Genomic DNA, 57,671 nt, shown 5'->3' on the forward strand with positions numbered 1-57,671 from the left:
GACGCCTGACGCTCGCCGTCGCGGGCAGCGTCGCACCACACGTCGCCGTCGCCCTGCCCGAGTCGGGCGTGCAGCCCCTCGCCGAGGACGAGGGCGGCCACGTGGCGTCGGCGCCACGACGCGGACCGTGACGACCTGGGTGTCGGCCGGTCCGGTGCCGTTCGAGGCGGTGATCGTCACGGTCGAGGAACCCGTGGCGGTCGGGGTGCCCGAGATGACCCCGGTGGTGCTGTCGATCGTCAGACCGGCGGGCAGCCCCGTCGCGGTGAAGGTCGGCGTCGGCGTCCCGGTGGCGGTCACGGTGTAGCTGTAGGGCCGGCCGGTGGTCGCGGCCGTCGGCGTGCCGGAGGTGATCGAGGGTGCCACGGTCGGGGTGGGCGTCGTGGGCGGCGGGCAGCTCTGCGCCGGGGTGATCGTGTTCGTGTCGAGCGTCACGGCGGCGTCGAGCGCGATCAGGCGGCCCTGGACGGTCGCGCCGGTGACCGCGGTCACGGACGTCCTCGCGAGGACGGTGCCCTGGAACTGCGAGCTGGTCTGGATGGTGGCCGAGCTGCCGACCTGCCAGAACACGTTGCACGAGCTCGCCCCACCGGTGATGAGGATCCGCGAGTTCGTCCCGACGACCAACGACGAGGCTGCCTGGAACACCCAGGTCGACTGGGCGTTGCCGTTCAGCGTGAGCGTGTTGTTGTCCGACAGGTTGAGCGCGCCACCGGAGTAGACGCCCGGCACGAGCGTCCCGACGTTGTCGAGGTCGCTGACGTCGACGCCGCTCGGCGTGAGGGAGGCCGCGACGTTGAAGGCGTTCCGGGCGTCCTGCTGCGCGAGCGCGGCTTCGGTCGGGGTGCGGACGGTGCCCGTGACCAGGCCGTTCGGCAGTCCACCGAACCCGCTGATCTTGGAGCTGGGGGGTCCGCCGAGGTCGCCGTTGACGACGGTCGGTCCGGTGTTGGTGATGGCCTGGCTGGCGAGCACCCCGTAGGTCGCAGCGGTCCCGAGCTTGACGGGCCCGTCGATCTCGGTCGCGGCGGAGGCACCGGACGACGCCATGAGGACGAGGGACGCTGCGAGGCCGAGCGCGGCACCACCCGTCAGGACTCTGCGGAGGAACGGGGACGTCGCCATGGGAGGCACCTGACTGAGAGGGAGAGGCACAGTGCGATCGTCGACGACGGGCGCATGATCTCCGTCGTCGCAGTATGCACTCCAGGCGCTCTGATCAGGGGCGATCGCCTGAAAACGCTCTGTCTACCCGCCGGACTCCCAGCCTGAGCAGTCTGGAAGGCGATCCCAGGCGCGTCCGCACCCCCAGTAGTGGGGTGGGCGTGGCGACGGGCCGCCGTACCCCCGCACGAGCGGCGCCGGACGAGTGCACCCAGAGCCTCGCCCGACGCCGCGGTCTCGCGTCGGCCCGACGTCTACGCCCGCCGGACCCGCAGGGTGACGAGCTCGAAGGGCCGCATGGTCAGGACCACGGGCGTCCCGTCGTCCCACTGCACGGGGGTTCCGGTTCCGTCGTCGAGCGGTCGTTCCAGCAGGTCGACCCGGGTCACCCCGGCGACGTCGAAGCCGAAGTCGACGCCGACGTCGGTCGCCCGGCCGCCGAGTGCTTCGTACAGGCGCACGACGACGTCGCCCGAGCGGTCCTCGGCGAGCTTCACGGCCTCGACGAACACCTGCGGCGACGACACCGTGACGAGCGGCTCCACGACACGGTCGCCCGGCACGGCACGGACCGGCAGGTTGAGCCGGTACCCGGAGTCGGCCGCGTCGAGCACCGAGGCGCCGACCCGCAGCACGGTCCGGAACACGTGGTGGCCCTGGTCGGCCTCGGGGTCGGGGAACTTCGGCCCGCGCACCAGCGACTCGCGGACCTGCGTCGTGGTGCCACCGTCTGCACGGGTCCGCCGTGTGACGTCGTGCCCGTAGGTGGAGTCGTTCGCGATCGCGACGCCGAACCCCGGCTCGGCGACGTGCACCCAGCGGTGGGCGCTCGTCTCGAACCGGGCGAAGTCCCACGACGTGTTCTGGTGCGTCGGCCGGTCGATGTGCCCGAACTGGATCTCACTCGAGGCCTGGTCGGCCTTGAGGTCGAGCGGGAACGACAGCTTGAGGAGCTTCTGCTGCTCGTGCCAGTCGGCCCCCGTCTCGACGACGAGCTCCGGCTGCCCCTCGGTCGCCGTGTAGCGGGTGGTGACGGTGGAGCGGCCGAACGGGCGGACCACGACGAGCGCGTCCCCCTCGACCGTCACGCTCGTCGCGGCGAGCACCGACCCGTGCCGCTGGTAGGCGCGGTCGATGTCCCACGCCTCCCACTGGTTCGGGGTGTCGCGGAACACGGTGTACTCGGCGGCGGCCTCCCCCGGCGCGACGGCGTCGCGGCCGGTGCCGCGGTCGACGAGCGAGACGACGTGTCCGTCGGCGTCGACGGTGGCGACGACGACGCCGGTGTCGAAGACGAAGCGGTCGCCGTCGCGGACGGGAGGCACGGCGCGCGCCGCGTCGACCGGCTCGGCTCCCAGCGCGCGGACCCCGTCGGCGGGGACCGGGGACGCGTTGAACCGGACGTGCGAGGCGGCGGAGGGTGGGCCTCCCGGCCGGTCCGCGCCGCTGTCCGGACCCGCACCACCGGTGGCGAGGGCCGTGGTCGCGGTGCCGATCAGCTCCTCGAGCACCGCGGCGACGCGGGCGTACTCGGCCTCGGCGTTCTCGTAGACCCAGGCGATCGACGAGCCGGGCAGGATGTCGTGGAACTGCTGCAGGAGCACGGTGTGCCAGGCCGACTCGAGCGCGTCGTACGGGTACTCCCGACCGAGGCGCACCGCGGCCGTCGTCGCCCAGAGTTCGGCCTCGCGGAGCAGGTGCTCGGAGCGGCGGTTGCCCTGCTTGGTGCGGATCTGTGACGTGTAGGTGCCGCGGTGGAACTCCAGGTACATCTCGCCGGACCACACACCGGGGGTGGGCAGGGCGCGCTCGAGCTCCTCGAACACCTGTGCCGGTGTCCCGAGTTCGACCCGGGGTGAGCCGTCCAGGTCGTGCTGCCGGCGTGCGGCGGCGACCATCTCGCGGGTGGGACCGCCGCCGCCGTCGCCGAAGCCGTAGAGCAGCATCGAGGTGTTCGCGACGCCGCGCTCCTTGTTGTTCCGCTCCCCACGGTGCAGGTCGGCGGGCGAGACGTCCGAGTTGTACGTGTCCGCCGGCGGCAGGTGGGTGAGGACGCGGGAGCCGTCGATGCCCTCCCAGAGGAACGAGGTGTGCGGGATGACGTTCGTCTCGTTCCACGACGGCTTCTGCGTGACGAACCACTTCGATCCGGCGGCCCGGACGATCTGCGGCAGCGCGCCCGTGTAGCCGAACGAGTCGGGGAGCCATGCCTCGGGGGTGTCCACGCCGAACTCCTCGAGGAAGAACCGCTTGCCGGCGACGAACTGGCGGGCCAGGGCTTCGCCGCCGGGCAGGTTCGTGTCGGACTCGACCCACATGCCGCCGACCGGGATCCACCTGCCCTCGGCGACGCGCTGCTTGATGCGCGCGAAGACCTCGGGGTACTCGTCGCGCAACCACGCGTACTGCTGCGCCGACGAGCACGCGAAGGTGAAGTCGGGATCACGGTCCATCAGGTCGAGCACGTTCGAGAAGGTCCGGGCGCACTTGCGCTTGGTCTCGCGTACCGGCCAGAGCCAGGCGGAGTCGATGTGGGCGTGTCCGACGGCGATCGCGCGGTGCGCCGAGCCGCTGGCGGGTACGGCGAGCGCCCCGGCCAGGACGGCACGGGCGTCGGCGGCGGTCCCGGCGACGTCGTCGGGGTCGAGCGCGTCCGCGGCCCGTTCGAGCACCCGGAGGACGTCGGCACCGCGGGTGCCGTCGGTCGGCAGTTCCGCCATCAGCCCGCGGAGCACCCACAGGTCCTGCTGCAACTCCCACACGGTGTCGTCCCGTTCGACGACCTCGAGCGCGCGGAGCCGGTAGATCGGGGCGTCGCCCGCGGTGTGCTTCGAGCCGAGCGGGGTGGCGCCCTGGAACGAGTCCCCGCCGATGTCGGGGTTGGCGCCGGCCTCGATGTACAGCTCGAACGACTCGCCCGGGGCGACCTGCAGCGGGACGCTGTCGTTGCGCGGCTCGATGGCCTTGATCGTGGAGCCGTCCGCACGCCAGGCGAGCCCCTCGGCCTGGAACCCGGCCTGGCGCTTGGTGAACCCGAGGTCGACGTGCAGCTCGGCAGTGGTGCCCTCGGCGGTGCCGAAGTCGGCCGGGACGGTGCCGGTCACACGGAACCAGGTGGTGCCCCAGGGCCGACCGCCCCACGGGGAGCCGACGGTGAACGGTTCGTAGTGCTGGGTCACGGCCTCGGCGAAGGGCACGGGTTCGTCCGGGACCTGCCACGCCTCGATCGTGACCGGCGATGCCCGGCGGTGGACGTTCGGGTCGACGCGGTCCCGCACGAGTCGTGCGATCCGGGCCTCGACGAGGGGTTCGTCCTGGTGCATGGAGATGGGTTCCTTCCCAGCGGTGGAGTTCGGTCAGCCCTTGATGCCGCCGGCGAGGGCGTTGCCGCCGCCGAGGCCTCGGGACACGAGCACGTAGAGCGCGATGACGGGCACGGAGTAGACGATCGAGAACGCGGCGAGCTGCCCGTAGGCCACCGCCCCGTTCTGCCCGAAGAAGTTGAAGATGCTCACCGCGGCGGGCACCTTGTCGGGCGAGAGCAGCAGGACGAAGGGGACGAAGAAGTTCCCCCACGCCTGGATGAACACGAAGATGAACACCACGGCGATGCCCGGTCGCATCAGCGGGATGACGATCCGCCACAGCGTCGTGAACATCGACGCCCCGTCGGTCCAGGCCGCTTCCTCGAGCGAGATCGGGACCGCGTCCATGAAGTTCTTCGCCATCCAGATCGCCATCGGCAGGCTGGTCGCGGCGAGGAAGAAGATGCAGCCGTAGATGTTGTCGATGAGGTTGAGCGACACGAACAGCGCGTAGACGGGCACCATCATCGCGGTGATCGGCAGGCCGGTGCCGAACAGGATGCTGTACAGGAACGGCTTGTTGACGCGCATCTTGTACCGGGACAGCGGGTACGCGGCGAGGATCGCGACGACGACCGTGACGACCGCCGTCCCGCCGGAGAGCAGCAGGCTGTTGCCGAGCGGGATGAACGACAGCTCCGGGGTGAGCACCGTCGTGAAGTTGTCCAGCGTGAACTGCGACGGCAGCTTCACCGACAGCGACGCCTGCGCGTCGAGCGAGGCGAACACGAGCCACAGGAGCGGCACCGCGAAGCAGACCGCGATGACGAGCAGCACGACGTTCGACACCCACCGCATCGTCCGGCCTCGGGGCGAGGTCATGTGCAGGGACCCCGGCGCGGTGATCGAACGGGTCGTGGTCTGGTCGAGGGACGGGGCTGTGATGGCCATCAGTCCACCTCCGGCTTGAGCGCTCTGATGTAGATGATCGAGAAGACCGCCCCCACCACGAGCAGGATGGTCGCGATCGCGGTCCCGAAGCCGAGCTGCGAGAACTTGAACGCCTCCTGGTACGCCAGGATCGGCAGCGTCGAGGAGTTGGTGCCCGGCCCGCCACCGGTCATCACGAAGATGAGGGTGAAGACCGACAGCGTCTGCAGCGTCGTCAGCATGAGGTTCGTGGAGATGCTCCGGCGGATCACCGGCAGCGTGATGTACACGAGTCGCTGCCACCCGGTGGCGCCGTCCACCTCGGCGGACTCGGTGATCTCCTCGGGGACCTCCTGCACGGCGGCGGAGTAGACGAGCATCGAGAACGCGGTGCCGCGCCAGATGTTCGCCAGGATGACCGCGACCATCGGGTACGTGTAGAGCCAGTTCGAACCGGTGATCCCGAAGACCGCCAGGAACGAGTTGAGCGTGCCCTCGTCGTTGAAGAACGCGTACGCCGCGAAGGACGCCACGATCTCGGGCAGGACCCACGCCGCGACGACGAAGGTGCCGACGATCGAGCGGACGACCTTGTTCGCCGACCGCATGAGGAGCGCCAGACCGAGTCCGAGCACGTTCTGTCCCACGACCGCCGAGGCGAGCAGGAACACCACGGTCAGGATGACGGACTTCGGGAAGTCCTTGTCCTGGAACAGCTCGATGTAGTTCCGCATGCCGACGAACTGCTGGTCGGCAGCGCCGGCGCCGGTCAGGGCGGAGTTCGTGAACGACCCGTAGAACGACGAGATGACGGGGCCGAGCAGGAAGATCACGAGCAGGACGAGCGCCGGCAGGAGCGGGACGGCCCGACCGACGTTGCGGAGCGGCTTGCGCTTCCGCGGGACGGGAGGGTCGGTGCGTCTCGGCGCACCGGGCGCCGGGACCACCGGCGCGAGGGGAGTACTGGTCATGCTGGGTGCCTTCCAGGACAGCTCACGGTGATGAGTGGGGACGGACGGGAGGAGCGGTGCGGGCTGGCACCGCTCCTCCCGTCCGACGACGGTCGGGTCAGGGCCCGGTCCGGTCAGCGCGCCGAGACCGTGTTCTCCTTGCCGACCACGCCGACGACGGCGTCGTCGTAAGCGGCCGCCGCTTCCTTCGGCGACTGCTGTCCGGTCATCACCGACTCCATGGCGACCTGGATGGCGTTCGAGATCTGCGAGTAGTCACTCGTGGCGGGGCGGAAGTTGGTGTGCTCCACGAGGCCTGAGAAGAACTTGAACGTCGGGTTGGCGCCGGTGTACTCCGGGTCCTCGGCGACGTCCTTGCGGACGGCGATCTGGCTGTTCTCGGAGTCGTACTTCAGGGAACCGTCCTTGCTGAGGAAGGTGGTGATGAAATCGAACGCCGCCTGCGGGTTCTTCGTCTTGGCGCCGACCGCCAGGGTCCAGCCACCGGACATGCTGTTGTAGCCGGGCTCCTGGCCGTTCTGGGTCGGCATGGCCGCCTGGCCCATCACGTCGTTCCACTCGGCCCACGGGGCGGTGCCGGACTTCAGCCAGGTGCCGGACTGCCACGAGCCGTCGAGGTCGATCGCGAGCTTGCCCTCGGGCAACCACGTCTGCGCGATGGTCGTGCCCACGTTGGTGTCGAGCGCCTGCTGCGGTGTCGGGCCGAGATCGCCCTGGTAGACGTCCTTCACGAACTGCAGCGAGTCCTGGAACTGCTTCGAGTTGGTGACCCACTTCTTGTCCTTGTACAGCGTGTTGCCGGGGCCGTCCGCGCCGTACAGGAGCATCTCGAAGCCCTGCATGGTCGACGCTTCGCCCTGCGCCTTGCCCGAGTAGATGTTGAAGGGGATGAGGTCGGGCTTCTCGTCCTTGATGGTCTTCGCGGCGGCGAGCACGTCGTCCCAGGTCTTCGGCTGCCACGGAACGGGCAGACCGACCTCCTTGAAGACGTCCTTGTTGTACCAGAGGGCTCGGGTGTCGGTGCCCATCGGGACGCCGTAGACCTTGCCGTCGTCACCCTGCCCGGCCTGCTTGGCGTTGTCGAAGAACTGGTCCCACTCGTCCCACTTGTCCGTGTACTCGTCGAGTGGCAGCAGGTAGCCCGCCTCGGCGTCGGCCTTGACGAGGAACGTGTCCTCGTACATGACGTCCGGCGCGGTGGCGGGCGCCTTGTTCATCAGCGCGAGCTTCGTGTAGTAGTCGTTGCCCTGGGCCTGGATCGGGACGAGCGTGACCTTCTTGCCCGGGTTGTCCTTCTCGTACTCCTTCTTGACGACCTTCATCTGGGCGTCGAGCTGCTGGAAGGCACCGTACTTCTGGTACGCGATCTTGATGGTGTCACTCGAGGCGGACCCCGAGCTCGAGCAGCCTGCGAGACCCACTGCGGCGACTGCCACGGCTGCGAGTCCGGCGATGATGCGGGTGCGTTTCATCGGTGCTCCTTTGCACGGGTGAAGGTCGCGGACTCCGTTGCCCGCGTTGCGCAGTTAGTCCACCGTATGGACTTAAACGTTGTCAAGACATGGGTGCAAAGTGCGCCCGGTTCGTGACCTGCGGCCCGGGGGACGGTTCCGCACGCAGCCGCGTGGGCGGCAGCCGCGTGGGCGGCAGCCGTTCAGTGGGCGATGAGCATCGTGCTCGCGCGCGGCGACAGGGCAGCGTCGAGCACCAGGCAGGCCGCCCCGACCGCGGCCACGTCGGTCCCCCGCCGGCTCTCGACGACGGTGACCGGGTGTTTCGGCACCAGGATCGGCGAGCCGGTGATCGCCGCGGTGGCAGCCGGGAGGGCCGCGCTGCTGATCCGCGACCAGAACGGTCCGCCGAACACCACCCGGTCGAGGTCGAGCAGGTTCACGATGACGACGACGGCCCGCCCCATCACGGTGCCGATCTCGGCCGCGAGGGCCTGCGCCGCCGGGTCCTCCGCCGCGATCGCTGTGGCGAGTACGTCCCACGCCCGGTCGACCGCCGCCAGGTCGACCGCGATGTCGGCACCGTCGGCAGCAGCCGTCCCGGCGGCGAGCAGTCCGTCGCCCAGGGCGATCCCCCGTTCGACCGCGATCCGCACCAGGCGGTCGGGCATCACCGTCGCCCCGACCTCGCCGCGCGTGCCGTCCCCGTCGCCGGTCCCGGCGAGGGGCCCCTGGTCGACCATGATGTGCCCGGCGTCGCCCGCGTTCGCCCCGGAACCGCGGACGGGCTCGTGGTCGATGACGAGCCCGACTCCGAACCCGGTGCCGAAGTACACGAAGGCGAAGTCGCGGGCCGCCGCACCCCGCTCGAGGAACATCTCGCCGACGGCCGCCGCCGTGACGTCCTTCTCGAGGAGCACCGGGTACCCGGTGGCGTGACCCAGGGCGTCCCGGAGCGCGACGTCCCGCCACCGGGGCAGGAACGGCGGGTCGAGCACGACGCCGGCCGCCGCGTCGATCGGCCCCGGCGAGGCGATGCCGACACCGAGCACGCTGTCGGGTGCGACCCCGGACCGGCGGACCAGCCCGTCGACCGCGGCCGCCATCGTCCGGACCACCTGGTCCGGGTCCTCGGCGTTGGGGGTCGAGGTGGTGGCCTCGGCGACGACCGCACCCGCCAGGTCGAGCAGCACGTAGGTGACGACCGCGGGATCGACGTGCACCCCCACGGCGAACCGGCTGCGGGCCTCCAGTCGGAGGATCGTGCGCGGCTTGCCGCGACCCGACACGACCGTTCCGGACTCGACGATCATGCCGGCGTCGATGAGGAACCGGGTGACGTTCGAGACGGTCTGCGGGCTGAGGCCGGTCCGCGCGGCGAGCTCGACGCGGCTCAGGCCGTCCCGGGAGCGGCGGACGGCGTCGAGCACGACCGTGCGGTTGAACCCGCCCAACGACGGCAGGTTCGCCCCCCGCCGATGCTCCGCCATCTGGCGACCATACCGCCGGTGACATGCGCGGTGCGACGCGCACGGGGTGACCGCCGCCGGACCCATCGCTGGCTTCTCACCCGCCTGCACCGTTACCCTGACCGACATGACGGACCTCCGCCTCGAAGAACTCTCCGCAGCGACCGTCGCCGCGGCCAACTCCCTGACCCTGAAGCCGGGGCAGGAGCAGTTCGTCCAGCCCACCTCGTACGCGCAGGCCGAGTCGGACGTCAAGCCGAGCGCCGCCTGGCCCCGCGTCGTCCTGGACGGGGACGAGGTCGTCGGCCTCATCGTCGGCAGCTTCGACGCCGAGAACGCGCAGGAGGAACTCCGCAGCTGCATCTGGCGCGTCAACGTCGCGGCCAACGCGCAGGGGCGCGGGGTCGGTCGTTTCGCCGTCCACGGACTGGCGGAGGAGGCCCGCAAGCGCGGCTTCGAGCGCCTCACCGTCGTCTACGAGCCGGGCACCGGCAGCCCCGAGGCGTTCTTCGAGGCCATCGGCTTCACCGTCGTCGGTGAGACGCAGTACGGCGACCACTTCGCGGCCCTGACGCTGTAGTGCCGGAACCGGTCGACTTCGGGGCCGAGGTCGCCGCGGTCGTCCGTGCCATCCCGCCGGCGCGGGTCATGACGTACGGCGACGTCGCCGCGGTGCTCGGCTCGCGTGCGTCCCGCGCGGTCGGCAAGGTGATGGCGCACGAGGGCTCGGACCTGCCGTGGTGGCGGGTCGTCCGTTCCGGTGGGCTGCCGCCGGTCCGCCACGAGGCGCGCGCACTGGAGCAGTACCGCGTCGAGGGCACGCCGCTCCGGTGGTCGCGGGACGGCGCGTCCTGGAGGCTCGACATGCGGCGGGCGCGCTGGTCACCGTCCGGGGACGGCTGGCCAGACGACGGTCCGCCCGACGAGCCCGACGGCCTCGGCGGCTAGCGCTTCCGAGTGGTCGTCGCGGCCCCGGGCCGGACGTCGAACCGCGTGCCCTTCGCGTTCGGCGGCAGCAGGAACACCACGAACAGCACGAGCGACCCGATGCCCGGCAGCACGTGCAGGAACTGCCAGAACCCGGACAGGTTCGCGTCGTGCAGCCGCCGAGCGCCGAGTGCCAGCCCGCCGATGAGGGTGATCAGCGCCCACAGCACGAACAGGTAGGACCCGACGGGGTTCTCGAGCAGCGGTGCATCGGGGGTGAAGACCTGCGGCACGAGCTGCAGCACCAGACCGATCGCGAACGAGGTCAGCCACCACCACCAGAACTCGGCGCGCGAGGCCCGGCCGGTGAACACGGTGTACTTCCGCCAGAACCGTCGGACGGCCTCGGCGAAGGGCGCGCCGTAGAGGGGATCGCGGAGGGCGACACCGCCCGGCTGCACGTCGTTGTCGCTCATCCCCCCACCCAACCACGCCGTCCCGCCGGACTCCGGACGGGACGCGCCCCCGGACGCACATCGAGCCCCGTCGGAACGGGGCGCGATGTGCGGGGCAGAGCGCAGCGGTCGTCAGACCAACGAGTCGCGCCAGGCCGCGTGCAGCTGCGCGAACCGTCCGGTCCCCGCGATGAGGTCGGCGGGCGTGCCGTCCTCGACGATGCGGCCGTACTCCATCACGAGCACCCGGTGGGCGATCGCGACCGTGGACAACCGGTGCGCGATGATCACTGCGGTGCGGTCGGCGAGCAGGGTCTCCAGGCCCTCCTGCACCAGACGCTCCGACGGGATGTCGAGCGACGCCGTGGCCTCGTCGAGGATGAGCACCTTCGGGTCGGCGAGGAACGCCCGGGCGAACGAGAGCAGCTGGCGCTGCCCCGCCGACACCCGGCCACCGCGCTTGTTGACGTCGGTGTCGTACCCGTCCGGCAGCGCCATGATGAACTCGTGTGCGCCGACGGCCTTCGCCGCCGACTCGATGTCCGCCCGGGAGGCCCCGGGTCGGCCGAGCTCGATGTTGTCCGCGACGGACCCCGAGAACAGGTACGCCTCCTGCGTCACCATCACGATGGCGCGGCGCATGTCCTTCGGGTCGAGGTCCCGCAGGTCCACGCCGTCGAGCGTCACCGTGCCCGAGGTCGGGTCGTAGAACCGGGCCATCAGCTTCGCGAGCGTCGACTTGCCGGCACCGGTGGACCCGACCAGGGCGATCGTCTGCCCGGACGGGATGTGCAGGTCGAACTCCGGCAGCACGACCCGGTCGGCCGTGTACGCGAACTCCACGTGGTCGAAGTCGATCCGACCCCGGGCGTCCGGCAGCTTCGTCGGCTTCGTCGGGTCCGGCACGCTCGGCCGTTCCTCGAGCACGCCGGAGATCTTCTCCATCGCCGCGGATGCCGACTGGTAGCTGTTGTAGAACATCGCGAGTTCCTGCGCCGGGTCGAAGAACCGCTTGGCGTACAGGGCGACCGCGAGCAGCGCGCCGATCTCCAGCGATCCACCGACGACCCGGAAGCCGCCGACGATGACGACGGTAGCCAGGGTTGCGTTGCCGATGAGGACCAGGCCCGGGTCGAAGATCCCGAACAGGTTGAACACCCGGGCGTTCGCCTGCCGGTTCTGCTCGACCTGGACGCCGTACTCGGTCTCGTTGCGGGACTCCTTGCGGAACGCCTGCACCGCGCGGATGCCCGTCATCGTCTCGACGAAGTGCACGATCACACGGGCGCTGGTCGTCCGGGTGGAGCGGAACAGCTGCTGCGAGCGCTGCTGGAACCACCGGGTCAGGAACCACAGCGGGACGAGGGCGATCGCGAGCACCAGGCCCGAGGTCGGGTCGAGGAACACCAGCGCGACTGCGGTGAACACCATGTACAGGACGCCCTGGATGAGCTGGTTCAACCCGGAGTCGAGCAGTTCCCGGATGGAGTCCAGGTCGCTCGTCTGCCGGGAGATGATCCGCCCCGACGTGTACGTCTCGTGGAACTCCAGCGACAGCCGCTGCGTGTGCAGGAACACCCGCTTCCGGAGGTCGAACAGGATCGCCTGACTGATCCGGGCCGCCAGCACCGTGTACCAGGCGGTGAGGACCGCCCCGACGATCGCGATGGTGATGTACAGCCCGACGACGAGGAACGCCGGCATCCAGTCGTCGCGGTCGAGCACGGCGGGCAGGGCGTTGTCGATGCCCCACGCGATGAGCGTCGGGCCGGCGACCTGTCCACCGGTGGAGAGCACCACGACGACCGCGATGCCCCAGAGCCGGGCCTTGAGCGGTGCCGCGAGGGAGCTGAGCAGCGTCAGCGACCGACGGCGCAGCCGACGGCTCTCGGCCTTCGTGAAGTCCTCACGCTCCTCACCGCGTGTCCCGTGGACGGTGATGGACGCGGTGACCGGAGCTGCCGCCTCGGCCGCCTGCGTGCCGGTGCCGACCTGCGCCACCGGCACCGAGCCTCCCGTCGGTTCCTGGTCGACGGTCAGGGGCTGGTCGTGGTCGGTCTCGTTGCTCATGCCATCTCCTCCTCTCGGTCCTCGGCGTCGTCGTCGTCGAGCGACGAGATGACGAAGCGGTAGTGCTCGTTGGTGGCCATCAGCTCCGAGTGGGTGCCGACGGCGGTGACGCGCCCGTTCTCCATGAGTGCCACGCGGTCGGCGAGGGTCACGGTGGACGGACGGTGGGCGACGATGAGCGAGGTCGTCTCGGCGAGCACCCGGCGGAGCCCGGCCTCGACGCGCGCCTCGGTGTCCACGTCGAGCGCGGACAGCGGGTCGTCGAGGACGAGCACGCTCGGACGCGCCGCGATCGCCCGGGCGAGCGCCAGGCGCTGTCGCTGACCACCGGAGAGGGACAGCCCCTCTTCGCCGACGCGGGTGTCGACACCCTCGGGCAGGTCGTCCACGAAGGACGCCTGCGCGATGTCGAGCGCCTCGCGCATGACCCGCTCGGCTTCGTCCCCGGACAGGTCGGGCCGCCCGAGCAGGACGTTGTCCCGCACGCTCGACGAGAACAGGGTGGCGTCCTCGAACGCGACGCCGACGTGCCGACGGAGTTCGGCGCGGGACAGGTCGCGGACGTCGACGCCGTCGATCGTCACCGATCCCCCGGTCACGTCGTACAGCCGCGGGACGAGCGCCAGCAGGGTCGTCTTGCCCGAGCCGGTGAGGCCGACGAGCGCCATGGTCTCGCCGGGACGCAGCTGCAGCTCGACGCCGTTCACCAGGTCGGGGAACTGCGCCGGGGAGTCCTGGTAGCGGAAGTGCGTCGCGTTGAAGGCGAGTGCCCCGTGGGGTTCTGCGATCGTCTTCGGCGACTCCGGGTCCGTGATCGTGTTCTCGGAGTCCATGACCTCGAAGAACCGGTCCACGGCGGTGCGGGTGTCGAACGTCATCGACAGGAAGAAGCCGATCGACTCGATCGGGAACCGCAGCACGGTCGCCGTCGCGAAGAACGCGAACAGCTGGCCGACACTCAGCTCCCCCTGGCTGGCGAGCCAGATGCCGGCGAGCAGACACAGCGCGAACGCCACGTCCGGCACGAGCAGCAGCCAGAACCAGATCGCCGCGATCGCCTTGGCCTTCTCGATCTCGGTGCCGCGCAGCTGTTCGGCCTGCTCGGCGAACTCGTCGAGCTTGTACCGACCGCGGCCGAACGCCTTGAGCACGCGGATGCCGTGCACCGACTGCTCGACACTGGTCGCGAGGTCTCCGACCTGGTCCTGACTGCGTCGGGCGACGACCGAGTACTTGCGCTCGAACAGCACGCTGTTCACCCAGACCGGGATCGAGGCGACCAGGAAGATCAGGCCGAGCTGCCACCCGAAGGTGAACAGGACACCGAACCCGATGACGATCGTCACGACGTTGACGACCAGGAGCACGATCCCGAAGGCGAGCCAACGGCGGATCAGTGACAGGTCGGACACCGATCGGGACAGCAGCTGCCCGGACTCCCACCGGTCGTGGAAGGCGACCGGCAGGTCCTGCAGCTTCGCGTACAGCGCGTTGCGCATGCTCGCCTCGATCCGGGTCGACGGCCGCATGACCATCTTCCGACGGGAGGCGATGAAGAACGCCTCGAGGACGCCGAGCGCCAGCACGCCGAGTCCCGCGGGCCAGATGCGGCTGCCGTCACCGGACGCGAGCGGTCCGTCGACGAGCGCCTGCAGCACGTACGGGATGACGAGCGCGACGACGGAGGCGCCGAGCGCCGCCAGCATCCCGCCGAGCAGCCGCCATCGGTACGGCTTGACGTAGGGCCAGATGCGCGCGATGGCGCGGGCGGTGGATGGGCGCGCCGGTGTCGGCGCCGGTTCCCGGTGGGGTACCTGGGACATGCGTGTGCGTCCTCGTGCTTCGTACGGGCGCCGGTGCGGTCAGGTTGCGTCTGACCGGACGGGAGGCCCGGGGTGCGTTGCGTGGTCTGGTCGGCCGGGTGCCCGCTCGGGTCCACCGCGACAGCGCGCGGAGTCCCTCGGGTTCCGTCGGCGCCGCTGGGACGACGTCGCCCGTGGGGCGGGTGGGGCCGGTCGTGCGCCTAGGCGGACGGCGGTGTCGGGACGCCGGGAGCGGCCGTGTCGATGGACGTCGACCGCGTCCGGGCAGCCGTTGCGGTGGTGCCGGTCGTCGTGTCCATCGTCACTCCAGTCTCGTCGTCGTCACCGTCGTGCCCGCGGTGCTGCCGACCTGAGAAGTCGTCAGCGATGAGGTCGCGGAGCCTTGCAGACTATCGGCAGCGACTCTCAGGACGCAACCAGGATCTCGTGCCGGTTGTGCCCTGGTCGACGCGGAGTCGAACTGGACTCAGTGGAAGAAGTGCCGCTCGCCCGTGAAGTACATCGTCACACCGGCAGCGGTCGCAGCCGCGATGACCTCGTCGTCGCGGACGCTCCCGCCGGGCTGGGCGACGGCACGGACGCCCGCGTCGAGCAGCACCTGCAGGCCGTCGGCGAACGGGAAGAACGCGTCGGACGCCGCGACCGAACCGGCAGCGCGGTCCCCGGCCCGGTTCACCGCGAGGTGGCACGAGTCGACCCGGTTGACCTGCCCCATCCCGACACCGACGCTCGCGCCCTGGTTCGCCAGGAGGATCGCGTTCGACTTCACCGCACGGCTCGCCTTCCACGCGAACGCCAGGTCCGCCAGGGTCTGCTCGTCGGCCGGCTCGCCGGAGACGAGCGTCCACGTGGACTGGTCGAACGCCGTGAAGCGGTCGGCGTCCTGCACGAGGAACCCGCCGGAGATCTGCTTGACCTCTCGCTCGGCGAGCGCGAAGTCAGCCGGCAGCGTGAGCAGCCGGATGTTCTTCTTGCGGGACAGGACCTCGAGCGCCTCCGGGTCGAACGCGGGAGCGACGACGACCTCGGTGAAGATGTCGGCGATCGTCTCGGCCATGCCGCGGGTCACCGTCCGGTTCGCCGCGATGACGCCGCCGAATGCCGACAGCGGGTCGCAGGCGTGGGCAGCCGCGTGCGCCGAGGCGATCGGGTCACCGGCGTCGGGCGCCGCGACCGCGATGCCGCAGGGGTTGGCGTGCTTGATGATCGCGACGGCCGGCTCGGTGAAGTCGTACGCGGCGCGGACGGCGGCATCGGCGTCGACGTAGTTGTTGTACGACATCTCCTTGCCGTGCAGCTGCGTCGCCTGGGCGATCCCGGTGCCGTTCGTGCTCGTGTAGAGCGCCGCGGACTGGTGGGCGTTCTCGCCGTAGCGGAGCGTCGCGGTTCGGTCCGCGGACAGCGTGAGGTGCTCCGGGAACGCGCTGGGGGCCTCCTGGCCGTCGTGCTCTGCTGCCGCGGACGTTGCCGACGGGGCCACGACCTCGGACGCGAAGTAGCTGGCGACCGCGGTGTCGTACGCCGCGGTGTGGCCGAAGGCCTGCGCGGCCAGACGCTTGCGGAGTTCCAGGGTCGTGCCGCCGGCACGGACGGCTTCGACGACCTCGGCGTACGAGGACGGCGACACCACGATCGCGACGTTCGGGTGGTTCTTCGCGGACGCGCGGACCATCGCCGGGCCGCCGATGTCGACGTTCTCGACCACGGTCGCGGTGTCGGCGCCCGAGGCGACCGTCTCGACGAACGGGTACAGGTTCACCACGACCAGCTCGAACGGGGCGATCCCCAGGTCGGCGAGCTGCTGCTCGTGCGACTCCAGCCGCAGGTCGGCGAGCAGGCCCGCGTGCACGGCCGGGTGCAGGGTCTTCACGCGGCCGTCGAGCGACTCCGGGAAGCCCGTGACGCTCGCGACGTCGGTGACGACGTACCCGGCGTCACGGATGGTCTGCGCGGTGGAGCCCGTCGAGACGAGTTCGACGCCGGCGTCGGCGAGCGCGACGGCGAGCTCGAGCAGCCCCGACTTGTCGCTCACCGAGATGAGGGCTCGACGCACGGGCACGACGTCCCGGTCGCGGTACAGGCTGGGGTCGGCGGCGTGCACGCTCATGCGGGGGTGGTGCCCTTCAGGTCGATGTGTCCGTTGGCGATGTCGAGGACGGTCTGGATGAGCAGCCGACGTTCGACGGGCTTGATGCGGTCGTGCAGGGTCGACTCGGTGTCGCCGGGCAGGACCGGGATGCGCTCCTGCGCCAGGACCGGACCGCTGTCGACACCGTCGTCCACCGCGATGACGCTCGCGCCGGTCTCGGTGACGCCGGCGGCCAGCGCGTCCCGGACGCCGTGCGCTCCCGGGAACTCCGGCAGGTACGCGGGGTGGGTGTTGATGACCGACGGCCCGAACTCGGCGACGACCGCGGGCGGGAGCAGGCGCATGAGCCCGGACAGCACGAGCAGGTCCGGCGTCCACGGGCGGATCTGCTCGGCGAGCGCTGCACCCCACTCGGCGCGGGTGGCGTACCGGGTGAAGGGGACCGTGAAGGTCGGGATCGAGTACTCCTCGCCGAGCTGGAGGCCCTCGGCGTCGCGGTCGGCCCCGATCGCGACGACGCGGGCGGGGTACTCGGCATCGCGGGTCGCCTCGAGCAGGGCTCGGAGGTTCGACCCGGTACCGGAGATCAGGACGACCAGTTCGAGCACGGGGGCAAGCCTAGCGGGGGCGGGTGCTGCCGGGCGCGGGCAGGCTGACCGTACGGCGTCGATCATCGTCACCGGTCGTCCGCGCTGACATCTGGTACTGGAGTGTGTAGCGTCAGATCCTCGCCCAACTCGTCCTCGACGCAACGATCCGGAGTCATCGTGATCCTTTCCCTCCCTCCTCTCGCCATCGCCGGTCTCGCGGCCGTCGTCTCCTTCGCGGGCGCACTCGTGCCGACGCATCCTGCCGACGCCGCATCCGTCATCGACACTCCTGCCGCCGCTGCTGCAGCAGCAGCCGCACAGGAGGCGGACCCGGTCCTCAGTGCGCTGCAGGCCTTGGAAGGGAAGCAGTCCGCCGCGGAGATCGATCGGATCGTCGACACCGGACACGTGGTCGCCACGTACACCGAAGGCACCTCGTCGACGATCGTCGCGGCCGTGGACCTCGGGCCGGCGTCTCGCGGACTCTCCTTCGTCGCACCCGGCTGCAGTGCCGACAGCTTGTGCATGATGAACACGAGCAACTCGCCGAGCGCCTCCACCGGCGTGGGATCGCTCACCGGAACGTGGAAGCGCATCAAGAGCGCCGCCGCCCGAGGCCGCAACGCCCGCTTCACGTGGAGCGGCGGCGCGCTCACCGTCGGCGCCGGGCAGATCGACTACTTCGGCTCACCCGTCACGATGACGAAGGTCAGCAGGTGACCGGCTGACCTTCGCTCAGGCGTCGTCGTCGCCCTTCGGCTTCCGCCACCATGGCAGCTCGTCCTCGGGGATCTGGTCCGTCGTGTCCCAGGTCGTCGCCCGTGGCGCGGGTCGCGCCGGCGGTTCCGGGTCGACGTCGTCACGGCCGGCGACGAACTCCTCGGTGCTCCACGGGAAGGCCGGCTGTTCGTCCGTCCGCGGGACGGGAGGCGCCTCCCGCCGTTCCGCAGGACCGGCCGCGGCGTTCGTGGACGACTCGTCCGCTGGACGACCGGCACCGCCCGCACGGTGGCGCAGGTCGTCCGCACGGTCGCGGAGGCCACTCGCACGGTCGCGGAGGTCGCCGGCACGGTCGCGGGCACCGGACGCGGCAGCCCGGAGGCGTGCGCGCATGCTGCCGGCGGCCGGCGCTGCTGCTGCGCGGTCGTCGAGGCGCTCGGCCGCGACGGCGTCGGTCCGTGCCCAGTCGGGCAGGTCGACGTCGGTGGCGACGGCAGCGGTCGAGACGGCGGCGGGTGCGGGGGCGGGTGCGGGCGCTGCCTCCGCCGCGCGGTGGTCCTCGTCCTCGTCGACGGCGTTCGGCGATCTGTCCGTCTCCGCGTGCGCGGTCGTCACCGCGTCGTGCTGCTCGTCGACCGAGAACCGATGGACTCCGGTGGTGCGTCCGGCGCCGGCGGACTCGAGCGCGGCGATGAGCGAGCCGTGCTCCGGAGTCGCGTCGGCGGTGGCGAGGTCGTCCTCGGTCTCGTGCCAGCGCTCACCGATCCACGAGCGCTCGGGCAGCCGGACCAGGTCGCTGCCGATCGCGAGCGCGATGAGGGCGGGGATGCCCACCTCGAGCGCGGCGAACCCGCCCACGGCCAGCGCATGCGGTCCGACGTCGGCCAGGCGCCCGGGTCCGACGGAGCCGGACGACATCCAGGCGAGGCCACCGATGACGACGCCGGCGACGAGTCCGGTCACGACACCGCCGATCGCCCGGTACAGCGCCGAGTCGGCGGCACCGAGCATCCGCACCAGGCGCGGCCGCATCAGCCCGCCGACCGCGAAGCCCGCGACGACGGGGACCAGGATCCAGACGAGTCCGAACGTGTGCCCGGAGGTCGGCAGCGCACCGAGGACGGGGATCGCCGGCACCGGCCCCAGTGCCGTGCCGATCGGGGACACTGCGGAACCGGTGCCGATCGCGAAGCCCGGGCCGACGAGCCAGGCCGTGGCCCAGGCGACGAAGTCGGGGATGAACGCGAGCTGGCCGACGGTCAGGGCGAAGCCGCCGACCAGTCCGGCGTGCGAGCGTTCGTAGAGGGTGATGACCTCGGCGAACGAGACCAGCAGCACGAGTCCGACGAGCACTGCGGCGACGGCGACGACGCATGCGGTCGCGACCGTGCCGGCGCGCAGGCCGAAGCCGACGACGACCCGCCACAGGGTGGGGATCCGGTCGACCAGGTCGACGATGCGCGCGGTGACCGGGTCGGCGGCCAGGCCTCGGCGTCGGCGGCAGACCTCGGCGGAGACGACCGCGGGGATCCCGAACCAGAGCGCCGGTGCGACGACCGCCTGCCAGGTGGTCGGGTGCGTGGCCGCGCTGGTCGAGCTCAGTGCGACGAGGAGCCCGAGGACGGCGACAGCGGCCGTCCCGACGAGGATGCCGGTCACGCGGTGCTCGGTCTCGGCAAACCGACGTCCGGCGCGCGCGCCCAGCCAGGCGGTGACGACGGCGAACCCGAGGGCGGCGAGACTCACCCCGATCGGCGCGGAGGCTCCGGACAACCCGGTCGCCTTCGCCGCAGCAGCCCCGAGCGTGAACGTCACGTCGACGCCGTGTCCGATCAGCCAGACGTTGCCGGCAGCGGTCCAGAACACGTCCCAGTCGACCTGGAGCCCGTACTCGAACGCCCACAGCAGGGTGAGCGGGACGAGCGCGATGCCCACGCCGACGCCGACCGTCACGATCGCTTCGATCACGGCGAGCAGAGCGGTTCCCAGGCGGTTCATCGCAGCGAGGATACGGCGGCCACCTCCGCGCTCGCGGGTGCCGCGCGGCTCCCCCCGGCAAAACACCGGTGGACGGACCAGCCCGACCACGGACGGACGGGAGGCGCGGTGCCAGCCGGCACCGCGCCTCCCGTCCGCAGGGGGCCTGCGACTACTTCGCCGCGACGACCTCGCGCAGCAGCGCGGCGGTCTCGGACGGCGTCTTGCCGACCTTGACGCCGGCAGCCTCGAGCGCCTGCTTCTTCGCCTCGGCCGTACCGGCGGAACCGGACACGATCGCGCCGGCGTGGCCCATCGTCTTGCCCTCCGGGGCGGTGAAGCCCGCGACGTACCCGACGACCGGCTTCGTGACGTGCGCCTTGATGTAGTCGGCGGCCCGCTCTTCGGCATCGCCACCGATCTCACCGATCATCACGATGGCCTCGGTCTCGGGGTCGGCCTCGAACGCGGCGAGCGCGTCGATGTGCGTCGTCCCGATGACCGGGTCGCCGCCGATGCCGATGGCGGTCGAGAAGCCCAGGTCACGCAGCTCGTACATCATCTGGTAGGTCAGGGTGCCGGACTTCGACACGAGGCCGATCGGGCCCTTGCCGGTGATCGTCGCCGGGGTGATGCCGACGAGCGACTCCCCGGGGGTGATGATGCCCGGGCAGTTCGGCCCGATGATCCGGGTCTTCGCGCCGAGGGCCTTGGCGTGCGCCCAGAACTCGGCGGAGTCCTGCACGGGGATGCCCTCGGTGATGACGACGACCAGCGGGATCTCGGCGTCGATGGCCTCCATCACGGCGTCCTTCGCGAACGCCGGCGGGACGAAGACGATCGAGACGTCGGCACCGGTGGTGTCGATGGCCTCGCGCACCGAACCGAAGACGGGCAGCTCGACGTCGCCGTGGGTGACGGTCGTGCCGGCCTTGCGGGCGTTGACACCGCCGACGACGTGCGTCCCGGCCTTGAGCATGAGGGCGGTGTGCTTCGTGCCCTCACCGCCCGTGATGCCCTGGACGATGACCTTGGAGTCCTTGTTGAGGAAGATCGACATGGTCAGTCCCTTCAGGCCGCTGCGGCGGCGAGTTCGGCGGCCTTCTCGGCCGCGTCGTCCATGGTCGCGGCGACGGTGACGAGCGGGTGCGCTGCCTCCGCCAGGATCCGTCGGCCCTCTTCCACGTTGTTGCCGTCCAGGCGGACGACGAGCGGCTTGGTGGCCGCGTCGCCGAGGATGCCGAGGGCGGCGACGATGCCGTTCGCGACGGCGTCGCAAGCGGTGATGCCACCGAAGACGTTCACGAAGACGCTCTTCACCTGGGGGTCACCGAGGATGACGTCGAGGCCGTTGGCCATCACCTCTGCTGAGGCACCACCACCGATGTCGAGGAAGTTCGCGGGCTTCACGCCGCCGTGACGCTCACCGGCGTAGGCGACGACGTCGAGCGTCGACATGACGAGCCCTGCACCGTTGCCGATGACGCCGACCTGGCCGTCGAGCTTGACGTAGTTGAGGCCGTGGGCCTTCGCCTTGGCCTCGAGCGGGTCCTCGCTGGCGGTGTCCTCGAGTGCCCCGTGTCCCTCGTGGCGGAAGTCGGCGTTCTCGTCGAGCGTGACCTTGCCGTCGAGCGCCAGGATCTGGCCGTCACCGGTGCGGACGAGGGGGTTCACCTCGACCAGGGTGGCGTCCTCACCCGCGAACACGTCGTAGAGCTTCACGAAGACGCTCGCGACCTGGTCGACCAGCTCGTCCGGGAACCCGGCCTGGCGTGCGATGTCCACCCCCGCCTCCTGGTTGATCCCGGTCAGCGGGTTCACCTCGACCCGTGCGAGGGCTTCGGGCTTCTCCACCGCGAGCTGCTCGATCTCCATGCCGCCCTCGACGCTGACGAGCGACAGGTAGGAGCGGTTCGCGCGGTCGAGCAGCACCGAGAAGTAGAACTCCTCGGCGATGTCAGCGCCCTGGGCGACCATCACGCGCTGCACGGTGTGGCCCTTGATGTCGAGGCCGAGGATCGCCTGTGCGTGCTCGAACGCCTCGTCAGGGGTCTTCGCGACCTTGACGCCGCCGGCCTTGCCGCGACCGCCGACCTTCACCTGCGCCTTGACGACGACGACTCCGCCGATCTGCTCGGCCGCCGCCTTCGCCTGCTCGGGGGTGTCGGCGATGATGCCCTGCAGCACAGGGACGCCGTAGGACTCGAAGAGGTCCCTGGCCTGGTACTCGAAAAGATCCACGCTGTTCTTCTTCCCGCACGGTTCGTGCGATCGGCATCGGTCATCCGGTCGCGTCCTCCTCATCGAGGGTCGCTCGATGTCGAGACGACGGCCGAGACCGAGCCTAGCGCCGGCAGGTGGACGGACGGTTCCGCTGCCGGGAGCCCTGTGGAGAACCGCCGGGACGACCGGGGTACGGATCGCTCGTCCGCAGTGCGCAATCCCCGAACGGTCCGCCAGCACGGCCCGGGCACGGTCGATCGCGTGCAGAACGATCTCCGTACCCGTGCCGCCGACGTCTTCGGTTGGGAACTCCGCGACGCCCAGGAGACCGTGGTCGACGCGGTCCTCGCCGGACGCGACGCCCTGGCGCTGATGCCGACCGGTTCGGGCAAGTCCGCGATCTACCAGGTCGCCGCCCTGGCCCTCGACGGCCCGGTCGTCGTGGTCTCGCCGCTCGTGGCCCTGCAGGAGGACCAGGTCGTCGGCATCGAGGACCACCCGGACGCGCCCCGTGCCGTCACGATCAACGCCACCCGGGCGCACCGGGAGCTCGACGGCGCGTGGCAGGCCGTCGCCTCCGGAGATGCCGGCTACGTCTTCCTCGCCCCGGAGCAACTCGCGAAGGACGACGTCGTCGATCGACTCCGGGACGCCGGCGTCGCCCTGGTCACGGTCGACGAGGCGCACTGCGTCTCGAGCTGGGGGCACGACTTCCGTCCGGACTACCTGGCCCTCGGCGAGGTCGTCGAACGCCTCGGCCGTCCGCCGGTGCTCGCGATGACGGCCACCGGGTCGACGCCGGTCCGGAAGGAGATCGTCGAGCGCCTCGGGATGCGAGACCCCCTCGTGCTCGCCACCGGGTTCGACCGGCCGAACCTGCGCTTCGAGGTGCAGCGGCACACGGACGAGGACGAGAAGCGTGAAGCCGTCATCGCCCAGGTCGCGGGGCTCGAGGGTGCCGGCATCGTCTACGTCGCCACCCGCGCCGAGACCATGCTCTACGCCGACGAACTCGTCGAGAGGGGCCGGCGGGCGAAGGCCTACCACGCGGGGCTCCGGGTGCGGGACCGCGAGCACGTGCACCACGAGTTCCTCGACGGCGACCTGGACGTCGTCGTCGCCACGAGCGCGTTCGGCATGGGCATCGACAAGCCCGACGTCCGCTTCGTCGTGCACGCCGACGTCCCCGAGTCGGTGGACGCCTACTACCAGGAGGTCGGCCGGGCCGGACGGGACGGCGACGTCGGTCTCGCGACCCTGCACTACCGGTCGGAGGACCTCGGGCTGCGCCGGTTCTTCGCCTCGGGCTCACCCCGTCCGGCATCGCTCCGCGCCGTGTTCGACGCGGTGCCCGCCGACGGCGCCGTCGCCCGCTCCGAGGTCGCCGAGCGGGCCGGGCTCGCCGCACGCACCGCGGGACGGGTCGTGAACACCCTGGTCGACGCCGGTGCGCTGGTCGACGACCGGGACGGCCTGCGTCGGGCACCGCAGGGACCGGCGGACGCCGCCGCGGCCGCCGAGCTCGCCAGGGCGCACGCGAAGGAGCGGGAGCGCGTCGAGGAGTCCCGGATCGAGATGATGCGTCGCTTTGCCGAGACGAACGGTTGCCGTCGGCAGTTCCTGCTCGGCTACTTCGGCGACGAACTGCCCGAGCCGTGCGGCAACTGCGACACCTGCTCCGCCGGCACCGCCACCGACGCCGACGCACACGGCGCGGACGGGTCGCACGACGCCGAGTGGCCGCCGGACGCGCCGGTCGAGCACTCCGAATGGGGCCGCGGAACCGTGATGAGCACCGAGGACGACCGGCTGACGGTGTTCTTCGAGTCCGCCGGCTACCGCACGCTCGCCCTGGCCGACGTCACCGAGCGGCACCTGCTCGAACGGGTCTGAACCAGCCGCAGCGGGCGGTCCCCCGGGGGGCGGGAGGGGGAAGGCGCGGTCGCTCGACCACCCGTCGGCGACCGCGCTCCACTCCCCCGAGCACGTGCAGTAGACACCGGGAGTGTGACCCGTCGGTGTCCACCGGGTGAACGGCGCGCGAACCGGCCACGATCGGTTCCGCGGAGCTCCGACGGTGCGCCGAGCGACCCGGTGCGTCCCCCGGGCACCGCACACTCCCACCGACACCCGGGTACCAAGGACCGGTGGGCAGGACGGCGCACCGCAGACCGCGCACGGCAGACCGCGCACGGCAGACGCGCACCGCAGATCCTTCCCACACGCATCACCACGACGACCGACAGGAGCGACCATGTCCGACCCCGGCATCACCCCAGGCGACGAGTTGAGCGACGGCGTCAGCGACTCCGACGACGAGGGCCGCGCCGACGACGTCGACCGCGAGTACGTCGGCGGCTTCGAGACCGACGACGCCGAAGAGGCGCTCGAGACCGTCACGAACGACGCCGTCGCCGGCGAGACCGTCGAGCCCCAGCTCGGTGACGGCACCGACGACGGCCCGACCGGCGGCGCCCCGAACGAGGGCTCCCCGGACATGTGGGAGCACGGCGACGAGCGTCCCGACCTCGGCGGCGACCTGGGCACGAAGCCGCTCTGAGCTGCCCGACGCCGACCTGACAGGACGACGCTGACCGTGACCGGACGACGGACGGGAGGCCCGGTGCGCGACGCGCGCCGGGCCTCCCGTCCGTCCCCTGCTCACGACCAGAGCTGCGCGCTCCGCCGGTTCCTCGCCGACAGCACGCCCGTCGTGGCGGGCGGGCGCGCGATCCTGCTGCAGATCGCCGATCCCGTGGTGGCGGCCGGGGTCCGGCGCCACTCGGACTTCGCCAGGCGACCGCAGCAGCGCCTGGCACACACCCTGATGTACGTCTACGCGGTCGTGGTCGGAACCCCCGAGGACGCTGCCGTCGCAGCCTCGTTCGTGGCCCACGCGCACCGCCCGGTGACCGGCGCCGACGACCCGGACCGGCAGCTCTGGGTCGCGGCCACGCTCGTCGACTCGGCGATCCGGACCCACCGCCTGCTCGGCACACCCGTCGACGACGCACGGGCCGAGGACGTGCTCCGTGCCTACGCGCCGATCGCGACGGCCCTGCGGGTCCCGGCCGAGCGGTGGCCGGACTCGATGCCGGCCTTCGAGCAGTACTGGGCCGCGTCGCTCGCGCAGCTCCGGGTGACGGACGACGCCCGCGGTGTGGTGCGCGACCTGCTGCACCCGCGACACGCGCCGGGATGGGTGCGCGCGGCGATGCCGGTCGTGCGGATCGTCACGGTGGGGATGCTGCCCGCGGCGGTGCGGTCGCAGTACGGCTTCGCGTGGGGGCCGCGCGAGGCTCGACGCTTCCGCCGGACCGTGACGGGCCTCCGGCTGTTCCGCGCGGTGCTGCCCGGCGCGCTGCTGCGACTGCCGGGACCGCTGCTCATCCGTGCGATGCACCGGACCGCACGCCGGTACTCCGCGCACTGAAGGGGGTCGAGCCCTTTCTTGTCAATACGACAAGAACCGTGGTACGGTCGGGTCATGGCAGTCGAACTCAGCACCCGGACCCGCTCCGGCCAGCCGGTCACCCCGACGTTCACCACGATGCGGTTCCCCGCCGGTGAAGCGCACGTCAAGGTCGCCGCAGGTCCCGAAGGCGACGCCGCAGGCGCCCCCGACCTCGTCGAGGTCGCGACCCTGCGCGGCACTTCCGGCGACGACCTGGTGATGCTCGGCATGTGGGCGGACGCGGTCCGACAGCGCGGATCGCGATCGGTCGCCCTCGTCCCCTACCTGCCCGGTGCCCGACAGGACCGTGGCCTGCCGTTCGGCGCGAAGGTCTACGCCGACGTCATCAACGGGTTCCACATCGACCAGGTGATCGCGTTCGACCCGCACTCGCCGGTCATCGTCGGCCTCGTCGATCACCTGACCGTGGTGACCAGCGACCGCATCGTCCGCGACGAGGTCGTCGGCGCACCCGGCACCGACCAGCGCTACCAGGGCATCATCGCCCCGGACGCCGGTGCGGTCGCCCGGGCCACCGCGGCCGCCGACGCCTGCGGCCTGCCGGTGTACCGCGCCGAGAAGCACCGCAACCCGGACACCGGGAAGCTCGACGGCTTCAGCTGCGAACCGCTCCCCGACACCGGTCGGTTCCTCGTCGTCGACGACATCTGCGACGGCGGCGGCACCTTCATGGGCCTCGCGGGCAGCACCGGGCTGCCGAAGGAGCGGCTGGGCCTCTGGGTCTCGCACGGTGTCTTCTCCGGCCGGGCCGCGCAGCTCGGCGACCACTTCGGCGAGATCGTCACCACCGACTCGTACCCCGCGCAGAACGCCATCGAGGGCCTGCGCACCGTCCCCCTGACCCCGTACCTCACCGAGGATATCCGATGACGAACGCCGGCACGACCACGACCACCGCCACGACGACCACCGGCCTCGACCCGCGGATCACCACCGCCAGCCCGATCGCCCCGCTCCTGGCCGTCGACGGCTACAAGCACTCGCACCGGCAGCTCTACCCCGAGGGCACCACGCGGATCCTGATCAACTGGACCAACCGGTCGAACGCCCACATGCCGGACTCGACGCACGCGGTCGTGTTCGGCCTGCAGGCCTTCGTCCAGCGGTACCTGGTCGAGGCGTGGGCGCTGTTCTTCGCCGCCGACGAGGACCTGGTGTGCGACCTGTTCCAGCAGGCACTCGAGGGGTACTTCGGCCCGAACTCCATCGGCGTCGACCACGTCCGCGCCCTGCACCGGCTCGGGTACCTGCCGCTCGAGATCCGCGCCCTGCCCGAGGGCACCCTCGCCCCGATCGGCGTGGCCACCCTGACCGTCGAGAACACCGTCGACGCGTTCTCCTGGCTGCCGAACTACATCGAGACCGCACTGTCGGCATCGATCTGGCACCCGTCCACCGTCGCGACGAAGGCCCTGGAGTACCGCGACCTCATGGAGGACTGGGCCGAACGGACCGGCGCGGACCCGGCGAGCATCGACTTCGCCGCGCACGACTTCTCGTTCCGCGGGCAGACCAGCATCGAGTCGGCCGCGGCATCCGGCGCCGGACACCTGCTCTCGTTCCTCGGCACCGACTCGATGCCGACGCTCGACCACATCGCCCGCTACTACCCCGGCGACAACGGCTGGGTGGCGGCGAGCGTCCCGGCGACCGAGCACAGCGTCATGTGCGTCCGCGGCGCCGACGGGGAGCTCGAGACCTTCGAACAGATCCTCGACGTGTACCCGACCGGCATCGTCTCGGCGGTCAGCGACGGCTTCGACCTGTTCAAGGTCCTCACCGAGGTGCTCCCGCAGCTCAAGGAGCGCATCACGGCCCGCGACGGCAAGCTCGTCATCCGCCCGGACTCCGGCGACCCGGTCGACATCGTCACCGGCACCGTGCACGGCGTCGACGAGGCCGAGCTGTTCGCCGCCGACCGCAGCGACGAGCAGAAGGGCGTCGTCGAACTCCTCGACGAGCTGTTCGGCCACACCGTCAACGAGCGCGGCTACAAGGTCCTCGACCAGCACATCGGCGTCATCTACGGCGACAGCATCACCCTCGACCGCGCCCGCCGGATCTACGAGCGCCTCGCCGCGAAGGGCTACGCCAGCGACAACGTGGTGCTCGGCATCGGGTCGTACACGTACCAGTTCATGACCCGCGACAACCTCGGCAGCGCCGTGAAGGCCACCTGGGCCCTGGTCGACGGCGAACCGGTCGACATCCAGAAGGACCCGAAGACCGGCAGCGGCAAGAAGAGCGCCAAGGGCCGGATCGCCCTGCACCGCGACGCGACCGGTGAGATCCGGCAGACCGACCAGGCCACGCCGGAGGACGAGGCGACCAGCCTGCTCCAGCCGGTGTGGGTCGACGGGCGGTTCACGGTCCTCCAGTCCTTCGCCGACGTCCGCGAGACGCTCCGTCGGGAGCGGGCCGACCGTGCCGCCCGACGTGCAGCTGCCGCCGGCACCGACACCGCCCCGGCGGCGGCGACCGCGTGACCGGGGCCGCCCCGGCGGCGGTCCGCGACCAGCCGCTCATCGCCGTGGACGTCGTCCTCGTCGCGTTCGACGACACGGGTGACGGGGTCGATCCGGGTGGCCTCCGGGTCGCCACCGCCAGGCGGCGGTACGAACCGTTCGTCGGACGGGAGGCGCTGCCCGGCGTGCTCCTGGACGGTCCGGAACTCCTCGCCGACGGTGCGCGACGCGCGCTGCGGACCAAGACCGGGACGGACGCGGCGGCGGTCCGGCACCTCGCCCAGATCGGGGCGTTCGACGGACCCGAACGGGACCCGCGGAGCGCCGCGATCAGCATCGCGTTCCTCGCGGTCACCGCCGGCACGGCCGCTGTCTCCGACGCCGTGGTCTGGCACGACGCGGTGGGGCTGCCGCTCGGGCTGCCGTTCGACCACGACCGGATCATCACGGCAGCGCTCGACCACGCGCGGACCCGGCTCTGGTCGGACGGACCGCTCACCCGGGCGCTGCTCGGCGAGCGCTTCACCACGCCGGACGCGGCACGGCTCGTCGTCGCCCTGACCGGGGTGACACCGGACCCGGGCAACCTCAACCGGGCGCTCCGCACGAACCCGGCACTGACCCGGCTCGACCCCGCGGCGGAACCGGTCGTCCGTTCCGGTGCCGGGCGGGGCGGGCGTCCCCCGGCAGCCTGGACGTGGACGGACTGAGCGCGGTTGAGTGGGCGCATGTCTGCTTCGCTGTCCGGGGACGAGTCCCTGCACCTGCCCGAGTTCGACGCGCCTCCCGCATCGCCGCTCGACCTCGCGCGCCTCTGGCTCGACCAGGCCGGTGAACACGAGGTGTCCGAGCCGATGTCGATGACGCTCGCGACCGCCGGCGCCGACGGCCGGGTCAGTGCCCGGACCGTCGACGTCAAGCGCATCGAGGACCGCGGGCTGGTGTTCGGTACCTCTGCCGAGAGTCCGAAGGGCCGCCAGCTCGCCGAGAACCCGCACGCCGCCCTGCAGGTGTACTGGCGTGAGACGATGCAGCAGCTCCGGTTCGAGGGCCGCGTGGTGCAGCTCTCCGACGAGGAGTCCGACGCCCTGTTCGCCGACCGCTCGCCGAAGTCCCGCGCCGCCACCGCGATCGCCGACCAGTCCGCGGTGCTCGAACCGCGGACCCTGCAGGACCTGATCGACGACGCCAACGAGCTCCTCGCCGAGTCCGACGACGACGTGCCGCGGCCGCCGCTGTGGGACGCGTGGCGCCTGGAGCCCGACACCGTCGAGTTCTGGCACGGCAGCCGCGACCGGATGCACCGCCGCCTGCAGTACGTGCACGCCGGCGAGAGCTGGACCGCGACGCGGCTGCAGCCGTAGCGCAGCGGGCAGTGCGCGCCCCGGGCTCGGGCGACGCTGCGGTAGCGTCGGACCATGACGGCCGCAGCACGCATCACCGTCCGGACCGCGGTGGAAGCGGACGCCCCGGGCATCGCCGACGTGCACGTCCAGGCCTGGCGCGAGGCGTACGCCCACCTGCTGCCCGCCGCGTTCCTCTCATCGCTCGACCCCGTCGCCCGCACCAACCGATGGCGGCGCACGATCGCCGGTGCGAGCGCGGCCGGTACGGGTGTCGCCGTCGCCGAGCTCGACGGAGTCGTCATCGGCTGGGCGACCGCCGGGCCGGGGCGTGACGATCACTCCGTCCGGGACGTCGAGCTCACCGGCATCTACGTCCTGGCCTCCGCGTACGGGTCCGGGGCCGGCCAGATGCTCCTCGACGCGGTGCTCTCCGACGCGCCGGCGTTCCTCTGGGTCGCGGACGACAACCCTCGTGCGCAGGCGTTCTACGCCCGCAACGGGTTCCGCCGAGACGGCGCGACGAAGACCGAACACCTCGGCGACAACGCGCTCGTCGCGGCGCGCATGGTCCGCTGACGTCCGGCTAGAGCTTCTCGATCGGTGCGATCTTGATGAGGAGCTTCTTCCGCCCCGCGGTGTCGAAGGCGATCTCGGCGATCCGCTTCGCACCCTGACCGGTCACCGCCGAGACGGTCCCCTGCCCGAAGTCGACGTGCGAGATCCGGTCACCGGCAGCGAGTTCCATGTCCCCGTTGTCCCGGACCTGCCCGGACACCCGATTCGCCCACTCGGTCTTCGGACGGGTCTTCGCGGCAGCAGCAGCACGGTCGTAGGAACCGCTGCCCCAGCCGCCCCCGCCGCGGTGACCGCCACCGGCGCCACCGCCCGAGCCGCCGAACCCGCCGTCACGCTTGGCGTTGATCGCGCGGGGCTGCGTGCCACCACGACTGTTCGCCATGCCCGGTGACTGCTTCCACTCGATGAGCCCCTCGGGGATCTCCTGCAGGAAGCGCGAGGGCATCGCCACGTTGACGTCGCCGAACTGCGCCCGGGTCATGGCGAGCGACAGGAACAGGACCTTCTTCGCGCGGGTGATGCCGACGTAGAACAGACGGCGCTCCTCCGACGGGCCACCGGGCTCGTTCGCGGACATCCGGTGCGGCAGCAGGTCTTCTTCGACGCCGGTCAGGAACACCGCGTCGTACTCCAGGCCCTTCGCGGTGTGCAGCGTCATCAGGGACACCGTGCCGGAGGAGTCGTCGAGCTCGTCGGCCGCGGCCACCAGCGAGACCTCGGTGAGGAAGTCGGACAGCGTGCCCTCGGGGTTGTTCTTCTGGAACTCCCGCGTCACGGCCACGAGCTCGTCGATGTTGTCCGCACGGGCCGCGTCCTGCGCGTCCGGCGACTTCCGGAGCTGTTCGAGCAGACCGGACCCGTCGAGCAGCTGCGTCAGGGTGTCCACGACCGGCTGGTCCGCGGCCTTCGCCGACACGTCGTCGAGCAGCACCGCGAACGAGGTGATGGCGGTCCGGACCTTGGGCCCGAAGCCGAGCTCGTCGGCGTGCCGCAGGGCTTCGCGCATCGAGACCTCGTGCTCGTCGGCGTACCGCTGCAGGGTCGTCTCGGTGACGGCGCCGATGCCGCGCTTCGGCACGTTGAGGATGCGGCGGAGCGACAGCGGATCGGCCGGGTTCGCGACCGTGATCAGGTAGGACATCGCGTCCTTGATCTCGGCGCGCTCGTAGAACTTCGTGCCGCCGAGCACCCGGTAGGGGATCGCCGCCCGGATGAAGATCTCCTCCAGCGCACGGGTCTGCGAGTTCGTCCGGTAGAACACCGCCATGTCGCGGTAGTCCATGCCGTCCTCGTGCAGGCGCTGGATCTCGTCCGCGACGAACTGGGCTTCGTCGTGGCCGGTGTACCCGGTGAAGCCGACGATCTTCTCGCCGGCGCCGACGTCGGTGAACAGGCTCTTCGCCTGCCGGTCGAAGTTGTTGGAGATGACGGCGTTCGCGGCGTCGAGGATGTTCTGCGTCGATCGGTAGTTCTGCTCGAGCAGGATCACCTTCGAGTTCGGGAAGTCGCGCTCGAACTCGACGATGTTGCGGATGTCCGCCCCGCGGAACGCGTAGATGGACTGGTCGGAGTCACCGACGACCGTCAGCGAGGCGCCGGCGATCGATCCGTCGGTCTCCCGCATCCGGGCGACGTGCTGCCCCTGGTCCTCGAGACGGTCGACCTGCTCGACCGGCACCGGCCTGGTGAGTTCCCGGATCAGCGAGTACTGCGCGTGGTTGGTGTCCTGGTACTCGTCGACCAGGATGAAACGGAAGCGACGCTGGTACAGCGCAGCCACCTCCGGGAACGCCCGGAACAGGAACACCGTCTGGCCGATGAGGTCGTCGAAGTCGAACGCGTTCGCCCGCCGCAGCTCGTTCGTGTACCGACGGAACACCTCGGTGAACATGACCTCCTGCGGGTCGCTCGCGTTGATGTTACGGGCGTAGGTGTCGATGTCCTGCAGCTCGTTCTTGAGCTTCGAGATCTTCGCCGCCGCGGCCCCGACCGTCAGCCCGAGGGTGTCCGCCTCGAGGTCCTTGATGATCCGCTTCAGCAACGCCCGGGAGTCCGCGGAGTCGTAGATCGTGAACGACTGCGGGAACCCGAACCGTTCGGCTTCACGCCGGAGGATCCGCACGCACGCGGAGTGGAACGTCGAGATCCACATGCCCTCGGCGGCCTGGCCGACCAGGGCCTGCACCCGCTCGCGCATCTCGGCCGCGGCCTTGTTGGTGAACGTGATCGCCAGGATCTGGGACGGCCAGGCTTCCCGGTTCGCCAGGAGCAACGCGATGCGACGGGTGAGCACGCTCGTCTTGCCCGAGCCGGCACCGGCCACGATGAGCAGGGACTCGCCGCGGTACTCGACGGCTTCCTTCTGCTGGGGGTTCAGGCCCGCGGTGAACGGGTCCTCGTAGGCACGGTCACGCGCACCCGCGCCGTCGGTGCGGCCGGGCGTCGGGTCGGAGGGGTCGAGCACGATCGTCATGTCCGAGACAGTCTAGGCGCGACCCCCGACGTCCGATCAGGCCCGGTCGGAGGGTTCCGCGACGAGCGATCGGGCCCGGACGGCCAGGTCGGCGTGGTCCGCGAAGACCCCGTCGACGCCCGTGCGGAGGACCGACGTGAACCACCGTTCCCAGTCCCCGAGCGCCGCCAGCTCGCCGCCACGACGGAGGGCAGCGGGCAGGAACCGGTTCTCCGGCCGCAGGGTCCACGTGTAGATGGCGAGGCCGGCCGCGTGTGCACGCTCGACCACGTCGCTCCGCACCGGGCCGGGATCGTCCACCGCCCGGGTGTCGACGCCCGCCATCAGCGTCGGCAGGTCGACGCTGATGCCGTCGAACTCGGCCGCGAGCCGCGCGAGCGCGGCGTCGGTCCGCTCGTCGGCGTAGGTGGTGGCGGCGGGACCGGCGTCGGCGACCTCGTCAGCGGCCGCACCACGGGCCTCCTGGAGGTACACCAGCCGCGCACCGGTGCCCTGTTCGGCGACCTGCCGGAGGACGCCCTTCTCGAACGACTCGACCGTCAGCCGGTCGTCGCCGCGCCAGCCCGCGGTACCCAGGACGCCGTCGAGGAGCGACGCCATCGGGAACCCGGCCGCGGCGAACGCGCTGGCGTGCTTCACCTCGGCGACGAGCGCGACCCGCCGCGGTGCGGCGTCCAGGATCGCGAGCAGGTCCTCCAACCGCAGGACCGTGTCCTCGCCATCGTGCTGCCGGGAGGCCCGGCGCAACTCCGGCAGGCGCTCACGGGTCCGCAGGGTGCGCAGCTCGTCCCAGGTGAAGTCCTCGGTGAACCAGCCGGTGAACCGGTGCCCGTCGATCGTCTTCGTGGTGCGGCGGTCACGGAACTCCGGTCGGTCGGCGACGTCGGTCGTCCCGGAGACCTCGTTCTCGTGCCGGAGGACCAGGACACCGTCCTTCGTCGGCACGAGGTCCGGCTCGATGGCGTCCGCGCCGAGCTCGATCGCGAGCTCGTAGGCGCTGCGGGAGTGCTCGGGACGGTACCCGGAGGCTCCACGGTGGGCGATGACGAGCGGCTGCATGCAGGCGACGATACGGAGCGCGGGTGAACGCCGGGCCCTCGGGACCGAGGTCCCGCGGACGTTCAGCGAGCGTGCGGAGATCCCACGGTGGACCGCCAGAGACCGTCAATAGGCTCCAGCGCAGGAGCACGGATGCCGGTTCCGCTTCCCGCGGATCCTCAGCCATCGAGGCCCCACGGCCCGTAGGCTGTGAGGACACGAAGGAACGGCACCGCCGCACTCCGTCACGAGCCCACGAACCGATGCCACCCGGGTACCGGATCCACGACTCCACACCAGAGGAAATCAGAGGACACCATGGCCTTCAAGCCCGGTTTCGACCAGTCCCCCGCCTTCAACGACGCGGGCCGGAACGCATGGGGCGCCGGCTCGAACGCACCGCAGGGCGCCTACCCGCAGCAGGGGTACCCGCAGCAGGGCGGCTACCCGCAGGCCCCGTACGGCCAGACCGGCTGGGGACAGGCACCGCAGCAGCCCGGCATGTCGCCCGACCAGCTCCGGGACATGTACGACCGCCCCTCGGCCGACAAGGTCGACACCGGGCGCATGTCGTACGAGGACACCATCGTCAAGACGCTCCTGGCGTTCGGCGTGCTCCTCGTCGGCGCGGTCGCCGGCTGGAACCTGCCGCCCGTGGTCTGGATCGTCGGCGCGATCGTCGGGTTCGTCCTCGCCCTGGTGAACACCTTCAAGAAGAAGCCGTCGCCGGCACTCGTGCTGGCGTACGCCTTCTTCGAGGGCCTCTTCGTCGGTGGCATCTCGGGGATGTACAACACGATGTGGGACGGCATCGTCACGCAGGCGGTGTTCGGCACCCTCGGTGTCTTCGCCGTCACGCTGCTGCTGTTCTCGTCCGGCAAGGTCCGTGCCACCCCCAAGCTGACCCGGTTCTTCCTGGTCGCGATGGTCGGCTACATGGCGTTCTCGCTCGTCAACATCGTGCTCATGTTCACCGGTGTGACCCAGAGCGCGTTCGGGCTCCTCGGCGTCTCGCTGTTCGGCATCCCGCTCGGTGTCCTGATCGGCATCTTCGTGGTGCTGATGGCGGCGTACTCGCTGATCCTCGACTTCGACCAGATCAAGACCGGTGTCGAGCGCGGCGCTCCGCGCGTCTACGCATGGACGGCCGCCTTCGGCCTCATCGTCACGCTGGTCTGGCTCTACCTCGAGATCCTGCGCATCCTGGCGATCGTCGCGAGCAGCTCCCGCAACTAGCGTTCCTGTTCGACACGACGGGCCCCGGCTTCTGCCGGGGCCCGTCGTCGTTCCCGGGCGGGCGGCGGGCGCGGGCGGCGGCGGGCGCCCGACTGGTCACGACACCCCGCTCACCTCCGCCGAGCGGTCACGGATCGTCGCTCACTACCCGCCAGAACGACGACGTGTGACCGCTCGGCGGAACGGGCCGGGCGCGGCAGGCGGGCCCGGCCCGCGCCTCCCGTCCGGCACGTCTGCCCGCCGACGTCGCGCAACACGCCGCAGCCGGTTCGCCGAGGTCGCTCAACCCGCCGCCGTCCACCCGCCCGAGCGGCAGATCGTGCGACCCCGAGAGCGCCGGCAGCATCCCCCGCACGCCAGCCCCGTCCGCCGCCAGGTCGCACGACATGCCGCGGCCGGTTCGCCGGGGTCGCGGGAACTGCCGTCAGCGAGCCGGCCCGACGGCAGAACGTGCGACCTCGGCGGCCGGGCTGGGCGGGCGACGGGCGGGAGGCACGACTCGACCCAGCAGGACGAGCGAGGGCCCGGCACGCAGCGCGTACCGGGCCCTCGGGCGTCAGGGGAGGATCACTCCCACTCGATCGTCCCCGGCGGCTTCGACGTGACGTCGAGCACGACCCGGTTGACGTCGCGCACCTCGTTCGTGATGCGGTTCGAGATCTTCGCGAGCACGTCGTACGGCAGGCGCGTCCAGTCGGCGGTCATGGCGTCCTCGGACGAGACCGGACGGAGCACGATCGGGTGCCCGTAGGTGCGGCCGTCGCCCTGGACCCCGACCGACCGCACGTCGGCGAGCAGGACGACCGGGCACTGCCAGATCTCGTCGTCGAGGCCGGCCGCGGTCAGCTCGGCGCGCGCGATGGCGTCGGCGGCACGGAGGATCTCGAGCCGCTCCGCGGTCACTTCACCGACGATGCGGATGCCGAGGCCCGGGCCGGGGAACGGCTGGCGTCCGACGATGACCTCGGGGAGCCCGAGCTCGCGACCGACCGCGCGGACCTCGTCCTTGAACAGGGTGCGCAGCGGCTCGACGAGCTCGAACGTCATGTCGTCGGGCAGCCCGCCGACGTTGTGGTGCGACTTGATGTTCGCGGTGCCCGATCCGCCGCCGGACTCGACGACGTCCGGGTACAGGGTGCCCTGCACGAGGAACTTGACCTCGGCGTCGCCGTCGGACGCGCGCGCTTCGAGGACGAGCGCCTCCGCTGCGGCTTCGAACGTGCGGATGAACTCGCGCCCGATGATCTTGCGCTTCTGCTCCGGGTCGCTGACGCCGGCCAGGGCGTCGAGGAACTGCTCGCGGGCGTCGACCGTGACCAGGCGCACGCCGGTGGAGGCGACGTAGTCCTCTTCGACCTGCTTGCGCTCGTCCGCGCGGAGGAGCCCGTGGTCGACGAAGACGCAGGTGAGCTGGTCGCCGACGGCCTTGTGCACGAGGGCCGCGGCGACGGCGGAGTCGACACCACCGGAGAGCCCGGCGATGACCCGCGCCGACCCGACCTGCTCCCTGATCCGAGAAACCTGCTCCTCGATCACGTTCGCGGAGTTCCAGTCGCCCGGGAGCCCGGCGGCACGGTGCAGGAAGTTCTCGAGCACGGCCTGGCCGAACGCGGAGTGCTTGACCTCCGGGTGCCACTGCACGCCGTAGAGCTTGCGCTCGTCGGAGGCGAACGCGGCGACCGGGGTGGACTCGCTCGAGGCGAGGACCTCGAAGCCCTCGGGTGCCTTCGACACGGCGTCCCCGTGGGACATCCACGTGGTCTGCGCTGCGGGCTGGCCGCCGAGCAGGACGCTGTCGGTGCCGCTGACGGTCACCGCGGTGGCGCCGTACTCGCGGAGGCCGGTGTTCGCGACCTCACCGCCGAGCGACTTCGCCATGGCCTGGAAGCCGTAGCAGATGCCGAGCACGGGGATGCCGAGGTCCAGGATCTCGCCGTCCAGGGACGGTGCGCCGTCCTCGTAGACGGAGGACGGGCCTCCGGACAGGACGATCGCGGCCGGGTTCTTCGCCCGGATCTCGTCCGCCGTGACGGAGTGCGCGACGATCTCGCTGTAGACGTTGGCCTCGCGGACACGTCGTGCGATCAACTGCGCGTACTGCGCGCCGAAGTCGACGACGAGGACGGGACGCTGTTCGGTCTCGCTCACCGAGCGCTCTCCTTCTCCCGCGACTGCTGCGCGGTCAGCTCGTGGTAGGTGGTCATGGCGGCCTGCTGCATGCGGTGTTCGACCACGAACGACATGAACGGGATCACGCCGCCGAGTGCGATGAGCAGGAAGCGCGTCGGACGCCAGCGCATGATGCTCCACAGACGGAAGTCCGCGAACAGGTAGACGACGTACAGCCACCCGTGTGCGATGAGGATCGCGATCGACAGGTTGAACGTGCCGGGCGCTTCACCGGCGGTACCGTTCGGGACGAAGAACGCGCCGCCGCCGAGCTGCATCTCACGCTGGATCGGGGTGTACTTGATGACGACCTCGACGACCAGGGCGAGCAGGAGCACGCCGGTGACGTACGCGGAGATGCGGTAGAACCGCACGGCCCCGGGGATCTTGGGGATGTCGCGCGTCCGGACGGTCAGAGCCATGTGGTCGATCCTACCGGCGACCCGGCTCGGCCCGGGCGTCGTCCACCGGGACCGCGGGCTCGTCCACCGGCTCGACGTCGTCGTCCACAGGATCGGCGGCGGCGGCCTCGGTGGCCTCGCGGGCTTCGTCCTGCTCGCGCTCCCATGCGTCCTTCACGAAGCGGTACCAGAGGAAGACGGCGAACCCGGCGAACACGACCCACTCCACCGCGTAGAAGAGGTTGAGCCAGTCGAACTGGACCTCGCGCGTCGGTGCCCGGTCGGCGATGGTGCCGAGGTCGGCGGCGTCTGCGGTGGTCCGGTCGGCGACGACGTAGCCGCCGTACATCCGGTCGTCGAACGCCTTCCAGGTGTTCACGAACCGGGCCGGTGCCACGGCCGAGTACTCGTGCTGCTCGAAGGTGTCCTGGTCGGGCGACTCCGCCGGGTAGTACCGGCCGCGGATGGTCATCGTCGCGTCACCGGCCAGGCGGTCGCCACCGGCCACGGCGGCGGAACGCTGGTCGGACCAGCCGATCACGACCGGGAGGCTCGCACCCGTCGCGTCGTCGACCAGGTGGCCGACGGTCTGGAACTGGCCACCCCCGCTGCGGCCCGTCAGGACCGTCGTGTCACCGGCGACGAACCGCCCGGAGACCGTCACCTTCTGGCCGGCGAGGGCCGACCCGACCGGCTTCTCCGGGGTGGTGACGTCGTCGAGGGTCTTCCGTGTCTCGGTCGACGCCGGCAGTGGCTTGCCGTTCTCGATGCTGCGCTCGAGCTGCCACTTGCCGAGTGCGGCGAACACGCCAGCGAGGATGATCGCCAGCAGCAGCAGCGCGATCCACCTCGGTCGTCGGGCAACGGCCCACATCTGAATCAGTACTCCGGATCACGTACGCGGGCCGGGCGTTCGGGACGCTCGGCGGGGACCTCGATCGACGACGTGCTCGCGCTCACGGGTTCCGGCGTGACCGGCTCCTCGCGCGACGGCGTCGTCTCCGGTGCACCATTGTCGCGCTCTTCCCTGCCCGCAGCCTCCACGAGGGCGATCTCCTCGGCGAACTTCGCGTCCCGCTCGGCCTTGCGTGCGGCCGCGGCCTGGGCGGCGGCGAGTTCGCGGCCACGGAGCTTCCGCACCCGACCCGGGCGGAGCACCAGTCGGCCGATGCGGTCGGAGTTCACGGCGAGCAGCGGTCCCAACACGGCCATCACCAGGACGTAGAGGCCCGCGAAGGCGGTGATCCGTTCCTCCAGTCCGGCGGCCGCCGACAGGGTCGCCAGGATGAGCGCGAACTCGCCCCGGTTCACCAGGATGACGGCGGTGTTGATGCCCTGCTGGACGCTGAAGCCGTTCATCCTGGCGACGAGCTGCCCGGCGACCGCGTTGAGCACGACGGTCATGCCGATGGCACCGGCGACGGGCCAGAGCACCTCGCCGAACGTCGACACGTCGAGGCCGAGCCCGAAGTTGACGAAGAAGAACGCCGCGAACACGTCGCGCATCGGCAGGGCCAGCTGCTCGATGCGGTCCCGGTAGCGGGTGGCCCCGCAGAGCAGTCCGATCACGAACGCGCCGATGGCGTCGGTCACCCCGAGCAGGTCCCCGATGCCGCCGAACATGACCGCGAGCCCGAAGAACAGGATCGTGAAGAGCTCGTCGTCGCGGGTCGCGAAGATCTTCGAGACCTGCTTGCCACCCCAGCGCGCCAGGCTGAACATCACGATCAGGAAGCCGAACGCCAGCCCGAGCTTGCCGATCACCGCCCACAGGTTGGTGTCGCCGGAGAGCACCACGGAGACGATCGCCAGGTAGACGGCGATGAAGACGTCCTCGATCACGGTGACGCCGAGGATCATCGGGGTCTCGTCGTTGGCCAGGCGCCGGAGCTCGATGAGCAGCTTCGTCACGATCGCGCTCGACGACGTCGCTGTCATGCCGGCGATGATCAGGGCTTCTCGGGTGCCCCAGCCGAGCGAGAACCCGAACGCGAAGCCGACGCCCATGTTGATCGCGACGTAGGTGCCGCCGGAAACCAGGAGCTTGCCGGCGTTGCCGTAGAACTCCTCTTGATCGAACTCCAACCCGAGGTTGAAGAGCAGCAGGATGAGGCCGAACGTCGCGATCAGCTCGATCGTGTGCGACTCGACGCTCAGGCCGATCCACGGGGTGTGCGGGCTCGCGATGAGCCCGACCACCATGTAGACCGGGATCGCCGGCAGACCGATGGTCTTGCCGAGCCGCCCGAGGACGTAGGCGATGAGGAACAGGCCGCCGATGGTCAGCAGCTCACCACCCAGGTGCATCCCCTAGCTCCGGGGCGGCGCCTCGGCAGCGGCCGCTGCCAACTGACCGCTGCGGTAGAAGGAGAACGCCTTCGCGACCTTCTCCGGCGCACCCGCGACGACGATCGTGTCCCCGGGGAACACGACGAAGTCCGACGAGGGGGCCGGGTTGGCGCTGTCGCCACGCACGACCGCGACGACGGTCAGGCCGATGAAGCCCGAGTCGTGCAGGTCGCCGAGGGGCTTGCCCGCGATGGCGTCGTCGTAGTCGACGCTGAACCAGTCGATGGAGAGGCCCGGGATCTCGTCGAGCTTGTCGAGGCCCTCGGTGATCCGGGTGCCGCCGAGGAGTTCGGCGAGGGTGTGCGCTTCGTCCTCACTGAGGCGGAGCGAGACCTTCTCGGACTTGTCCGCGCCGTCGGCGACGTCCGCGAACGAGATGAGGTCGGAGTGACCCGACCGGTGCGTGATGACACCACACTTGCCACCGTCGTCGGTGTAGAAGCTGTGCAGCACGCCGACGCCGGGGAGTTTGACGCGATGGACGTCGACCATGATGGCTCCCTTTCCCAGGACTCCCATGCTAACCACCGGCAGGGCCTGTCCATTCCGTCGTCCACAGGTCGTCCGGACGGACGGGAGGCCCGTGGCGGTGTCGCCACGGGCCTCCCGTCGGAACCGGGGACAGCTGAGGTCAGCTGGGCTCGGTCGTCTTCTCGCCGACGACCTGCTCGTCGTCCGCCGTGGCGCCCTCGGCGCCGCTCGAGCGGCCCCCGCCGACGACGACGTCGTCCTCCTCGAAGCCGAACGCGATGTCGGGAGCCTCGAGCCGGACGCGGTCGGCGGACTCGTCGTCGGGCTGGAGCTGCGACTGGCGCTCCGCCGCGACGCGCTTGAGGTAGTTCGACACCTCGTTCTCGGTCGTCTCCTGGTCCCAGCCGAGCACCCCGGCCATGAGCCGCGCGGCGACGGGCGCTGCGGACTCGCCACGGTCCCACGCCTCGATCGAGATGCGGGTGCGGCGGGCCAGGACGTCCTCCAGGTGCAGGGCGCCCTCGTGCGAGGCCGCGTACACGACCTCGGCACCGATGTAGTCGTCAGCCCCGGGCAGCGCCTCGGCCAACGAGGGGTCGTCCTCGACGAGCTGCAGGACCTCGGTCGCGAGCGTGCCGTACCGGTTCAGCAGGTGCTCGATGCGGACCTTGTGCACGCCGTACGTCTTCGCGGTGCGTGCCCGCTTGTTCCAGGCGGCGGGGTAGCCCTCCGCGCCGAGGAGCGGGATGTCCTGCGTCGTCGACTCCGGGATCTTGCCGTCCATCGCGGCGGAGGCCTCGTCGATGGCGTCCTTGCCCATCACGCGGTAGGTGGTCCACTTGCCGCCGGCGACGACCACGAGACCCGGGGCGGTGTGCGCGACGACGTGCTCGCGGCTGAGCTTCGACGTCGCCTCGGACTCCCCCGCCAGCAGCGGCCGGAGTCCGGCGTAGACGCCTTCGACGTCCTCGCGGGTGAGCGGGACGGCCAGCACCTCGTTGACGTGCTCGAGGATGTAGTCGATGTCCGCCGCGGTCGCTGCGGGGTGCGCCTTGTCGAGGTACCAGTCGGTGTCGGTCGTGCCGATCAGCCAGTGCCGACCCCACGGGATCACGAACAGGACGCTCTTCTCGGTGCGGAGGATCATTCCCGAGTTCGACTGGAACCGGTCGCGCGGGACGACGAGGTGCACGCCCTTCGACGCGCGGACCTTGAACTGCCCACGGGTGCCGACCATCGCCTGGGTGTCGTCGGTCCAGACGCCGGTCGCGTTGACGACCTGCTTCGCCTTGATGTCGAAGTGCTCACCGGTCTGGATATCGTGCGCATGGGCACCGACGACCCGCTCACCGACCTTGATGAAGCCCTCGATCCGGACCCGGGAGGCAGCGTGCGCGCCGTACGAGGCCGCCGTGCGGACGAGTGCGGCGACGTAGCGCGCGTCGTCGACCTGGGCGTCGTAGTACGTCATGCCGCCGACGAAGGCGTCCTTCTTCAGGGACGGCATCGAGCGGAGCACCTGCGTCCGGGTGAGGTGCCGGTGGTGGGGCACCCCGGGCGGACGGCCGCCGGACCAGCTGAACACGTCGTACATCGCCATGCCGATCCCGATGTAGAAGCGCTCCCACACCCGGTGGTTGAGCGGGTAGAGGAAGCGCACCGGCTTCACCAGGTGCGGGGCGATTCGCTGCAGCAGCAGACCGCGTTCGATGAGGGCCTCGCGGACCAGGGTGAAGTTGAGCTGCTCGAGGTAGCGGATGCCGCCGTGGACGAGCTTGGACGACCGGCTCGACGTGCCCGAGCCCCAGTCGCGGGCCTCCACGATCCCGACCGACAGGCCGCGCGTGACGGCGTCGAGCGCTGCGCCACCACCGACGATGCCGCCGCCGACGACCAGGACGTCGAGTTCGGTGGACTTCAGCGTCTCGATGGCGGCGTCGCGTTCATCGGGGCCGAGCTTCGTCGCGGGGTCGAACCCCGCCGTGCTGGATGCTCCGCGGGGTGCCTTCTCGCCCGTGACCGTGCTTGTCATGCTCGCCTCCGTCGCCGATCGGCACCGGAGCGGCACCCGCAGGACCTCCGCGGGCGCACCGCCGTCAGCGGTGGTACGGCGCCACGACCACTTCTACTCGCTGGAACTCCTTGACGTCGGAGTATCCGGTGGTCGCCATCGAGCGACGCAGGGCGCCGACCAGGTTGGCGCGGCCGTCCCACGACGGGGTCGGGCCGTTCAGGATGCTCTCGAGCGTGCCGATCGTGCCGACCTCGACCCGACGGCCACGGGGCAGCTCCGGGTGGTGCGCCTCGGCACCCCAGTGGAAGCCGCCGCCCGGCGCTTCCTGCGCACGGGCCAGGGCCGTGCCGAGCATGACCGCGTCGGCACCCATCGCGATCGCCTTGACGACGTCACCGGCGGTGTCGAGGCCGCCGTCGGCGATGACGTGCACGTACCGGCCGCCGGACTCGTCCATGTAGTCACGACGGGCACCGGCGACGTCCGCGACCGCGGTCGCCATCGGCGCGTGGATCCCGAGGGCCGCACGGGTCGTCGAGGCCGCACCGCCGCCGAAGCCGACGAGGACACCCGCGGCACCGGTGCGCATGAGGTGCAGCGCCGCCGTGTAGGTCGAGGCACCGCCGACGATCACGGGGACGTCGAGCTCGTAGATGAACTTCTTGAGGTTGAGGGGCGCCTGGTTCTGCGAGACGTGCTCGGCGCTGACCGTGGTGCCGCGGATGACGAACAGGTCGACACCGGCGTCGACGACGGTCTGCGAGAACTCGGCGGTCCGCTGCGGGCTGAGCGAACCGGCGACAGGGACGCCGGCGGCACGGATCTCGGCCAGGCGACGGGTGATCAGCTCGGCCTTGACCGGCTCGGCGTAGATCTCCTGCATGCGCTTCGTGACGTTGCCGTCGGTCAGCGAGCGGATCTCGGCCAGGTACGGCTCCGGGTCCTCGTAGCGGGTCCAGAGGCCTTCGAGGTCCAGGACCCCCAGGACGCCGAGACGCCCCATCTCGATGACGGTCGCGGGCGAGGCGACGGAGTCCATCGGTGCCGACAGGATCGGCGACTCGAAGGTGAACGCGTCGATCGACCACTGGACGCTGACGTCACGCGGGTCACGCGTCCGCCTGGAGGGGACCACCGCGATGTCGTCGAACGCGTACGCCCGACGTCCGCGCTTGCCTGCACCGATCTCGACTTCGCTCACCCGGCAACCCTACCGGGCGGGCTGCGCGGGTGGCACGGCCGGACGGTCCGGGGGCTGAGCGGGAGCGATTCACCGAGGGCTCACCGTGTCTCACCGGGGAGGTCGAGCCGCACGCCCCCGGCGGAGCACCCGGAGCGTCAACCCCAGGAGCAGCGCCAGCACGATGAGCACGACGAGCAGCGCGGCGGCCACCTTGACGAGCAGGGCCGCACCGATGAAGAGGACGACGAACACCACCCACACCAGGGCGTCCATCGCGCGGTCCGCGAAGCGTTGCACGCTGGAACGGTACCCGACGCGTCCGTCGCGGGGCGGGCCTCCCGTCCGGGCTGGAGGCACGGTGCGCGTCCCACGAGGCGCCACCGTCAGCGGGCGGTGCCGGTCACGCGAGACGCCGGCGTCGACGGGCGAGACGCCCCCGTCTGCGAGCAGCGCCGCGATGTGTGCGAGACGCCGCCGTATCCCGCGGCGTCGCAGTGACTGCGGGGCGTCCCGAAGAGACGGAGGCGTCTCGAGCAGACGGAGGCGTCTCGAGCAGACGGAGGCGCCTGGAGCAGACGGAGGCGTCTCGACGAGACGGGGGCGTCTGGCCCCGCCCGTCCCACCACCGGGAACGAGAGCGGGGCCGTGCGGCGCGCACGCGCAGCCAGCACGGCCCCACCGGTCGCGGGTGCTGCCCCCACAGCGGCACCCGCGATGTCGACGGGCTCAGCGAGCGTCGTCGACGTCCTTGGCGAGCGTCCCGAGGTAGAGCTCGATGACCTTGGGGTCGTCGGCGAGCTCCTTCCCGGTGCCCGAGTAGGCGTTCCGCCCCTGGTCGAGGACGTAGCCGCGGTCACAGATCTGCAGGCAGCGACGGGCGTTCTGCTCGACCATGATCACGGAGACGCCGGCCTTGTTGATGCGGCGGGTGCGGATGAAGGTCTCGTCCTGACGCACCGGTGACAGGCCCGCGCTCGGCTCGTCGAGCAGCAGCACCTTCGGGTCCATCATCAGCGCCCGGGCCATCGCGACCGACTGCCGCTCACCGCCCGAGAGCGACCCGGCACGCTGGCCCTTGCGCTGCCCGAGGACGGGGAACAGGTCGTAGATGACCTCCAGCCGCTCGCTGAACTTCTTCGGCCGCAGGTACAGCCCCATCTGCAGGTTCTCCTCGATGGAGAGCGACGGGAACACGTTGTTCGTCTGCGGGACGAAGCCGACGCCGGCCTGCACGAGCTTGTTCGCCTTGAGGTTCGTGATGTCCTCGCCCTGCAGCGTCACGGACCCCTCGCGGACGTTGACCAGGCCGAACAGCGCCTTGAGGAGCGTCGACTTGCCGGCACCGTTCGGGCCGATGATGCCGATGAGCTCACCCGGGTAGCAGACCAGGTCGCAGCCGTTGAGGATGTTCACGCCCGGCAGGTAGCCGGCGACCAGCTCGGTGGCTCGCATGACCGGTTCCACGGTCGCCGTCGCACCGGCACCCGCACTGGAGGCCCGGCTCACGCCCGCCTCGTTCGTCGCGTCCGTCATCGGGTCGCCTTCCCTTCGTCGGCGGCGTCCGCCGCGTCCTCGTCTGCGACCTCGTCGGCGAGTTCCTCGTAGGTCTCCTCGGTGAGGAGCGAGTCGTCACCCAGGTCGGTGTCGTGGTGGGCGCCGAGGTAGGCGTCGATCACGGCCTGGTCGTCCATCACGGTGGCGGCCGGGCCCTCGGCCACGACCTTGCCCTCGGCCATCACGACCACCCAGTCGGAGATGTGCCGGACCATGTGCATGTCGTGCTCGACGAACAGCACGGTCATGCCGTCGTCGCGCAGGGACTGGATGTGCCCGAGCAGCGACTGGGTCAGCGCCGGGTTCACGCCGGCCATCGGCTCGTCGAGCATGATCATCGTCGGGTCGGACATCAGCGCGCGGGCCATCTCGAGGAGCTTGCGCTGGCCACCGGAGAGCGACCCGGCGTAGTCGTCCTTCTTCTCGAGGAGCTTGAAGCGGTCGAGCAGGTCCTCCGCCTTCGCGGTGATCTCCTTCTCGCGCTTCGACCACACCGGCCGGACCAGTGCGGCGAAGAAGTTCTCCCCCGGCTGGTCCTTCGCGCCGAGCAGCATGTTCTGCATCACGGTCAGGCGGGACAGCGCCTTCGTGAGCTGGAACGTGCGGACCATGCCGGCGCGGGCGACCTTCGCGGCACCCGTGTTGCCGAGCGTCCGCCCGTTGAACTGCCACCGGGCGTCCTTCCCACTCGACGGCTTGTCGAAGCCGGTGAGCAGGTTGAAGAACGTGGTCTTGCCGGCACCGTTCGGGCCGATCAGGGCCGTGATCGCGCCGCGCTGGACCTCGAGGTGACCGACGTCGACCGCCGTCATGCCGCCGAAGCGGCGGGTGATGTTGTCGACCGTGAGGATGGCGTCCGGCTTCGGCGAACCGGGGGCGTGCTGCACCGCGGTGAGGGCGGTGGGGGTCCCGGTGGTGGGGACGGCTGGGGTCGCGGTGGGGTCAGACACTGAACGTCAGCTCCTTCTTGTTCCCGAGGAGTCCCTGCGGGCGGAAGACGATGAGGAGCATGAGCGCGACGCCGACGAGCACGTAGGAGAACTGCTCGGCCTGCTGCGCGTTCATGATCGAGTTCGGGATGAAGTCACCCGCGAGCGTGCGGATGAAGAGCCGGAGGACGAAGAACAGCACCGACCCGAGCACCGGGCCGAACACCGTCGCCGCCCCGCCGAGGATGAGCGCCGTCCAGATGAAGAACGTCATCGACCGGCCCATCGCGTCCGGCTGCACCGAACTCGGCAGGACGTAGATGATGCCGCCGAGCGCGCCGAGGGCGCCACCGAAGACGAGCGCCTGCATCTTGTACGAGTAGACGTTCTTGCCGAGGGAGCGGACGGCGTCCTCGTCCTCGCGGATCGCCTTCACGACACGGCCCCAGGGGCTGCGCATGAGCAGGAACAGCACGAGGGTGAACAGGGCGACGAGGCCCCAGCCGACGATGCGGATCCACCAGCCGTTCACCCCGTTGTTCGAGTAAGTGAACCAGAGGATCGTCGTGGTGCCGTCCGGCAGGAAGCTCAGCGCGTTGAAGGGTTCGCGGTAGCTGGAGCCGGTGATGCCGTTCGAACCGCCGGTGGTGTCGGTGAGCAGGCTCGACCGACCGACCATGCGGATGATCTCGGCACCCGAGATCGTCACGATCGCCAGGTAGTCCCCGCGCAACCGCAGGGTCGGGATGCCGAGGATGATCGCGAAGACGATGGCGATCGCGAGCGCGACGAGCACCGCCAGGCCGAGGGGCAGGCCGTTCGTGATGGAGATCGCGAAGCCGTACGCGCCGAGCAGCAGGAACGCCGCCTGGCCCATGTTGACCAGGCCGGTGAGGCCGAAGTGCACGTTGAGGCCGATCGCGGCGAGGGCGAACGCCGCGGTCGTCGGGGCGAGGGCTTCCTGCGTCAGGGAGCTGAGGAGTTGGAGGATGTAGTCCATGCGGGTGCTCCCTTAACCGATCCGCTCGGCACGGCCGAAGATGCCCTGCGGCCGGAACAGCAGGATGAGGATGAGGATGACGAGGGCGGTGGCGTACTTGAAGTCACCGGGCAGCACCAGGTTCGTGAGCTCCACGACGATGCCGATGATCATCGAACCGACGAGTGCGCCGTAGGCCGTGCCGAGGCCACCGAGGGTCACGGACGCGAACATCAGGAGCAGGAGCTGCAGACCGGTCTGCCAGTTCACGCCGTTGAGCACCAGGCCGAGCATCACGCCGGAGAGCCCGGCGAGACCGGCGGCGAGCGTCCACACGAAGCGGATCACCCGGTCGACGTCGATGCCGGAGGCCGCGGCGAGCGCCGGGTTGTCCGACACGGCGCGGGTGGCGCGGCCGAAGCGGGTCTTCGCGAGGAACAGCCCCGTGCCGATGAGGACCACGAGCGCGATGCCCATCGCGACGTAGGACTGCACGGTGAGGGTGATGCCGGCGAAGGTCACCGTCTCGGGGTTGCCCTGCTGGATGCGGACGGTCGAGGCGCCGAAGAAGTACTGGAAGGCGTACTGCGCGGCGATCGAGAGGCCGATCGTCACGATCATGAGCTGGGTGAGGCTGATCCGGCGCTTGCGGAGCGGCTTCCAGATGCCGGCGTCCTGCAGGTACCCGGAGGCGGCGCAGAGCAGCACCGTGACGATCCCGGCGAGCCAGATGTTCCATCCGAGCTGGTTCGCGAAGACGTAGGCCAGGAGTCCGCCGAGGGTGACCTGCTCGCCGTGCGAGAAGCTCGACAGTCCGGTCGTGCCGTAGATCAGCGAGAGGCCGATCGAGGCGAGGGCGATGAGCAGGCCCAGGCGGATGCCGGAGGCGAACTGCTGCCAGAACCGGGCGGCCGTGACGCTGGTGGTGGCGGTGTCGGTCGTGGCGCCCTCCTGGTCGGAGAGCTGGAAGATCGTGCCGGCGTTGGCGTTCAGGTTCCCCTGGACGGTGCGGGCGGCGTCCTTCGCATCGGTCAGGTACTGCCCCTTCGGCAGGGAGTCCTGGTCGACCTTGACCGTGTACGACCCCGCTGCCGGGATGCTGACGGACCAGCGTCCGTCGGCGTTCGTGGTCGAGGAGCCGGTGAACGAGCCGGGTCCGGTGACCGCCACGGCGACGCCATCGGTGGGCTTCCGGTCGGAGTCGAGGATGGTGCCCTGGATGCAGCCGTTCGAGGTGCTGACGACGCAGGGCCCGGTGCTCGCGGGTGCACTGCTGGAGCTGGGGCTGCTCGTCGCTGCGTCGGCGACGGGCGTGAGCGCCCAGTCGACCGCGAAGGTGGCGAGGAAGGCGAGGAAGAGCACGGCGGCGAGGACCAGGCGACGGCGGCCTGGTGCCCCGCGGCGGAGTCGGTGCGCGAGCACTGACCCCGGCGGAGTGATGGAACCCACGGATGAGCCTCTCGTTCGGATAGTCGAGGACCCTAGGGATTTTTTGTGTCCCCCGTGTTTCCGGCACGTTCCCTGCACAAATCGTGCCGGAACCGTGATGTTGCTCAGGCGCGTCGATTTGCAATCCCGAGACGAGCCTCCCGTCTGGCCGGTACAGCGACTTGGGAGGCGACCGGAATCGCGCGCGCAGCCCGCGCGTTACCATGTCCTATCCGGAGCCCACCGCAGCGTTCCCGGTGTCTCGACCACTTGTCGCGCCCACGAAGGGGACCCATGGACCAGCCGGATCCGTTCGGATTCATCGGACTCACGTACGACGACGTCATGCTCCTGCCGGGGCACACCGACGTCATCCCGAGCGAGGCGTCCACGGCGTCCCGGCTCACCAAGCGGATCTCGGTCAACGTGCCGCTGCTCTCCGCCGCGATGGACACCGTCACCGAGTCGCGCATGGCCATCGCCATGGCGCGTCAGGGCGGCATCGGGATCCTGCACCGCAACCTGTCGATCGCGGACCAGGCGGCCTACGTCGACAAGGTCAAGCGCTCCGAGTCGGGCATGATCACCAACCCGGTGACCACCACGCCCGACGCCACCGTGGCCGAGGTCGACGCGCTCTGCGGGCAGTTCCGCGTCTCCGGTCTGCCGGTGGTCGAGGCCGACGGCACGCTCGTCGGCATCATCACGAACCGGGACATGCGCTTCGTCGCCTCGTTCGAGCAGGCCACCACCTCCGTGCGCGACGTGATGACCAAGGCACCGCTGATCACCGCGATGGAGGGCATCGACCCGGAAGAGGCGATCGCCATCTTCGCGCAGCACAAGATCGAGAAGCTGCCGCTGGTCGACGCCGAGGGCAAGCTCCGCGGCCTCATCACCGTCAAGGACTTCGACAAGAGCGAGCAGTACCCGGACGCCACGAAGGACGACGAGGGCCGACTCCGCGTCGGTGCCGCCATCGGCTTCTTCGGGGACGCCTGGCAGCGTGCCGAGGCTCTGCGTGACGCCGGCGTCGACGTGCTCGTCGTCGACACGGCCAACGGCGAGAGCGAAGGCGTGCTCGACATGGTCCGACGCCTCAAGGCCGACCCGACGTTCGACGCGATCGACGTCATCGGCGGCAACGTCGCCACCCGCGCGGGCGCCCAGGCGCTCATCGACGCCGGTGTGGACGCCGTCAAGGTCGGCGTCGGCCCGGGCTCGATCTGCACCACCCGCGTCGTCGCCGGCGTCGGTGTGCCGCAGGTGACCGCCGTGTACGAGGCCTCCCTCGCCGCACGCGAAGCCGGTGTGCCGGTCATCGCCGACGGTGGCCTGCAGTACTCCGGCGACATCGCGAAGGCCCTGGTGGCCGGCGCCGACACCGTCATGCTCGGCTCGCTGCTGGCCGGCACCGACGAGTCCCCCGGTGACCTGGTGTTCGTGGGCGGCAAGCAGTTCAAGGCCTACCGCGGCATGGGGTCCCTCGGCGCCCTGCAGACCCGCGGCAAGAAGACCTCGTACTCGAAGGACCGCTACTTCCAGGCCGACGTGCCGAACGACGACAAGCTCATCCCCGAGGGCATCGAGGGCCAGGTGCCCTACCGCGGCTCGGTCGGCAACGTCGTCTACCAGCTCACCGGTGGGCTGCGGCAGTCGATGTTCTACGTCGGAGGCCGCACGATCCCCGAGCTGAAGGCCCGTGGCAAGTTCGTCCGCATCACCGCGGCGGGGCTCAAGGAGTCCCACCCGCATGACGTCCAGATGGTCGTCGAGGCGCCGAACTACCGCGCCTAGCCCTTCCGCAAAACGCAACGTGGGCGGCGCTCCGCAGCGGTATTCCGCTGCGAGGTGCCGCCCACGTTGCGTTTCGCGAGAGGACTTTCCACAGATCGAAGCGACGAGGCTCCCTGCGCCGGTAGCGCTCGCACAGTGGGGTGATGGACGAACTCCCACGACTGCTCCTGCTCCGCTCCAACGACAGCGAGTCGCAACACCGCATCCGGCGCGGGGAACTCGTCCGCGTCACGCACGGCGCCGCCGTCGACGCGACCGCGTGGGAGCGCGCGTCCGTCCGGGAACGCCAACGACTGGTCCTGGAGGCCGTGGTCACCACCGTGGGCGAGTGGCGTGTGCTGTCCCACCGCTCCGCCGGCCTGCTCTGGGGCCTGCCCGACGTCGACCGGCCCGATCCACGGGTGCACGTGACCGATCCCCTCATCGGCACGACCCACTCCGGGCGCCGAGTCGTCCGACATGCAGCGCCCCTGGAGTCCGCTGCCGTGTCGGCCGTCGACGGACACCGCGTCACGTCACTCCTGCGTACCGTCGTCGACCTGGCACGCAGCACGTCGTACGAGAACGTCGTCGCGGTGCTCGACCACGTCCTGCACGAGCGCCTGCTCGACATCGACACCCTGCGCCGCGCCTTCGCCGACTGGCCCACGCCTCGGGGCATCACGCGGGCACGTCGAGCACTCCGGTTCGCCGATCCGCTGGCCGAGTCCCCGGGTGAGTCCGTGAGCCGCGTCCGCCTCGACGAGGACGGCTTCGCACCGCCGGTCCTGCAGCAGTCCTTCGGGCGGTTCCGGGTCGACTTCTGGTGGCCGCGGTACGGCGTCGTCGGGGAGTTCGACGGGATGACGAAGTACGACGAGCCCGGGGCGGTGCGGGACGAGAAGGCCCGGCAGTCGGCGCTGCTCCTCCGGCACGATGTCCGGACGGTCGTCCGGTGGGGGTGGGTGGAGGTCCGCACCCCGGGTCGCTTGCAGGCGTTGCTGCGGGGGGCGGGCCTCCCGACCGGTCCGTGAGCCCGGCCCGGCCCGGCCCGCAAAACGCAACCCCGGCGGCGAGGCGCCGCGGTACTGCGCTGCGAGAAGCCGCCGAGGTTGCGTTTTGCGAGGGGCTACGCGCTGCGCCAGTCGTTCGACGTGATGTGGCTGCCGCCGTGGGGGCCCATCTGCAGCATGCCGCCGTCGACGGGCAGCGAGACGCCGGTGATGTACGACGACGCGGGCGAGGCCAGGAACGCCACCGCGGCCGCGATCTCCCACGCGTTGCCCGGACGGCCGAGCGGCACCCCGGGACGGGAGATCGTGTGCGGGTCCTCGTCCTCGGCGCCGGTCATCCGCGTCGCGATCTCGCCCGGAGCGACGGCGTTCGCGGTGATCCCGTGCTCGGCGAGCTCGATCGCGATCGTCTTGAGCAGTCCGCCGAGCCCGTGCTTGGCGGCGTCGTACGCACTCGAGCCGTAGCGGGGCTGGTGCTCGTGGACGCTCGTGATGCCGATGATCCGGCCGCCGGTGCCCTGCGCGACCATGCGCCGAGCGGCCGCCTGGATCGTGACGAACGCGCCGTCCAGGTCGGTGGACACGGTGTGCCGCCACTGGTCGAGCGTCATGTCGAGGAACGGTGCGTTGTCGCCCGTGCCGGCGTCGGCGACGATGACGTCCACCCCGCCGAGCTGCTCCGCGAGCCGCTCGATCACCGCGCTGGCGCCGGCGAGGTCGGTGACGTCGATCTGCTCGACGAACGCCTGACGGCCCTCGGCGCGGATCTCCTCCGCGGTCTCCTGGGCACGGTCGGGCTCGGACAGGTACGTGATGCCGACGTCCATCCCGGCAGCCGCGAGGGCGACGGCGGTGGCGCGTCCGATCCCGGATTCGGCACCGGTGACGATGGCCCGGGAGGGCCGGAACTGGGTGGTCGAAGATGGCTCGCTCATGCCTCGGGAACGTACGCCGGGCCTCCCTGACGGCCGTCCGGAACCGCGGAGACCGTCCAGACGGACTCCTCATCAGGGGTTCCGGTGAGGCTGTTCAGAAGAGTCACGGCTCTGTAACGAAACATCCAGGCGTGTACTTCCGTCACACGGGCGAAACACATCGACCCTAGTTTTCTCCACATCCCACGCGGAGACGCCGCGCTCGACCCGATGCGGTAGGGCCTCCGCGCAGAGAAAGGGTTCCACGGATGATCAGAACCACCCGCGCCACCACGGCGCTGGCACTGGCGGGAGCTGCAGCGGTGCTCCTCGCCGCCTGTTCCACCTCGAGCAACGCCGGTGGCGGCTCCTCCGAGTCGGCTTCGGCCGGCGGCGCGAAGAAGGACCCGGCCGCGAGCTGCCAGGCCCCCTCGTCGCCCAGCACCGACGCCCTGAAGATCGGCACGATCCTGCCGCTGACCGGATCGCTCGCCTACCTGAACCCGCCGGCCGAGTCCGGCGTCGGCCTCGCGGTCGAGGACATCAACTCCGGCGGCGGCGTGCTCGACAAGGACGTCACGATCGACCCTGCCACCGACTCCGGTGACAGCAACGACATGACCGTGTCGAGCTCGGCCGCGACGAAGCTCGTCAACGCCAAGGTCCCGGTCGTCATCGGTGCCGAGTCCTCGTCCGTCACGCTCAACGTGATCGACCAGCTCACCAGCAACTGCATCGTCCAGGTCTCGCCGGCCAACACCGCGACCGACCTGTCCGGGTACTCCTCGCACTACTACCGCACCGCTCCGCCGGACTCGGTTCAGGGTTCCGCACTCGGACAGCTCGTCACGGGTGACGGCAACGCCAAGGTCGCGTTCCTCGTCTTCAACGACACGTACGGCACCGGCCTCCGCAACTCCGTCCAGGAAGCCGTCGAGGCCGCTGGCGGCCAGGTCGTCTACGGCGCCAAGGGCAAGGGCCAGGAGTTCCCGCCCGGACAGACCACGTTCTCGTCCGAGGTGACCGCGGCCCTCGCCGCGAAGCCCGACGCGATCGTCGTGCTCGCCTTCGACGAGACGAAGTCGATCATCCCCGAGCTCGTCTCGCAGGGGAACAAGGCGAAGATCTACATGTCCGACGGCAACACCGCGGACTACTCGAAGGACTTCGACAAGGGCACCCTCGACGGCGCCCAGGGCACCATCCCCGGTGCCAGCCCGAAGGACGAGCTGAAGCAGCGTCTGGTGGAGTTCTACAAGAAGTCCTCCGGCAAGGACCTTGCCGACTTCTCGTACGCGGCTGAGTCCTACGACGCCACCACCATCGCCGCCCTCGCCGCCGTGAAGGGCAAGGGCACCGACTCCGGCACCATCCAGGCCAACATGGCTGCGGTGTCCGGCGCCGACGGTGGCACCGAGTGCGCGACGTTCAAGGAGTGCAAGGCCCTGCTGGACGACGGCAAGGACATCCACTACACCGGTCCGTCCGGCATCGGCCCGTTCGACAAGAAGAACGACCCGTCGAGCGCCTACATCGGCATCTACAAGTTCGACTCGGACAACAAGCCGGTCTACCAGAGCGCCATCCAGGGCTCGGTCTCGAAGTAACCGCACCAGCACCACGACGGCCCCCGGGAGCAGCAGCTCCCGGGGGCCGTTCGCGTGCGCCGGCTGGTCCCCGCGTGCGCGCGAGACGGGGGCGTCACCGGATGACGCCGCGATGCCGCCGAGACACCGCCGAACTCCGCGGCGTCTCGCGGCGGTCGCGGCGTCTCGCACAGACGGGGCCGTCTCAGACGGCCGCGTCTCGCACACACGGCGGCGTCCCGGGCAGACGGCGGACTGGAGGCCCGGGGAGACCCGGCGGACCGCCTACGCCCCGGCGTCCACCACCTCCGGCGCCGCCGTCCGCCGCGCACGTCGGGCCGCCGTGAACGAGTCGATCGTGAGCACCACCAGCGCGACCCACACGATCGCGAAGCCGACCCAGCGCGAGCCCGACATCGCCTCGTGCTGGATCGTCACCCCGACCACGAGCTGCATCACCGGCGTCAGGTACTGCGTCAGCCCGAGCGTGGAGAGCGTCAGCCGCCGAGCGGACGACGCGAAGAGCAGGAGCGGGACGGCCGTCGCCGGTCCCGCGCCGATCATGATGAGCGTGTGCAGCCAGCCCTCGCCGCCGAGGGTCACGCCGCCGGCCAGACCCGTGGTGCCGAGGACGACGAGCGCCCCCACCGCGAGCGGCGTCAGCCACATCGTCTCGATCGTCAGTCCGCTGAGCGCGTCGACCGTGCCACCGACCCGCTTCTTCACGAGCCCGTACAGCCCGAACGAGAACGCCAGGGTGAGCGAGATCCACGGGACCTGCCCGTAGCCGACCGCGATCACGACGACCGCCACCACGCTGATCCCGACCGCTGCCCACTGCGCCGGCCGGAGTCGCTCGTGGAGCAGGACGACACCGAGCGCGATCGTCACGAGCGGGTTGATGAAGTACCCGAGCGCGGCCTCGACGGTGTGCCCGGTCGTCGTCGCCGCGACGTACACGGTCCAGTTCACCAGGATCAGGACGGCGGCGAGAGCCAGGACGGCCATCACGCGGCGGTCGGCGAGCAACGCCCGGGTGCGGAGCCACGTCCGCGTCACGGCGATCGCGATCGCACAGAACCCGAGGCCGAAGACGATGCGCCAGGCGACGATCTCGAACGGCCCGGCCGGAGCCATCGCGGCGAACAAGAGCGGCATCAGCCCCCAGAGACCGTAGGCGATGACGGCCTGCACCACGCCGACGGACGCCTCGCTGCGCGCGGGGCGCCTGGGACTCGGTTCACTCACGGAACCATCCTAGGAAGGCGAGCCGACGTCGGGTGCTGGTGGCGGGCCTCCCGGCGGACGACGGAACGCCCCGCCGGCCAGGCCGACGGGGCGTTCCGTTGAGCGGGTGTCAGTGCTCGATGACCGCGAGGACGTCGCGGGCGGAGAGGACCAGCAGGTCCTCGCCCGAGTACTTGACCTCGGTGCCGCCGTACTTCGAGTAGATGACCTTGTCGCCGACGGCGACGTCGAGCGGCACGCGGTTGCCGTTGTCGTCGATGCGACCGGGGCCCACGGCGACGACCTCGCCCTCCTGGGGCTTCTCCTTCGCGGTGTCCGGGATGACCAGACCGGACGCGGTGGTCTGCTCCGCCTCCACCTGACGGATGACGATGCGATCTTCGAGCGGCTTGATGCTGACGGCCACGGTGACCTCTTCTTTCTCGGTACGTGTTCGGTACTGACGAAAACCGGGTTGGCACTTCCCTCGGGAGAGTGCCAACCCCAACTGTAGGACGTCACTGGCACTCGGTCAATCCGAGTGCCAGTGCACCACGGTCGCGTCCGCCGCCTGGGAGGATCGGGGCATGGACGCCGCCGAACTCACCCAGCTGCTGACCCCGGCCGGGATGGACCTGCTCGACCGTACGCCCTCGGTCTCCGACGGCGGCGAGATCGTCCGGGTGGTGTCGCGGCTGCGGGACGAGGGGCACGACCCGGCCCTGGTGGCGGCCGTCCTGACCCAGGCGAAGCTCCGGCAGAAGGCCCGCGGCAAGTTCGGCGGGTTCGCCGCGCGCATGCTCTTCACCGAGGCGGGCCTCGAGCAGGCCACCCGGCTGCAGGTCGCCGCGCAGCACGCCGGACGCTTCGCCGCTGCCGGTCTGCACCGGGTCGCGGACCTCGGCTGCGGGATCGGCGGTGACGCGTTGGCCATGGCCGCGCTCGACCTCGACGTCACCGCGGTCGACCGTGACGAGGTGACGGCGGCCGTCGCGACGCACAACCTCGCCCCGTGGCCGAACGCCCGTGTCGCGCTCGGGGACGCCGCCTCGTTCGACCTGTCCACCGTCGACGGGGTCTGGATGGACCCGGCCCGGCGGACGAGCGGGCACTCGGACACCCGCCGCCTGGCCGACCCCGACGACTGGTCGCCCTCGCTCGACACGGTGTTCGCGGCCGCCACGACGACCCCGACCGGGGTGAAGCTCGGCCCGGGCATCGACCGTGACCTGATACCGGACACCGCCGAAGCGCAGTGGACCTCCGTCGACCGGGAGGTCGTCGAACTCGCCCTGTGGTTCGGCCCCCTCGCCCGCCCCGGGATCCGTCGCGCCGCGACCGTCGTCGGCCCGCACGGCATCGCCGAGCTGACCGGTGCCGCCGACGCCGAGGACGTCGAGGTCGGACCGCTCGGTGGCTACCTCTACGAACCCGACGGCGCGGTGATCCGTGCGCGGCTGATCGGGGACCTCGCCCGTTCGATCGACGGCCGGATGCTCTCGGAGGGCATCGCGTACATCACGTCCGACCAGGCCGTCGTCACGCCGTTCGCGCAGGGGTTCCGGGTGCTCGACACGATGCCGCTCGACGTCAAGCGTCTGGCGGCACGTCTGGCCGCGGACGACATCGGCACCGTGGAGATCAAGAAGCGCGGGGTCGACGTGGACCCCGCCGAGTTCCGCAAGCGGTTGCGTCTGCGGGGCCGCGGGAGCGTGACGCTGGTGCTCACCCGCCTGGAGGGACGACACACCGCCGTCCTGTGCGAACGACTCACCGACGTGGCCGGCTGAGCGGCGGACGCCGACCGGTGCAGCGCGCTGCACCGCGCTGCGCCGCGAGCCGTTCCGCGCCCCGCCGCGCCGGACGCCGCCCGGGTCAGCCGACGAGCGCGCCGACGCCGCCGCCGGAGCTGTCCCAGTCATAGCCGCCCGACCCGGGCGCGGCGGCGAAGACCGCGACGATCGCGATGACGAGGAGGATGAAGAGCCCCGTCAGGACCCAGCCGCCGATGATGCCGGCGAGCGCCAGGCCGCGGCCCTGCTCCCCCGTCTGCTTGATGCGGCCGAGGGCGACGTGCCCCAGGATCGCGCCGACCGGGCTCGTGAGGATCAGGAGCGGCCCGAGGACGAGGCCGCCGAAGGCGAAGACGATCGACAGGATCGCGAGGGTGCTGGTCTTCTGCGGGGCGTACGGGTTGTGCGTGGTGGCCCGGTAGGGGTCGGAGGTGCCCGGCTGACCGTACTGTGGAGCGGCGTACGGGTCCTGCTGCGCGTACGGGGCCTGCTGGGCGTACGGGGCCTGCTGGGCGTACGGGTTCGGCTGGTACTGCTGTGCGGAGGGGTCCTGGGGCGCGGCACCGTACTGCCCGTACTGCCCCGGCTGCTGCCAGCCCTGGCTCTGCTTCCCGGACGGGTACTGCTGCCCGGACGGGTACTGCTGCCCCTGCCGGGACGTCTCGTCCGGCTTCGATCGGTCGTTCAGATCGGACACGTTGCACCCTCCTGACGGCCGCTCGACCGCCGTCCCCGATCCTCCCACACGGCACCCGGAGGGACCCGGGCGTTCCGGCTCAGACCTGGACGGTCGTCACCGGCAGGGTGGAGTCCGCCGCGATGCCCAGGGCACTCGGCGCGTGCCCCTCGGCGACGAGCCGTGCCCCGACGGCCGCGATCATCGCGCCGTTGTCCGTGCACAGGTCGAACGGCGGGATGCGCAGCGCGACACCGGCGGCAGCGCACCGTTCCTCGGCGACCTGCCGCAGCCGGGCGTTCGCGACCACCCCGCCGCCCAGCAGCAGTCGGTCGACGCCGGTGTCCCGGCAGGCGTTCAGGGCCTTGGTCAGCAGGACGTCGACCACGGCCTCCCGGAAGCTCGCGGCGACGTCGGCCACGGGGACCTCGCGGCC

At 70.8% G+C, this 57,671-nt stretch carries 49 protein-coding genes (1 of these 49 running past the window's edge); 16 read left to right on the forward strand and 33 right to left on the reverse strand.

Features of this window, described 5'->3' with window-relative positions; translation table 11 throughout:
- The 6 genes from DEJ24_RS11160 to DEJ24_RS11185 form a co-directional block, all read right to left on the reverse strand.
- The coding region (locus DEJ24_RS11160; protein ID WP_111078708.1) for an ice-binding family protein at nucleotides 1–1,125 on the reverse strand (1,125 nt) is incomplete at its 3' end.
- Nucleotides 1,126–1,418: 293 nt separating this feature from the next.
- Nucleotides 1,419–4,487, reverse strand: coding sequence for a glycoside hydrolase family 38 C-terminal domain-containing protein (locus DEJ24_RS11165; protein ID WP_111078709.1), 3,069 nt, complete (start codon nucleotides 4,485–4,487; stop codon nucleotides 1,419–1,421).
- 33 nt (nucleotides 4,488–4,520) lie between these two features.
- The gene (locus DEJ24_RS11170) at nucleotides 4,521–5,351 is read right to left on the reverse strand and encodes a carbohydrate ABC transporter permease (protein WP_181432974.1); all 831 of its coding nucleotides are present in this window, start codon (nucleotides 5,349–5,351) and stop codon (nucleotides 4,521–4,523) included.
- Between the two features lie 68 nt (nucleotides 5,352–5,419).
- Nucleotides 5,420–6,370 carry a carbohydrate ABC transporter permease gene (locus DEJ24_RS11175; RefSeq protein ID WP_111078710.1) on the reverse strand — a complete coding sequence of 317 codons (951 nt, stop codon included), beginning with the start codon at nucleotides 6,368–6,370 and terminating at the stop codon, nucleotides 5,420–5,422.
- Between the two features lie 113 nt (nucleotides 6,371–6,483).
- On the reverse strand, nucleotides 6,484–7,842 hold the full coding sequence (locus DEJ24_RS11180) for an extracellular solute-binding protein (RefSeq protein WP_111078711.1): 1,359 nt from the start codon (nucleotides 7,840–7,842) through the stop codon (nucleotides 6,484–6,486).
- 182 nt (nucleotides 7,843–8,024) lie between these two features.
- Nucleotides 8,025–9,311 (reverse strand): ROK family transcriptional regulator, encoded by a 1,287-nt coding sequence (locus DEJ24_RS11185; protein WP_111078712.1) that lies wholly within the window; start codon nucleotides 9,309–9,311, stop codon nucleotides 8,025–8,027.
- 106 nt (nucleotides 9,312–9,417) lie between these two features.
- Between DEJ24_RS11185 and DEJ24_RS11190 the strand changes: the two genes are divergently transcribed.
- Nucleotides 9,418–9,870 carry a GNAT family N-acetyltransferase gene (locus DEJ24_RS11190; RefSeq protein ID WP_111078713.1) on the forward strand — a complete coding sequence of 151 codons (453 nt, stop codon included), beginning with the start codon at nucleotides 9,418–9,420 and terminating at the stop codon, nucleotides 9,868–9,870.
- Nucleotides 9,870–10,238, forward strand: a complete 369-nt coding sequence (locus tag DEJ24_RS11195) for an MGMT family protein (protein ID WP_111078714.1) — start codon at nucleotides 9,870–9,872, stop codon at nucleotides 10,236–10,238. The genes DEJ24_RS11190 and DEJ24_RS11195 overlap by 1 nt, the downstream gene beginning before the upstream one ends.
- Here DEJ24_RS11195 and DEJ24_RS11200 read toward each other — a convergent pair.
- From DEJ24_RS11200 to purN, 5 genes are all read right to left on the reverse strand, one after another.
- Nucleotides 10,235–10,693 carry a DUF805 domain-containing protein gene (locus DEJ24_RS11200; protein WP_111078715.1) on the reverse strand — a complete coding sequence of 153 codons (459 nt, stop codon included), beginning with the start codon at nucleotides 10,691–10,693 and terminating at the stop codon, nucleotides 10,235–10,237. The genes DEJ24_RS11195 and DEJ24_RS11200 overlap by 4 nt on opposite strands.
- Before the next feature lie 111 nt (nucleotides 10,694–10,804).
- Entirely contained in the window at nucleotides 10,805–12,613 is a 1,809-nt protein-coding gene (locus DEJ24_RS11205; RefSeq protein ID WP_111078775.1) for an ABC transporter ATP-binding protein, read from the reverse strand.
- Nucleotides 12,614–12,738: 125 nt separating this feature from the next.
- A complete protein-coding gene (locus tag DEJ24_RS11210; protein ID WP_111078716.1) occupies nucleotides 12,739–14,565 on the reverse strand; it encodes an ABC transporter ATP-binding protein in 1,827 nt (608 codons plus the stop codon).
- Between the two features lie 466 nt (nucleotides 14,566–15,031).
- Nucleotides 15,032–16,672 carry a bifunctional phosphoribosylaminoimidazolecarboxamide formyltransferase/IMP cyclohydrolase gene (gene purH, locus DEJ24_RS11215; RefSeq protein ID WP_111078717.1) on the reverse strand — a complete coding sequence of 547 codons (1,641 nt, stop codon included), beginning with the start codon at nucleotides 16,670–16,672 and terminating at the stop codon, nucleotides 15,032–15,034.
- Nucleotides 16,669–17,262 (reverse strand): phosphoribosylglycinamide formyltransferase, encoded by a 594-nt coding sequence (gene purN / locus DEJ24_RS11220; protein ID WP_111078718.1) that lies wholly within the window; start codon nucleotides 17,260–17,262, stop codon nucleotides 16,669–16,671. Before purN ends, purH begins: the two co-directional genes overlap by 4 nt.
- A gap of 159 nt (nucleotides 17,263–17,421) precedes the next feature.
- Here purN and DEJ24_RS11225 point away from each other — a divergent pair, with 159 nt between their 5' ends.
- The gene (locus DEJ24_RS11225) at nucleotides 17,422–17,964 is read left to right on the forward strand and encodes a hypothetical protein (protein WP_111078719.1); all 543 of its coding nucleotides are present in this window, start codon (nucleotides 17,422–17,424) and stop codon (nucleotides 17,962–17,964) included.
- A gap of 15 nt (nucleotides 17,965–17,979) precedes the next feature.
- On the opposite strand, the gene DEJ24_RS11230 is transcribed toward DEJ24_RS11225, so the two are convergent.
- The 3 genes from DEJ24_RS11230 to sucC form a co-directional block, all read right to left on the reverse strand.
- On the reverse strand, nucleotides 17,980–19,962 hold the full coding sequence (locus DEJ24_RS11230; RefSeq protein WP_111078720.1) for a DUF6350 family protein: 1,983 nt from the start codon (nucleotides 19,960–19,962) through the stop codon (nucleotides 17,980–17,982).
- 151 nt (nucleotides 19,963–20,113) lie between these two features.
- A complete protein-coding gene (gene sucD, locus DEJ24_RS11235) occupies nucleotides 20,114–21,001 on the reverse strand; it encodes a succinate--CoA ligase subunit alpha (protein WP_110903496.1) in 888 nt (295 codons plus the stop codon).
- 11 nt (nucleotides 21,002–21,012) lie between these two features.
- A complete protein-coding gene (sucC, locus tag DEJ24_RS11240; RefSeq protein ID WP_111078721.1) occupies nucleotides 21,013–22,182 on the reverse strand; it encodes an ADP-forming succinate--CoA ligase subunit beta in 1,170 nt (389 codons plus the stop codon).
- A 243-nt stretch (nucleotides 22,183–22,425) separates the two neighbouring features.
- On the opposite strand from sucC, the gene DEJ24_RS11245 reads away from it, so the two are divergent.
- The 8 genes from DEJ24_RS11245 to DEJ24_RS11280 all read left to right on the forward strand — a co-directional run bounded on the left by DEJ24_RS11245 (nucleotide 22,426) and on the right by DEJ24_RS11280 (nucleotide 30,026).
- On the forward strand, nucleotides 22,426–24,057 hold the full coding sequence (locus DEJ24_RS11245; RefSeq protein ID WP_111078722.1) for a RecQ family ATP-dependent DNA helicase: 1,632 nt from the start codon (nucleotides 22,426–22,428) through the stop codon (nucleotides 24,055–24,057).
- A gap of 361 nt (nucleotides 24,058–24,418) precedes the next feature.
- Nucleotides 24,419–24,724, forward strand: coding sequence for a hypothetical protein (locus tag DEJ24_RS11250; RefSeq protein WP_111078723.1), 306 nt, complete (start codon nucleotides 24,419–24,421; stop codon nucleotides 24,722–24,724).
- A gap of 63 nt (nucleotides 24,725–24,787) precedes the next feature.
- Nucleotides 24,788–25,597 (forward strand): oxygenase MpaB family protein, encoded by an 810-nt coding sequence (locus DEJ24_RS11255; RefSeq protein ID WP_181436590.1) that lies wholly within the window; start codon nucleotides 24,788–24,790, stop codon nucleotides 25,595–25,597.
- Nucleotides 25,598–25,651: 54 nt separating this feature from the next.
- Nucleotides 25,652–26,509, forward strand: coding sequence for a ribose-phosphate pyrophosphokinase (locus DEJ24_RS11260; RefSeq protein WP_111078725.1), 858 nt, complete (start codon nucleotides 25,652–25,654; stop codon nucleotides 26,507–26,509).
- The gene (locus DEJ24_RS11265) at nucleotides 26,506–28,125 is read left to right on the forward strand and encodes a nicotinate phosphoribosyltransferase (RefSeq protein ID WP_111078726.1); all 1,620 of its coding nucleotides are present in this window, start codon (nucleotides 26,506–26,508) and stop codon (nucleotides 28,123–28,125) included. The genes DEJ24_RS11260 and DEJ24_RS11265 overlap by 4 nt, the downstream gene beginning before the upstream one ends.
- On the forward strand, nucleotides 28,122–28,814 hold the full coding sequence (locus tag DEJ24_RS11270) for an NUDIX hydrolase (RefSeq protein ID WP_111078727.1): 693 nt from the start codon (nucleotides 28,122–28,124) through the stop codon (nucleotides 28,812–28,814). Before DEJ24_RS11265 ends, DEJ24_RS11270 begins: the two co-directional genes overlap by 4 nt.
- 18 nt (nucleotides 28,815–28,832) lie before the next feature.
- Nucleotides 28,833–29,468: a pyridoxal 5'-phosphate synthase gene (locus tag DEJ24_RS11275; RefSeq protein ID WP_111078728.1), complete on the forward strand. Its 636-nt coding sequence runs from the start codon at nucleotides 28,833–28,835 to the stop codon at nucleotides 29,466–29,468.
- Nucleotides 29,469–29,522: 54 nt separating this feature from the next.
- Nucleotides 29,523–30,026, forward strand: coding sequence for a GNAT family N-acetyltransferase (locus DEJ24_RS11280; protein WP_111078729.1), 504 nt, complete (start codon nucleotides 29,523–29,525; stop codon nucleotides 30,024–30,026).
- A 7-nt stretch (nucleotides 30,027–30,033) separates the two neighbouring features.
- Here DEJ24_RS11280 and DEJ24_RS11285 read toward each other — a convergent pair whose 3' ends face one another.
- Nucleotides 30,034–32,499: an ATP-dependent helicase gene (locus DEJ24_RS11285; protein ID WP_111078730.1), complete on the reverse strand. Its 2,466-nt coding sequence runs from the start codon at nucleotides 32,497–32,499 to the stop codon at nucleotides 30,034–30,036.
- A gap of 36 nt (nucleotides 32,500–32,535) precedes the next feature.
- Nucleotides 32,536–33,558 (reverse strand): glycerophosphodiester phosphodiesterase family protein, encoded by a 1,023-nt coding sequence (locus DEJ24_RS11290; protein WP_111078731.1) that lies wholly within the window; start codon nucleotides 33,556–33,558, stop codon nucleotides 32,536–32,538.
- Nucleotides 33,559–33,855: 297 nt separating this feature from the next.
- Here DEJ24_RS11290 and DEJ24_RS11295 point away from each other — a divergent pair, with 297 nt between their 5' ends.
- Nucleotides 33,856–34,773, forward strand: a complete 918-nt coding sequence (locus tag DEJ24_RS11295) for a Bax inhibitor-1/YccA family protein (protein ID WP_111078732.1) — start codon at nucleotides 33,856–33,858, stop codon at nucleotides 34,771–34,773.
- Between the two features lie 567 nt (nucleotides 34,774–35,340).
- On the opposite strand, the gene guaA is transcribed toward DEJ24_RS11295, so the two are convergent.
- From guaA to DEJ24_RS11355, 12 genes are all read right to left on the reverse strand, one after another.
- Nucleotides 35,341–36,921, reverse strand: coding sequence for a glutamine-hydrolyzing GMP synthase (gene guaA / locus DEJ24_RS11300; protein WP_111078733.1), 1,581 nt, complete (start codon nucleotides 36,919–36,921; stop codon nucleotides 35,341–35,343).
- Nucleotides 36,918–37,364: a DUF3817 domain-containing protein gene (locus DEJ24_RS11305; protein WP_110903507.1), complete on the reverse strand. Its 447-nt coding sequence runs from the start codon at nucleotides 37,362–37,364 to the stop codon at nucleotides 36,918–36,920. The genes guaA and DEJ24_RS11305 overlap by 4 nt, the downstream gene beginning before the upstream one ends.
- A 10-nt stretch (nucleotides 37,365–37,374) precedes the next feature.
- Nucleotides 37,375–38,217 carry an SURF1 family cytochrome oxidase biogenesis protein gene (locus DEJ24_RS11310; protein ID WP_111078734.1) on the reverse strand — a complete coding sequence of 281 codons (843 nt, stop codon included), beginning with the start codon at nucleotides 38,215–38,217 and terminating at the stop codon, nucleotides 37,375–37,377.
- A gap of 5 nt (nucleotides 38,218–38,222) precedes the next feature.
- Entirely contained in the window at nucleotides 38,223–39,650 is a 1,428-nt protein-coding gene (locus DEJ24_RS11315) for a cation:proton antiporter (protein WP_110903509.1), read from the reverse strand.
- A 3-nt stretch (nucleotides 39,651–39,653) separates the two neighbouring features.
- Entirely contained in the window at nucleotides 39,654–40,184 is a 531-nt protein-coding gene (locus DEJ24_RS11320; protein ID WP_110903510.1) for a cation:proton antiporter regulatory subunit, read from the reverse strand.
- A gap of 139 nt (nucleotides 40,185–40,323) precedes the next feature.
- The gene (locus DEJ24_RS11325) at nucleotides 40,324–42,195 is read right to left on the reverse strand and encodes a glycerol-3-phosphate dehydrogenase/oxidase (RefSeq protein WP_258374797.1); all 1,872 of its coding nucleotides are present in this window, start codon (nucleotides 42,193–42,195) and stop codon (nucleotides 40,324–40,326) included.
- 64 nt (nucleotides 42,196–42,259) lie between these two features.
- Nucleotides 42,260–43,378 (reverse strand): GuaB3 family IMP dehydrogenase-related protein, encoded by a 1,119-nt coding sequence (locus DEJ24_RS11330; protein WP_111078735.1) that lies wholly within the window; start codon nucleotides 43,376–43,378, stop codon nucleotides 42,260–42,262.
- A gap of 90 nt (nucleotides 43,379–43,468) precedes the next feature.
- Nucleotides 43,469–43,657 (reverse strand): hypothetical protein, encoded by a 189-nt coding sequence (locus DEJ24_RS11335; RefSeq protein WP_110903512.1) that lies wholly within the window; start codon nucleotides 43,655–43,657, stop codon nucleotides 43,469–43,471.
- Nucleotides 43,658–44,086: 429 nt separating this feature from the next.
- Complete coding sequence (locus tag DEJ24_RS11340; RefSeq protein WP_375334705.1) at nucleotides 44,087–44,893, reverse strand: ABC transporter ATP-binding protein; 807 nt, start codon at nucleotides 44,891–44,893, stop codon at nucleotides 44,087–44,089.
- Nucleotides 44,890–45,864: an ABC transporter ATP-binding protein gene (locus DEJ24_RS11345; RefSeq protein WP_111078736.1), complete on the reverse strand. Its 975-nt coding sequence runs from the start codon at nucleotides 45,862–45,864 to the stop codon at nucleotides 44,890–44,892. Before DEJ24_RS11345 ends, DEJ24_RS11340 begins: the two co-directional genes overlap by 4 nt.
- Nucleotides 45,857–46,843 (reverse strand): branched-chain amino acid ABC transporter permease, encoded by a 987-nt coding sequence (locus DEJ24_RS11350; protein WP_110903514.1) that lies wholly within the window; start codon nucleotides 46,841–46,843, stop codon nucleotides 45,857–45,859. Before DEJ24_RS11350 ends, DEJ24_RS11345 begins: the two co-directional genes overlap by 8 nt.
- Nucleotides 46,844–46,855: 12 nt before the next feature.
- Nucleotides 46,856–48,271, reverse strand: coding sequence for a branched-chain amino acid ABC transporter permease (locus tag DEJ24_RS11355; RefSeq protein ID WP_258374472.1), 1,416 nt, complete (start codon nucleotides 48,269–48,271; stop codon nucleotides 46,856–46,858).
- Between the two features lie 273 nt (nucleotides 48,272–48,544).
- Here DEJ24_RS11355 and guaB point away from each other — a divergent pair, with 273 nt between their 5' ends.
- Nucleotides 48,545–50,047, forward strand: a complete 1,503-nt coding sequence (gene guaB, locus DEJ24_RS11360; protein WP_110903515.1) for an IMP dehydrogenase — start codon at nucleotides 48,545–48,547, stop codon at nucleotides 50,045–50,047.
- A 143-nt stretch (nucleotides 50,048–50,190) separates the two neighbouring features.
- Nucleotides 50,191–51,060, forward strand: coding sequence for a hypothetical protein (locus tag DEJ24_RS11365; protein ID WP_146245977.1), 870 nt, complete (start codon nucleotides 50,191–50,193; stop codon nucleotides 51,058–51,060).
- Nucleotides 51,061–51,155: 95 nt separating this feature from the next.
- Here the strand turns inward: DEJ24_RS11365 and DEJ24_RS11370 are convergent, their stop codons facing one another.
- The gene (locus tag DEJ24_RS11370) at nucleotides 51,156–51,974 is read right to left on the reverse strand and encodes an SDR family oxidoreductase (protein ID WP_111078738.1); all 819 of its coding nucleotides are present in this window, start codon (nucleotides 51,972–51,974) and stop codon (nucleotides 51,156–51,158) included.
- 248 nt (nucleotides 51,975–52,222) lie between these two features.
- Here DEJ24_RS11370 and DEJ24_RS11375 point away from each other — a divergent pair, with 248 nt between their 5' ends.
- Entirely contained in the window at nucleotides 52,223–53,560 is a 1,338-nt protein-coding gene (locus tag DEJ24_RS11375) for an ABC transporter substrate-binding protein (protein ID WP_110903518.1), read from the forward strand.
- Between the two features lie 264 nt (nucleotides 53,561–53,824).
- On the opposite strand, the gene rarD is transcribed toward DEJ24_RS11375, so the two are convergent.
- Both rarD and groES read right to left on the reverse strand, forming a co-directional pair.
- Nucleotides 53,825–54,787, reverse strand: coding sequence for an EamA family transporter RarD (gene rarD / locus DEJ24_RS11380; RefSeq protein WP_111078739.1), 963 nt, complete (start codon nucleotides 54,785–54,787; stop codon nucleotides 53,825–53,827).
- Nucleotides 54,788–54,896: 109 nt separating this feature from the next.
- Nucleotides 54,897–55,193, reverse strand: coding sequence for a co-chaperone GroES (groES, locus tag DEJ24_RS11385; RefSeq protein ID WP_071292506.1), 297 nt, complete (start codon nucleotides 55,191–55,193; stop codon nucleotides 54,897–54,899).
- A 160-nt stretch (nucleotides 55,194–55,353) separates the two neighbouring features.
- Between groES and DEJ24_RS11390 the strand changes: the two genes are divergently transcribed.
- Nucleotides 55,354–56,556, forward strand: a complete 1,203-nt coding sequence (locus DEJ24_RS11390) for a class I SAM-dependent methyltransferase (protein WP_111078740.1) — start codon at nucleotides 55,354–55,356, stop codon at nucleotides 56,554–56,556.
- Nucleotides 56,557–56,641: 85 nt separating this feature from the next.
- Here the strand turns inward: DEJ24_RS11390 and DEJ24_RS11395 are convergent, their stop codons facing one another.
- Complete coding sequence (locus DEJ24_RS11395; RefSeq protein ID WP_181436591.1) at nucleotides 56,642–57,256, reverse strand: DUF4190 domain-containing protein; 615 nt, start codon at nucleotides 57,254–57,256, stop codon at nucleotides 56,642–56,644.
- A 79-nt stretch (nucleotides 57,257–57,335) separates the two neighbouring features.
- Nucleotides 57,336–57,671, reverse strand: partial view of a tRNA (adenosine(37)-N6)-threonylcarbamoyltransferase complex transferase subunit TsaD gene (gene tsaD / locus DEJ24_RS11400; RefSeq protein ID WP_111043468.1) — the end only. Its footprint extends 720 nt past the window's final position; 336 of the gene's 1,056 nt are visible here — the last part of the coding sequence; the start codon falls outside the window, past its right edge; it ends in the stop codon at nucleotides 57,336–57,338.

Origin of the sequence: Curtobacterium sp. MCPF17_001 (assembly GCF_003234615.1) — a bacterium.
Taxonomy (GTDB): domain Bacteria; phylum Actinomycetota; class Actinomycetes; order Actinomycetales; family Microbacteriaceae; genus Curtobacterium.

Excerpts from the sequence above, each read along its gene's own strand:
- DEJ24_RS11165 (WP_111078709.1), bottom strand. The coding sequence starts at position 4,487 with ATGCACCAGGACGAACCCCTCGTCGAGGCCCGGATCGCACGACTCGTG.
- DEJ24_RS11170 (WP_181432974.1), bottom strand. The coding sequence starts at position 5,351 with ATGACCTCGCCCCGAGGCCGGACGATGCGGTGGGTGTCGAACGTCGTG.
- DEJ24_RS11175 (WP_111078710.1), bottom strand. The coding sequence starts at position 6,370 with ATGACCAGTACTCCCCTCGCGCCGGTGGTCCCGGCGCCCGGTGCGCCG.
- DEJ24_RS11180 (WP_111078711.1), bottom strand. The coding sequence starts at position 7,842 with ATGAAACGCACCCGCATCATCGCCGGACTCGCAGCCGTGGCAGTCGCC.
- DEJ24_RS11185 (WP_111078712.1), bottom strand. The coding sequence starts at position 9,311 with ATGGCGGAGCATCGGCGGGGGGCGAACCTGCCGTCGTTGGGCGGGTTC.
- DEJ24_RS11190 (WP_111078713.1), top strand. The coding sequence starts at position 9,418 with ATGACGGACCTCCGCCTCGAAGAACTCTCCGCAGCGACCGTCGCCGCG.
- DEJ24_RS11200 (WP_111078715.1), bottom strand. The coding sequence starts at position 10,693 with ATGAGCGACAACGACGTGCAGCCGGGCGGTGTCGCCCTCCGCGATCCC.
- DEJ24_RS11210 (WP_111078716.1), bottom strand. The coding sequence starts at position 14,565 with ATGTCCCAGGTACCCCACCGGGAACCGGCGCCGACACCGGCGCGCCCA.
- purH (WP_111078717.1), bottom strand. The coding sequence starts at position 16,672 with ATGAGCGTGCACGCCGCCGACCCCAGCCTGTACCGCGACCGGGACGTC.
- DEJ24_RS11230 (WP_111078720.1), bottom strand. The coding sequence starts at position 19,962 with ATGAACCGCCTGGGAACCGCTCTGCTCGCCGTGATCGAAGCGATCGTG.
- sucD (WP_110903496.1), bottom strand. The coding sequence starts at position 21,001 with ATGTCGATCTTCCTCAACAAGGACTCCAAGGTCATCGTCCAGGGCATC.
- DEJ24_RS11250 (WP_111078723.1), top strand. The coding sequence starts at position 24,419 with ATGTCCGACCCCGGCATCACCCCAGGCGACGAGTTGAGCGACGGCGTC.
- DEJ24_RS11260 (WP_111078725.1), top strand. The coding sequence starts at position 25,652 with ATGGCAGTCGAACTCAGCACCCGGACCCGCTCCGGCCAGCCGGTCACC.
- DEJ24_RS11265 (WP_111078726.1), top strand. The coding sequence starts at position 26,506 with ATGACGAACGCCGGCACGACCACGACCACCGCCACGACGACCACCGGC.
- DEJ24_RS11275 (WP_111078728.1), top strand. The coding sequence starts at position 28,833 with ATGTCTGCTTCGCTGTCCGGGGACGAGTCCCTGCACCTGCCCGAGTTC.
- DEJ24_RS11280 (WP_111078729.1), top strand. The coding sequence starts at position 29,523 with ATGACGGCCGCAGCACGCATCACCGTCCGGACCGCGGTGGAAGCGGAC.
- DEJ24_RS11285 (WP_111078730.1), bottom strand. The coding sequence starts at position 32,499 with ATGACGATCGTGCTCGACCCCTCCGACCCGACGCCCGGCCGCACCGAC.
- DEJ24_RS11290 (WP_111078731.1), bottom strand. The coding sequence starts at position 33,558 with ATGCAGCCGCTCGTCATCGCCCACCGTGGAGCCTCCGGGTACCGTCCC.
- DEJ24_RS11295 (WP_111078732.1), top strand. The coding sequence starts at position 33,856 with ATGGCCTTCAAGCCCGGTTTCGACCAGTCCCCCGCCTTCAACGACGCG.
- DEJ24_RS11305 (WP_110903507.1), bottom strand. The coding sequence starts at position 37,364 with ATGGCTCTGACCGTCCGGACGCGCGACATCCCCAAGATCCCCGGGGCC.
- DEJ24_RS11310 (WP_111078734.1), bottom strand. The coding sequence starts at position 38,217 with ATGTGGGCCGTTGCCCGACGACCGAGGTGGATCGCGCTGCTGCTGCTG.
- DEJ24_RS11315 (WP_110903509.1), bottom strand. The coding sequence starts at position 39,650 with ATGCACCTGGGTGGTGAGCTGCTGACCATCGGCGGCCTGTTCCTCATC.
- DEJ24_RS11320 (WP_110903510.1), bottom strand. The coding sequence starts at position 40,184 with ATGGTCGACGTCCATCGCGTCAAACTCCCCGGCGTCGGCGTGCTGCAC.
- DEJ24_RS11325 (WP_258374797.1), bottom strand. The coding sequence starts at position 42,195 with ATGACAAGCACGGTCACGGGCGAGAAGGCACCCCGCGGAGCATCCAGC.
- DEJ24_RS11340 (WP_375334705.1), bottom strand. The coding sequence starts at position 44,893 with ATGACGGACGCGACGAACGAGGCGGGCGTGAGCCGGGCCTCCAGTGCG.
- DEJ24_RS11350 (WP_110903514.1), bottom strand. The coding sequence starts at position 46,843 with ATGGACTACATCCTCCAACTCCTCAGCTCCCTGACGCAGGAAGCCCTC.
- guaB (WP_110903515.1), top strand. The coding sequence starts at position 48,545 with ATGGACCAGCCGGATCCGTTCGGATTCATCGGACTCACGTACGACGAC.
- DEJ24_RS11365 (WP_146245977.1), top strand. The coding sequence starts at position 50,191 with ATGGACGAACTCCCACGACTGCTCCTGCTCCGCTCCAACGACAGCGAG.
- DEJ24_RS11370 (WP_111078738.1), bottom strand. The coding sequence starts at position 51,974 with ATGAGCGAGCCATCTTCGACCACCCAGTTCCGGCCCTCCCGGGCCATC.
- DEJ24_RS11375 (WP_110903518.1), top strand. The coding sequence starts at position 52,223 with ATGATCAGAACCACCCGCGCCACCACGGCGCTGGCACTGGCGGGAGCT.
- DEJ24_RS11390 (WP_111078740.1), top strand. The coding sequence starts at position 55,354 with ATGGACGCCGCCGAACTCACCCAGCTGCTGACCCCGGCCGGGATGGAC.